This is a genomic window from Mucilaginibacter sp. CAU 1740 (genome assembly GCF_039839285.1).
GTDB lineage: Bacteria > Bacteroidota > Bacteroidia > Sphingobacteriales > Sphingobacteriaceae > Mucilaginibacter.
Genome location: NZ_JBDOQS010000002.1, coordinates 288,358 through 346,028, shown reverse-complemented (window position 1 = coordinate 346,028; position 57,671 = coordinate 288,358). Strand labels below are relative to the sequence as shown.

General features: G+C 43.6%; 40 protein-coding genes (2 of these 40 only partly in view). 12 read left to right on the top strand and 28 right to left on the bottom strand.

What is annotated here, in order from left to right; genetic code table 11:
• From AAFN85_RS05805 to AAFN85_RS05795, 3 genes are all read right to left on the bottom strand, one after another.
• Positions 1–2,493, bottom strand: partial view of a TonB-dependent receptor gene (locus AAFN85_RS05805; RefSeq protein ID WP_347526069.1) — the 5' portion only. 864 nt of this gene lie to the left of the window's left edge; only the first 2,493 of its 3,357 coding nucleotides appear in the window; it begins with the start codon at positions 2,491–2,493; the stop codon falls past the left edge of the window.
• A 112-nt stretch (positions 2,494–2,605) separates the two neighbouring features.
• A complete protein-coding gene (locus AAFN85_RS05800) occupies positions 2,606–3,544 on the bottom strand; it encodes a FecR domain-containing protein (RefSeq protein WP_347526068.1) in 939 nt (312 codons plus the stop codon).
• Positions 3,545–3,591: 47 nt separating this feature from the next.
• Positions 3,592–4,200, bottom strand: coding sequence for a sigma-70 family RNA polymerase sigma factor (locus tag AAFN85_RS05795; RefSeq protein WP_347526067.1), 609 nt, complete (start codon positions 4,198–4,200; stop codon positions 3,592–3,594).
• A gap of 187 nt (positions 4,201–4,387) precedes the next feature.
• Between AAFN85_RS05795 and AAFN85_RS05790 the strand changes: the two genes are divergently transcribed.
• Positions 4,388–5,041: a FadR/GntR family transcriptional regulator gene (locus AAFN85_RS05790; protein WP_347526066.1), complete on the top strand. Its 654-nt coding sequence runs from the start codon at positions 4,388–4,390 to the stop codon at positions 5,039–5,041.
• A 57-nt stretch (positions 5,042–5,098) separates the two neighbouring features.
• Positions 5,099–6,328, top strand: coding sequence for an MFS transporter (locus AAFN85_RS05785; protein ID WP_347526065.1), 1,230 nt, complete (start codon positions 5,099–5,101; stop codon positions 6,326–6,328).
• Between the two features lie 208 nt (positions 6,329–6,536).
• Here AAFN85_RS05785 and AAFN85_RS05780 read toward each other — a convergent pair whose 3' ends face one another.
• From AAFN85_RS05780 to AAFN85_RS05745, 8 genes are all read right to left on the bottom strand, one after another.
• Positions 6,537–7,313, bottom strand: a complete 777-nt coding sequence (locus AAFN85_RS05780; RefSeq protein WP_347526064.1) for a DUF1080 domain-containing protein — start codon at positions 7,311–7,313, stop codon at positions 6,537–6,539.
• Positions 7,314–7,340: 27 nt separating this feature from the next.
• Entirely contained in the window at positions 7,341–9,302 is a 1,962-nt protein-coding gene (locus tag AAFN85_RS05775) for a c-type cytochrome (protein ID WP_347526063.1), read from the bottom strand.
• A 12-nt stretch (positions 9,303–9,314) separates the two neighbouring features.
• Entirely contained in the window at positions 9,315–11,150 is a 1,836-nt protein-coding gene (locus AAFN85_RS05770) for a family 16 glycoside hydrolase (RefSeq protein WP_347526062.1), read from the bottom strand.
• Between the two features lie 283 nt (positions 11,151–11,433).
• Complete coding sequence (locus AAFN85_RS05765; protein ID WP_347526061.1) at positions 11,434–15,000, bottom strand: VCBS repeat-containing protein; 3,567 nt, start codon at positions 14,998–15,000, stop codon at positions 11,434–11,436.
• Between the two features lie 74 nt (positions 15,001–15,074).
• A complete protein-coding gene (locus AAFN85_RS05760) occupies positions 15,075–16,694 on the bottom strand; it encodes a RagB/SusD family nutrient uptake outer membrane protein (RefSeq protein WP_347526060.1) in 1,620 nt (539 codons plus the stop codon).
• Positions 16,695–16,721: 27 nt separating this feature from the next.
• Positions 16,722–19,901: a TonB-dependent receptor gene (locus tag AAFN85_RS05755; protein WP_347526059.1), complete on the bottom strand. Its 3,180-nt coding sequence runs from the start codon at positions 19,899–19,901 to the stop codon at positions 16,722–16,724.
• Positions 19,902–20,302: 401 nt separating this feature from the next.
• On the bottom strand, positions 20,303–21,595 hold the full coding sequence (locus AAFN85_RS05750) for an esterase-like activity of phytase family protein (protein ID WP_347526058.1): 1,293 nt from the start codon (positions 21,593–21,595) through the stop codon (positions 20,303–20,305).
• Positions 21,596–21,725: 130 nt separating this feature from the next.
• Positions 21,726–22,211: a hypothetical protein gene (locus AAFN85_RS05745; protein ID WP_347526057.1), complete on the bottom strand. Its 486-nt coding sequence runs from the start codon at positions 22,209–22,211 to the stop codon at positions 21,726–21,728.
• A 128-nt stretch (positions 22,212–22,339) separates the two neighbouring features.
• Between AAFN85_RS05745 and AAFN85_RS05740 the strand changes: the two genes are divergently transcribed.
• Positions 22,340–23,899, top strand: a complete 1,560-nt coding sequence (locus tag AAFN85_RS05740; protein WP_347526056.1) for a M20/M25/M40 family metallo-hydrolase — start codon at positions 22,340–22,342, stop codon at positions 23,897–23,899.
• A 200-nt stretch (positions 23,900–24,099) separates the two neighbouring features.
• Complete coding sequence (locus AAFN85_RS05735) at positions 24,100–25,218, top strand: alginate lyase family protein (protein ID WP_347526055.1); 1,119 nt, start codon at positions 24,100–24,102, stop codon at positions 25,216–25,218.
• Between the two features lie 245 nt (positions 25,219–25,463).
• On the opposite strand, the gene AAFN85_RS05730 is transcribed toward AAFN85_RS05735, so the two are convergent.
• The 3 genes from AAFN85_RS05730 to msrA form a co-directional block, all read right to left on the bottom strand.
• Positions 25,464–26,492 (bottom strand): class I fructose-bisphosphate aldolase, encoded by a 1,029-nt coding sequence (locus tag AAFN85_RS05730; RefSeq protein ID WP_347526054.1) that lies wholly within the window; start codon positions 26,490–26,492, stop codon positions 25,464–25,466.
• A 121-nt stretch (positions 26,493–26,613) separates the two neighbouring features.
• The gene (msrB, locus tag AAFN85_RS05725; protein ID WP_347526052.1) at positions 26,614–27,132 is read right to left on the bottom strand and encodes a peptide-methionine (R)-S-oxide reductase MsrB; all 519 of its coding nucleotides are present in this window, start codon (positions 27,130–27,132) and stop codon (positions 26,614–26,616) included.
• Positions 27,132–27,743, bottom strand: a complete 612-nt coding sequence (gene msrA, locus AAFN85_RS05720; protein WP_347526051.1) for a peptide-methionine (S)-S-oxide reductase MsrA — start codon at positions 27,741–27,743, stop codon at positions 27,132–27,134. Before msrA ends, msrB begins: the two co-directional genes overlap by 1 nt.
• 150 nt (positions 27,744–27,893) lie before the next feature.
• On the opposite strand from msrA, the gene AAFN85_RS05715 reads away from it, so the two are divergent.
• The 4 genes from AAFN85_RS05715 to AAFN85_RS05700 all read left to right on the top strand — a co-directional run bounded on the left by AAFN85_RS05715 (position 27,894) and on the right by AAFN85_RS05700 (position 30,636).
• Positions 27,894–28,448 carry a DUF1543 domain-containing protein gene (locus AAFN85_RS05715; protein ID WP_347526050.1) on the top strand — a complete coding sequence of 185 codons (555 nt, stop codon included), beginning with the start codon at positions 27,894–27,896 and terminating at the stop codon, positions 28,446–28,448.
• A 10-nt stretch (positions 28,449–28,458) separates the two neighbouring features.
• Positions 28,459–29,328 carry an AraC family transcriptional regulator gene (locus AAFN85_RS05710; RefSeq protein WP_347526048.1) on the top strand — a complete coding sequence of 290 codons (870 nt, stop codon included), beginning with the start codon at positions 28,459–28,461 and terminating at the stop codon, positions 29,326–29,328.
• 69 nt (positions 29,329–29,397) lie between these two features.
• Positions 29,398–30,048, top strand: coding sequence for an HD domain-containing protein (locus AAFN85_RS05705; RefSeq protein ID WP_347526047.1), 651 nt, complete (start codon positions 29,398–29,400; stop codon positions 30,046–30,048).
• 69 nt (positions 30,049–30,117) lie between these two features.
• Positions 30,118–30,636 (top strand): hypothetical protein, encoded by a 519-nt coding sequence (locus AAFN85_RS05700; protein ID WP_347526045.1) that lies wholly within the window; start codon positions 30,118–30,120, stop codon positions 30,634–30,636.
• A 149-nt stretch (positions 30,637–30,785) separates the two neighbouring features.
• On the opposite strand, the gene ligD is transcribed toward AAFN85_RS05700, so the two are convergent.
• The 4 genes from ligD to AAFN85_RS05680 all read right to left on the bottom strand — a co-directional run bounded on the left by ligD (position 30,786) and on the right by AAFN85_RS05680 (position 35,943).
• Entirely contained in the window at positions 30,786–33,521 is a 2,736-nt protein-coding gene (ligD, locus tag AAFN85_RS05695; RefSeq protein WP_347526044.1) for a DNA ligase D, read from the bottom strand.
• 11 nt (positions 33,522–33,532) lie between these two features.
• Positions 33,533–33,709, bottom strand: coding sequence for a DUF3606 domain-containing protein (locus tag AAFN85_RS05690; protein ID WP_347526043.1), 177 nt, complete (start codon positions 33,707–33,709; stop codon positions 33,533–33,535).
• A gap of 458 nt (positions 33,710–34,167) precedes the next feature.
• Complete coding sequence (locus tag AAFN85_RS05685; protein ID WP_347526041.1) at positions 34,168–35,100, bottom strand: alpha/beta hydrolase; 933 nt, start codon at positions 35,098–35,100, stop codon at positions 34,168–34,170.
• 36 nt (positions 35,101–35,136) lie between these two features.
• Complete coding sequence (locus AAFN85_RS05680; protein ID WP_347526039.1) at positions 35,137–35,943, bottom strand: alpha/beta hydrolase; 807 nt, start codon at positions 35,941–35,943, stop codon at positions 35,137–35,139.
• Positions 35,944–36,322: 379 nt separating this feature from the next.
• Between AAFN85_RS05680 and AAFN85_RS05675 the strand changes: the two genes are divergently transcribed.
• The 3 genes from AAFN85_RS05675 (at position 36,323) to AAFN85_RS05665 (ending at position 42,313) form a co-directional block, all read left to right on the top strand.
• Entirely contained in the window at positions 36,323–37,870 is a 1,548-nt protein-coding gene (locus tag AAFN85_RS05675; RefSeq protein ID WP_347526037.1) for a sensor histidine kinase, read from the top strand.
• Between the two features lie 165 nt (positions 37,871–38,035).
• Positions 38,036–40,324: a histidine kinase dimerization/phosphoacceptor domain -containing protein gene (locus tag AAFN85_RS05670; RefSeq protein WP_347526036.1), complete on the top strand. Its 2,289-nt coding sequence runs from the start codon at positions 38,036–38,038 to the stop codon at positions 40,322–40,324.
• A 12-nt stretch (positions 40,325–40,336) separates the two neighbouring features.
• Positions 40,337–42,313, top strand: coding sequence for a sigma 54-interacting response regulator (locus AAFN85_RS05665; protein ID WP_347526035.1), 1,977 nt, complete (start codon positions 40,337–40,339; stop codon positions 42,311–42,313).
• 145 nt (positions 42,314–42,458) lie between these two features.
• Here the strand turns inward: AAFN85_RS05665 and AAFN85_RS05660 are convergent, their stop codons facing one another.
• The 3 genes from AAFN85_RS05660 to AAFN85_RS05650 form a co-directional block, all read right to left on the bottom strand.
• Positions 42,459–42,749 (bottom strand): hypothetical protein, encoded by a 291-nt coding sequence (locus AAFN85_RS05660; RefSeq protein WP_347526033.1) that lies wholly within the window; start codon positions 42,747–42,749, stop codon positions 42,459–42,461.
• Positions 42,750–43,070: 321 nt separating this feature from the next.
• Entirely contained in the window at positions 43,071–44,369 is a 1,299-nt protein-coding gene (locus AAFN85_RS05655; protein WP_347526031.1) for a sugar MFS transporter, read from the bottom strand.
• A 22-nt stretch (positions 44,370–44,391) separates the two neighbouring features.
• A complete protein-coding gene (locus AAFN85_RS05650) occupies positions 44,392–45,036 on the bottom strand; it encodes a carbohydrate-binding family 9-like protein (protein ID WP_347526029.1) in 645 nt (214 codons plus the stop codon).
• A gap of 251 nt (positions 45,037–45,287) precedes the next feature.
• Here AAFN85_RS05650 and AAFN85_RS05645 point away from each other — a divergent pair, with 251 nt between their 5' ends.
• Entirely contained in the window at positions 45,288–46,628 is a 1,341-nt protein-coding gene (locus AAFN85_RS05645) for an FAD-binding protein (RefSeq protein ID WP_347526028.1), read from the top strand.
• 66 nt (positions 46,629–46,694) lie between these two features.
• Here the strand turns inward: AAFN85_RS05645 and AAFN85_RS05640 are convergent, their stop codons facing one another.
• From AAFN85_RS05640 to AAFN85_RS05610, 7 genes are all read right to left on the bottom strand, one after another.
• Complete coding sequence (locus AAFN85_RS05640) at positions 46,695–47,126, bottom strand: RNA-binding protein (RefSeq protein ID WP_347526027.1); 432 nt, start codon at positions 47,124–47,126, stop codon at positions 46,695–46,697.
• A 206-nt stretch (positions 47,127–47,332) separates the two neighbouring features.
• Positions 47,333–49,789, bottom strand: a complete 2,457-nt coding sequence (locus AAFN85_RS05635; RefSeq protein ID WP_347526025.1) for a glycoside hydrolase family 31 protein — start codon at positions 49,787–49,789, stop codon at positions 47,333–47,335.
• Between the two features lie 246 nt (positions 49,790–50,035).
• The gene (locus tag AAFN85_RS05630; protein ID WP_347526024.1) at positions 50,036–51,427 is read right to left on the bottom strand and encodes an alpha-amylase family glycosyl hydrolase; all 1,392 of its coding nucleotides are present in this window, start codon (positions 51,425–51,427) and stop codon (positions 50,036–50,038) included.
• A gap of 51 nt (positions 51,428–51,478) precedes the next feature.
• Positions 51,479–52,558 (bottom strand): SusE domain-containing protein, encoded by a 1,080-nt coding sequence (locus AAFN85_RS05625; protein ID WP_347526023.1) that lies wholly within the window; start codon positions 52,556–52,558, stop codon positions 51,479–51,481.
• A 13-nt stretch (positions 52,559–52,571) separates the two neighbouring features.
• The gene (locus AAFN85_RS05620; protein ID WP_347526022.1) at positions 52,572–54,059 is read right to left on the bottom strand and encodes a RagB/SusD family nutrient uptake outer membrane protein; all 1,488 of its coding nucleotides are present in this window, start codon (positions 54,057–54,059) and stop codon (positions 52,572–52,574) included.
• A gap of 19 nt (positions 54,060–54,078) precedes the next feature.
• Positions 54,079–57,033 carry a TonB-dependent receptor gene (locus AAFN85_RS05615; RefSeq protein WP_347526021.1) on the bottom strand — a complete coding sequence of 985 codons (2,955 nt, stop codon included), beginning with the start codon at positions 57,031–57,033 and terminating at the stop codon, positions 54,079–54,081.
• Positions 57,034–57,546: 513 nt separating this feature from the next.
• On the bottom strand, positions 57,547–57,671 hold the 3' portion of the coding sequence (locus AAFN85_RS05610; protein ID WP_347526020.1) for a DUF6377 domain-containing protein. 1,570 nt of this gene lie beyond the right edge of the window; 125 of the gene's 1,695 nt are visible here — the last part of the coding sequence; the start codon falls outside the window, past its right edge; the stop codon is at positions 57,547–57,549.

Below are 57,671 nucleotides of genomic sequence, written 5' to 3'. Positions count from 1 at the left end.
CTGGATTTTACCACCGTTAACAAACGGAGGGTTTGATACACCATAAACAGCGGCTACAGGCGGCTGGAACAAGAAACGGGTATTTGTTTTTTGAAATACATCGGCAGTAATATTGATCTGGCCGTTCATCAAACCTACATCAACACCAACATCGGTTTGGGTTGCTTTCTCCCATTTAAGGTTAAGGTTAGCCAAACCATCAACAGCCGAACCGGTGATACCGGCAGCCGGGCTACCTAAGTAACCTGCGGTTTTGGTTAATGATACCGAAGTTGGGAAACTTGGCAAACCTGCAAGGTTACCAGACTGGCCATAACTTGCCCTCAACTTAGCAAACGAAACCAAAGCATCCGTAGGGAAAAATGATTCTTTACTGATCAACCAACCGGCTGATACGCCAGGATAAACCTCAGCGCGGTTTTTGCTTGATAACAATGAAGTAGCATCGCGACGGATGATACCGTTGATAAAATATTTTCCGGCATAATCGTAACCTATCCTGCCGAGGTATGAGATCAGCGCCGATTCGTTTTTGTTGCCTTGCAAAGGTACACCTGTTGGGTTAAGGGTACCGTTAATAATGTAACGATAAGCAGGATCTTCGCTCAGGTAGTTATCAGTATTTACGCTGAAAAACTCCTGTGTATCGTTTTGGTAAGTGTAACCGGCCAAAGCACTGATGTGGTGGTTACCAAAAGTACGATCGTAGTTTAAAGTTTGCTCGGCAAGTATAGTACGGGCATTATACTGCTCCTGGAACAGGAAGTTATCAAAAAACTTTTTACCAGGCTCCAATACCCTGGTGCTGAAGTTTTTGATGGTTTCCAGGTTTTTGGTTATGCCGAGGTTTGAGCGGAATTTTAAACCTTTAATCAGGTTTATCTCCACATAAGGATTGATGTTGAAGCTGTTTACCGCATCGCTGTTATCCAAACGTTTTAGGTAAGCTACCGGGTTAATTACGTCGCCGTATGAACCAGCGTATTGCGCCGGAACACCACCGAAGCTACCATCCGGGTTATAGATAGAAGCGTTTGGCGGATAAAATATAGCTGATAAAATAGCACCGGTATAAGCGCTGGTAGTATTAGCACCCTGACCGTTGTTATAAGAATACGACATGCTTTCGCCGATCTTTAACCAGTTATTGATCTGGTGATCTGAATTTACACGAAAGTTATATCGAATAGCATTGGTATTTAACAGGATAGCATCGTTTTTACGATAGCCGCCCGAAACATAAAAGTGCGACTTCTCGGTACCTCCGCTAATGTTCAGGTTATAATCCTGCACATAGCCGGTTTTAAAAAGAGCATCGGTCCAGTTGGTGCGGGTAATGCGCGAGTCTGGGTTTACGTTTGCATCAAAAGCCGGGAGACGGGTTTTACCCGCATTGTCATAAGCGGTATTGATGGCATCGGCGTAATCAGCAGCATTTAAGGCCTGCAATATTTTAAGCGCGTTTTGCGTACCACCTTTCGCGGTGATCTCTAAATTGGTTTTACCTTCTTTACCGCGTTTGGTGGTGATCAAAATTACACCGCCTGCCGCTTTGGCACCGTAGATAGCCGCATACGAATCTTTCAAAACGTCGATAGATTCGATATCAGAAGGATCAATTGGGCCGCCATTGTAGATAGTTCCATCCACAACCATTAACGGACCTTCATTATTAAATGAACTTTGACCGCGCAACCTAATGCTGGGGCCCGAGGTTGGGTCGCCACCTTCGTTCAATACAGTTACACCGGCAATCTGACCTTGCAACATCTCGTTAACCGAACCTACCGAACGATCTTTAACATTGCTCACTTTTAATGAACCTACCGAACCGGTTACATCCGATTTTTTCTGTGTACCGTAACCTACAACTACTACAGCGTTAAGGCCAGTAACATCGGCATCTAAAGTAACATTAAGGGGCGATTGATTAGCGGTAACTTCCTGGCTTTTATAACCAATGAAGCTAAAAATCAACACCTCGCCTTTTTCAACAGAAATTTTAAAGTTACCGTTTACATCGGTTGATGTTGCTGCTGACGATGTTTTGCTGCGTACAGCAACACCTGCCAGCGGACCTTCTTTATCGCTCACCGTACCGTTCACCGTTATTTTATCAACCACGCGAACAGGCTTTTTGTGCGAAATGATGATAGTGCCGTACTTTTCGCGGTACTCCAATTGAGTATTAGCAGTTAACGCGTTTAGTACATCTTTTAAAGGTTTGTTAATGAACGAGCCCGCTTTTACTTTTACGGCTACAACATCATCCATTTTGTAATTAAAGGCCACGCTGTTGGCGGCTTTTTTCAATTTTTCGAGCGAGGCATCCATCGTTTCATCGCCAAACTTTACTGTAACCGGCTGGTCGACAATGGATGTGTTGTTACGCTCGGCTTTGGCAAGCGCGGGCCATGATATGGCCAAACTGGTTAGCAGCAACAAAATTGCCGTTGTTAAACTTCTTGAAATCCGGGTTAAAGATTTTTCCATACATTTGTTTTTAAAGTGATCAGTAACTGCCTGTTGGCTTTTAGTTTTTGGCAGCTACATTTACATTAGCCAGTGCCTGTTCGTACCAGGCATTGGTTTCTCTTTGATATTGTTATTTAATATTTACGGTATCTCCTTTTAGCTTATACCTGCGCCCATCAATAAACTGCAGTATATCAAGCACCTCATTAATATTAAGTTTGTTCGAAAACCTTACCGAGTAGCGTTGGTGGTTCAGTTTTTTGCCTGTGTAGTTAAAGTTTACGCTATAGCGGTTTTGCAGGTAAACGGCTATCTCATTAAATGAAACATTATCCAAAATCAACTCATCGTGCATCCAGCTCAGTGAATGATCGCCGCTGATTTGCTGACGGGTAAAGCTTTTATCGTGCTTATTATAGGTGAGTTGTTGTTGCGGGGTGTAAAAACCGAAAGTGTGTTTCTGATCATGCACTTCAACTTTACCACTATTTACAAAAACCTGGATATTAGGTAGTTCTTTATAAAATTTGATATTGAATGAGGTACCCAACACCTGCGTAGTAACCTGCGCGGCATGCACCAAAAATGGTTTGGTAGCATCGTGCTTCACATCAAAAAAGGCTTCACCATTTAATAGTGTAACTTCTCTTTTAGCGGCGCTGAAGATAACCGGGAATTTAATGGATGTACCGGCGTTGAGCTGAACTGTTGAACTATCGGGCAACATAATTTGCTTCATGCTGCCTTTAGGTGCGGTAATTACCTGGTAGGCTATATTCTCTGTTTTATGGGTACCAAGCTTTGCGTAAAATAATCCGGCGCAAACTGCTATCAATACAGCGGCTGCTACACTTAACCAGGTTGTATTTAACCTGCGTACTTTCCCTTTAGTAATGGTTTGTTTTTCAATGCGCTCCCAAAGCGGTTCCTTTAGCGCTTTAACTTCGTTTGCTGGTTCTGCATACGTATCAAGTTCATGCATTAGCTGTTGCAGCTGCTGCAATTCCTCGTCGGTACATTTACCGGCTTTAAACTTATTGAGTAGTTTTTTTATTTCCTGTTGATTCACCTAATATGGCCTTATACCAACTAAGTGACTGGAGAAGGGCGAGTGTACTATAACTTTTTCAAAAAAATTATCAGCAGTAAAAAACGACCGTAATTATCAAAGGGGATCACATCATAATAACGCTGAACTGATTTTTTTAACCGGCTCAAGGCATTACTGATCTGGTTGCGGACCGTTTGGTGCGATAAACCTAAAAACTCGGCAATTTGCGGACCAGTCATATCCTGCTCGCGGCTGCACAAATAAACTTCGCGCATTTTTTCGGGCATATCGGCTATTTCCCTATTGATGAGTAAATGTAATTCGGCAAGGGAGAGTTTCTGATCTGTAGTATGCTCATAAGTTTCGGGCAACATGGCTATATCTTCTACCGCGCGTGGTTTCAAACTTTGTTTTTTGTACCACTTAAAACTCATGTAATTGATAGAAACCATCAGGTAGGCCTCGAGCGAACCGTTTACCTGCATGGTGAAGCGATTTTTCCAGATGGATAGAAACAGCTCCTGCACCATATCCATTGCTTCGTCCTCACTCTGCGTTTTTTTTATGGCGAACGATAGCAGTTTATCTGAGTAACGCTCATAAATTTCCCTGAACGCGCTATCGTCACCGCCTTGCAGTTCAAGTAAAAGTTGCGCGTCTGTATAGTGCTTCACAGGGGTATTTTTATAGCGACAAAGTAAGGGTACAGATGTTAAGCTAAATTTAAGCATATATTAATGCTTTAGGAAGTATGGAGTAATAATTGCTGATTTTTTAATGATCGATAAGCGGATTATAAAAATATGTTTGAATTTTGGAATAAACCTTTTACCTTTGTAATTCATCAGATGAATTTAACAAATGAGCAAGATCATCAAAAAATCATTAGCCGAAGAAATTACCGATAAGCTGCGCGAGCAGATAATTAGCGGTAAATACAAGGTGAATGATAAACTACCGACAGAACCAGAACTGATGGCCGAGTTTGGTGTTGGCCGCTCCAGCGTCCGCGAGGCTACTAAAAGCCTGGTACAATCCGGAATACTCAGGAGCCAGCAAGGTGCGGGGACTTTTGTTGAACGTACCGAAACCAACCCAGAGCCGATAGAAGCCCGACTAAAGCGTGCCCGCGCACAGGATATTGATGAGGTACGGCAGCTTTTAGAAATGAAAATTGCTGAAAAATCGGCTATTAACCGATCTCAAAAAGACATTATCCTGATGAAAGGGCATCTCGAAAACCGAAAAAAACATGCCGATGCAGGACGCTTGAAAGAATGTATTGAAGCAGATATCCAGTTTCACGTCGCTATAGCCGAAGCATCAAAAAACGAGATCCTTAGCGACCTATATAAAGCAACCGCTGTACATTTAAAACAATGGTTCACCGATATTTACCAGGACACCAGCAGCTTCATCGAAACCCAGCACCTGCACGAGCGGCTTTTAAGAAACATCCAGGATTGCGACTCGAAACAGGCCTGGAATACGGCTACCGAAATTCGTTTATATTAAAATTTTTGCTTTAATTCATCTGATGATATAATGTTTATATAATTTATCTAAATCTAAATGGAATCTACATCACCCACAACAACCATCGCCGAACCGAAAAAATTGGTTCAGCAAACCGTGTACTCAATTTTGTTTACCATCAGTCTTGCGCATTTTATTAATGATATGCTGCAATCGGTTATACCATCTATATACCCGCTTATTAAGCAGCGCTTCAGCTTAAACTTTACGCAGATAGGTTTAATTACATTTACCTATCAAATTACAGCTTCCATCCTCCAACCTTTTGTTGGGCTTTATACAGATAAAAAGCCTAAGCCGTATTCGCTGGCTGTTGGTATGGGTTTTACTTTATCGGGATTGGCGCTCGCTTCCTTTGCAAGCAATTTTTATGTAATGCTGATGGCAGTAAGCCTCATCGGGATAGGCTCATCTATCTTTCACCCGGAATCATCAAGGGTGGCGCACCTCGCGTCAGGAGGTAAAAAAGGACTTGCCCAATCAATCTTTCAGCTGGGAGGCAACGCGGGTAGCGCTATCGGGCCTTTGCTGGCGGCGTTGATCGTTATCCCTTATGGTCAATCAAACGTGATATGGTTTTGTCTTGTGGCTTTGGCAGGGATCATGGTGTTGCTACGCATAGCCAAATGGTATGCCGAGCGTTTAAGTATCAACGCCAGGAACAAAACGGTTAAAGAAACTACTCATTTAAATCTTTCAAAAGGCAGGGTTATATTTTCGCTGTTTATTTTGTTGGTGCTGATCTTTTCAAAATACTTTTACCTGGCCAGTATCACCAGCTATTATACGTTCTTTTTGATCAATAAATTCCACCTTAGCATCCAGCAATCGCAGGTTTACCTGTTTATGTTTTTGGGATCTGTAGCTGCCGGAACCTTGTTTGGCGGACCATTGGGCGATAGGTTTGGTCGTAAATATATTATCTGGATCTCGATATTAGGTGTAGCTCCTTTTACCATGCTCCTGCCCTACGTATCCCTATTTTGGACAGGCGTTTTATCCGTATTCATCGGCTTGATCCTTTCATCGGCATTCTCAGCCATATTGGTTTATGCCACTGAGCTGGTACCGGGAAAGGTTGGATTGATTGCAGGCTTATTCTTCGGGCTGGCTTTTGGAATGGGCGGTTTAGGATCGGCAGTATTGGGTAAAGTTGCGGATATGACAAGTATTGAATATGTATTTAAAGTGTGTGCTTATTTGCCGTTGATAGGTGTGTTTACCGGCTTGCTGCCTAATATTGAGGGGAAGAAAGCGGTTAGTTGATTCGCTGGAGACTTATACATCTCGCGCTCGTTTATAACGAGTGCGTAACATGGGTTTGCGTTTATAACGCAACTGGCGATACTATCGCCAAGCCATATTAAGCGCTCGTTGCAAACGAGCGCAAGGACAAAGACGAAGGCTGTTAGGTAATCGCCCGCTTGAGACTTACGAAGTTTTAAAAACTTCGTAAGTCTGACTTTTAAACAATCTATTTTCCCAACTCCCTCACCCAAATATTCCTATAACTGATAGGCTCGCTTTTATCACCATGAGCCTGCAATTTAATAGGCGAAGCGCCATGCTTACGATATTCCGGCTTGCCGATATACGGGGTATCCCCTATCAACGAAGTGTTATTCTGAACCAACACGCCGTTATGTAATACCGTTGCCTTGCCTACCGATTTTAACGAACCATCTTCATTAAATCGCGGCGCAGTCCAGATTACATCATAAGTTTGCCATTCGCCGGGTTTGCGGCAGGCGTTGGCCAGCGGAATGGCTTGTTTATATAAGCTGCCTACCTGTCCATTTACATAGGTTTTGTTATTGTAATTATCCAGTACCTGCAATTCATAGCCTCCGGCACCCCATGGCAGGGCAGCCAGGAAAATACCGCTGTTGCCACGTGCTTGTCCGCTGCCGGTTATGTTTGAGGGGATACGGTATTCGATATGCAGCTGAAAATCCATAAACCGGCGTTTGGTTTGGATATCGCCCGCGGTTTTATCAACAGTGATGATCTTGCCCTCAAGTTTCCATTTGTGGCTTGACGTGCTATCGTTTGTAGCCACCCACTCGTCCAGGTTTTTACCGTCAAATAAAATAATGGCATCAGATGGCGCATCTCCTAAAGCTTTGCCCGGAGTAAGCACCGCCGGCACCGGCGACCATACCTCAGTATCTTCCGGCTTTGCTCTTTGCTGCGCAAAGGTTGTTAAAGCGCTACCCGCCAACAAAGCTGTTATTATAATTGTACGTTTCATTGTGAGTTAATTACGGTTGATCTCAATTTATTTAGCCAGCGATTTGATCCACAAAGCGATCTTCCGTGCTTCCTCCTTAGGTACCTGTGGCATCGGCGGCATCGGTGTCGAATAATCCGGCCAATGTTCAGGTTTAGGATTGTGGATCAGTTGTACCAGTTCATTCACACTATATTTCCTTTTGGCCACGTCAACATACGCCGGACCAACCTGCCGTTTAGTCGCGTTATGACATGAGAGACAGGTATTTTTGAGCAATAAGGGCTGTACTTCGGCATAAGTTGGGATAGCGTTAGGAGCTACAGGTTTAGCAGGAATAGCGTTTTTACCCGGCGCCCCCTTCTTTGCCGCCATAACAGCGGTAACTTTAGCCGAATTAACAGTACTTACCTCATTCATTGAAAGTTTTTGTCCTTCGGGAATATTATTTAAAGTGTAATAAACCGTTGGATGCACCAGGTTAAAATAGTTCTCCTTATCGCGGATGGCACCCAAGGTAATGGTATGGATATAATACCTGCGGAGATTATTAACTATCAGCCTTGCTTTCAATCCATCGGCAGATACTTTAACACCAACAATAGGGCATTTTTCGGTATTTACCGGTGGACTTCCGTACACGCCATGATATTTATAGATATAACTTTCTATCGAGTACGAAGCAATATCTTCGGCAACCTTTTTATCAACCGGCTTGGTAAATTCAATCTCGAAACCATCAGGCATAGCACGGATAGCGCGCATCTCAAACGGAACCTTATTATTCCATACTAAACGCTGTAAACCCATGGTGGCCTCCCCTGCCGATCCCCAGCCACGGTTGGTTTCGCCAGCCGCCAACGAGCCATCTGGTAACCATGCTAACCTTACAATCCCCGATTGAAAACCACTTCGGAAAGCCCATGCAGCACCCTGGTATTCGCCGTTCACCTTTTCCAGGAAAATCCGATCTACCATACTCTGCCCCTGATCGCATACCAGCAACTGACCTTCAAAGGGGCCGAACGCACCTTGCGGGATTTTAACAATTTCAGAATTGGAAATACCTAAAATACCGTGCGGCAGCCAAACAGCAGGCAATTGTAATTCCGGAATTTCCTTTTTAGCTTCAAATTCGGTTTTAAATTTCTCGTTTACTATATCCTGTGGTTTTACAGGTTGTCCGTTTTTATCAAACTCAATACGAGGATTATTTTTGGCGAAGAATTGTTCGGAAGTTAGTTTTAATGGAGAGTTAGGTAGGCCTGTCCAAACTAAGCTGGATGGATGGCCCATAAAAGCACCTTTTTTAATCGGCATTATACTACCCGAGCCAACCCAATCGCCCTGGTTATCGGAATACCATAATTCACCATCAATCATACTGATGCCGCACGGCGAACGGAAGCCGGCAGCCCATGGAGTAACGGTACCATCCTCCTTAATATTTAAAGCCCAGCCGCGATAAGGCACAAAACTTTTAGGGTGCCACCAATCTGGCGGAAAGCCAAGGTTCAGGGTGACGAAAAACGAACCATCGGGTGCTATTTTGGGGCCGAAGCTGTATTCATGGTAATTACCCGATAGCGGCCAGGCATAAATAGTTTCAAATACATCGGCCTTGCCATCCATATTGGTATCAACCAGTTTGGTAAGCTCGCCACGCTGCACCACGTATAAAGCGCCATCTTTCCAGGCCGCACCTAAAACCTCATGCAATCCGGAAGCAAATTTGCGGAAGAACGGATGCTGACCAGTAGGGTTTTCTACCATAAAGATATCGCCGCGACGGGTTGTAACTGCCAAAGTTCCGTTTGGCAGCGTGCAAAGTCCACCAACTTCCAGTATTGTCCCTTCGGGGGCAGGCACTTTCATGATCTTGAAAAAATCATCCTCTTTTGGTGATTCTGCCTGGGCAAAGGTTGTTTTGGTATCGCTTAACAAGGCACTTATTACCAACGTAAATAAAAACGCGCCTTTTTTTATCATCTGCTTATATATTGTATTCATGATCAAGGCAGCTTAAAAAATGATGGAATAGGTTAATTTATTTTTGATAGGGATGATGAGTTCCTGTTTATCACCCATCTGCCTGATCAGCGCTTTAGCTCCGCCCCCATCATCAACCCGGATATAATACGATTTATCATCAATGGCATATAAGCCATCGCCAAGCGTTTCGATATTACCTGATGCCAAATTATAATACAACCCCTCTACAGTGTTTTGCAGCGTCACTTCGCGATGAATACCCTGCCCGCCAGGCATTATGCTGTTGGCATCATTTACCGGAGAGCCATAAATAATATACTTAAATGCAGGCACGTCATCAGCATTTAAAATATAGCCTTTAGGTTTAAAACCTGTACCTGCGGTATCCAAGGCCCAAACTGCTTTATCATCGCTTAGTTTTTCGATTGCAGGAACAGGCTTGCCTAAATATTGAACCGAACCAGCGGGACGTGACGAACCATCTCCCCTATCATGCCACATTGGGGTAGCATCCAGGAAGCCACCACGCCAAATTTGTACGATCATGCCTTTATCCAGATCATAAGTATAATGCAGTAATTCGGGACTACCCACGTTAATGCCATGCGTAACACGGATGCCGCCCGGCAGATCAGAAAAACTGCGCAGTACAGTGTTCGATTTGGCATCAATCAGGATAGGATCAACAGGGTCATTATTACTTACATTGGCATCGCTCAATAAATACTCGCGGATACCGGGACCGGAAACCGTTAGCCCTAAAGCTGTTTTAGCCCAATCAGCTGTTTTAGCATACGATACTTCAAAAGGATGGTTACCGGGTTGCAGCTGTATTTTGCCTCCACCTCTGTTATCAGCCATCGCTATGGCATTACTACCATTGATACTGAACGAACCCTTACCGCCCGGAACGCTTAATTTAAAAACATACTCACCGGCTTCTTTAACTTCAATATTACCGGTGTAGATCAGCGTAAAATCATTAGTCAGCTTGCCCTGGTTTGATGAAAGTATAGTAGAAGTTCCCTCGGCATCAGGCTTTTGCTTTTTCAGGTCGTCTTTACTTAGTTCGGCACCTTTGTAAACTTTATATTTTAAGTTAGAGAGTACAGGATGCGCTTTATCAAACGCCGTAATTTTAATATTGCGGAAAGCCACCGGACCATGATCGCCCTGAATCCGCAATGGGCCGAGTGCCGCATCTTTAGCGTCGATAGCGCCGCGGGTTGGCCCGGCCAATTCCACATTATCCTGAATGAGCACACCGTTTAACCAAACGTACAGCATTTTAGCATTCGAGATCTTCTGTCCGTTGGCATCAAACTTTGCCGCCTGGAACGAGATCTTGATGTGCTGCCATAAGCCCGGTGCCCTACTGGCATTTTGCCTTGGCGCATGGCCATCGTAGCCTTGCTGACCTTCGGGTTTACTATCGTCCCAACGCTCATAAATACCACCATTATCTCCCGATTTGGGGTTTACGGTGCCCCAACTATCCAGCAATTGAATTTCGTACCGCCCTTGTAAATAGATGCCAGAATTGGAACCTTTGGCCATCATATAATCCAGCTCTATATCAGCATCGCCATAGGTTGTTTTGGTAAACAAATCTTTGGCACCTTTTTTACCGGGGAGATTTACGAGTATCCCCGTACCATCCTTAGTTGTTAAAACTTCGTTCTGTGCAAGATCTGCCTGTATACCGGAAGCTAATTTCCAGTTTGGCGAAGGGTTATCAAAAAAAGAAAGATCATTAAGCGGTACCTGTGTTTGCGCCATTAGGTTTTGAAAACCCAGCGCGCAGGCAAGCACCATCCAAAACTTTTTACCGCGAAACAGCTTAGGCAATTGATTATAGCAATGCATTGATGTGAATTATATTATGGTTTATTGGCCGGGGCGATCAAAAAAACATCGCCCTTATTGCATGCAATATAACAAATTCACGCAATCGATTGTCAATAATATTAAATCAATAATTGATAGGATTTTATCTTGTTTTTAACCAGATGGAGTTAGGCTAAACAAGCCATTGTTACGGATGATAAAACTTGCACCTTTGAAAATTCATACAACTGAGCAGATTAGACTTACGAAGTTTTAAAAACTTCGTAAGTCTGGACTCAACAACAGCGCGGGTTTTGATTTCTCATTTAACTTCCCTTTGCCTCCCCCTATCATCAACCACAGTTACACTCTGCACAGCATTATTAACCTCAACAAACCGAGCGGATTGTGATAAAAACGACGAGCCAAAATAAAACTCCTGCCTTGAGGTTTTACCATTTTTATATTTGATCAAAGCATAAACATCATCCGGTTTAACAGAGATGGTTTTACTATTGATGGACTGTTTAAAAACCTTAAGCGCGTCATTATGCTGACTTGCAGCCAATAATGTATGCCCCACTTTATCGCGCATTTTAACCAGCGCCTTGCCATCGCCCGGGATATAGATCCCGCTTTGCAAAATGCTCAAAGGTTTAAAGCCGCCTTTCCCATCTCCTTTCAACATTAAACCATTCAGCGCATCATACCTGCCAATGGTGGCATCACTGCCAAAATCATTACCGTTAATAACTACATCGAGATTTCCATCACCATCAAAATCACCGGTTTCCATGCCGTTTAATACCGATACCTGCGCCTCGACTGGTAGCGGGATCATGGTAAACTTGCCATTACCGTCATTTCGCAAAAAGCAGGATTGCAGCGTATTGGCTTTTAAGTGTAAAGCTCCCTCCTTTTGCTCGGGCGAAAGTAGTTCGTCCATTGTAGCCCCGGCATAGGTTCGGTAATTGACAAATTTCTTTTTCATGCTGATCATTTGCTTCAGCATATCATCGCGGCCATATAGCGGGAAATCTTTCTTATCGCCATTGGCATCTGGCAGGTAAACAGATGGTATTGCGGTGTAAAAGCCGTTCTTATCAAAATCCTTAGCAATAATTGATACAGGTTGCTGCTCGCTGGCTTTGATCAGGCTGTTCTCGCCCAAATTACCTACAATATAGTCCATGCGCCCTGTATGCCGGAAATCTCCGGCTACGATACTGCTCCACCACCCTGATTTATTACTTACGTTTGATTGTGCAGTTGCATTTACAAACCGGCCGTGATCATTCTTCAGGAAAGTTACCGGCATCCATTCGCCAGCCATGATCAAGTCGGGCCAGCCGTCGTTATCATAATCGGTAAATAGGGCATCGCAAACCATGCCTATTTTGTTTAGTGCCGGGGCTACCTGCGTGGTTACATCTGTAAATTTAACGTGACCATTCTGACTATCGTTCCTGAAAATAAAACTCGAAACCGGGCTTGGGTACTTCCATGGTTCTACCCTTCCAGACACAAACAGGTCTGGTTTGCCATCCTTATTATAATCGCAGGCGCGTACACAAAGCTTGCTGGTATTATTGAGCGGTAAGGCATCAATGCTTAGCGTAAAGTTACCTTTGCCATCATTAATATATAACCTATCCTGGTAATCGGCGCTGTTTGCTGCCGCTTCATATCCCGAGCCTGTAGCGTACAGATCGAGCTTTCCATCGCCATTTGCATCAAAAAGCAGCAAACCACCATCCCTAAAACTGTGAACAGGATTATTACTCCCAGTAAGCAGATCGCGCCTTTTAAACTTGCCATCAGGCATCTGGAAAAAGATCTGCGCCTGATCATAAGCCGAGCCGCCAATAACCAGATCATCAAAACCATTGCCATCAATATCGCCAACGGCCAATGCCGGGTTATATTCGGATAGTTTATGCGGCAATAGTTTCTGGATATTAAAATCGATAAAACTGCTGCCTTTATGGGTATAGTGTAAACCGATAGAATCGGTAACTTCTTTAAATAAAGCTTTGGGTGCTGTAGCTGGGTGACTAATAATATAACGCCCCTTAGCATCAGCTATTTTAATATTTAAGCGTTGATCGGCCTTTACACCAGTCAGTTTCTGCATGCGCCCATCTGGCCATTTCACCACTACCGAATCAACCTTAGTTACCTTTCCTAAACCAAAATGCGCGATATCCTGCACGGTTGAAATATAGCCTCGGTATGGATTATGCTCGTAGATCTGCCGTTTGCCCTTGTCGTAAAAAATTTCGGCAACAGCACCCAAGCCGTTGATGTTTTGCTTCTCGCCGGTGAAGCTTAACTGTAAATAATGCGAGGCCTTCTCCTTATCATCGCGCGAAGTATTGCGGTACACAAGTGCTTCATCGTTAATATTATTAACAACCATATCCATAGCACCATCATTATCCAGATCAACATAAACCGCCCCGTTCGAGAATGTAGGCAAACACAATCCCCAGTCTTTACTTACATCGCTAAAGGTGAGATTGCCATTGTTCACAAAGGCGTAATTATGCAGTTTGATCTGCGGGATCTGCTCCAAAACCTTCTGTTTGGAGGTAACGGCGTAAGCCTGCTCGCGGTAGGTCATGAAATCGCGGTCGGAAACATCCTTCGGAAAACCGTTGGTCACTATCATATCGCGATAGCCATCATTATTAAAATCGGTAATGAGGGGCGTCCAACTCCAATCGGTTTGGGCTATGCCGCTTAAAAAACCAATCTCGCTAAAGGCCGGGATGCCTATGCTATCGTTTTGGCCTAAGCGCGGTCCCTGGTTTAATTGCAACGTGTTACGTACGTATTGATACTGAGCACCGTAATGATCAAAGCTTTGGTAAGTTTGGTAACTGTTGGGGCCGAGGATCATTTTTTTGCGATAATTATCCTCGGGGTTCATATCCAGTTCAACCACATCGGGCAAGCCATCGTTATTGATGTCAACCACATCCTGCCCCATGGCATTGTAGGCAGTATGTTTAAAATACTCTTTGGTACGATTGGTGAACGTACCATCATGATTGTTGATGTACAGGATATTATTCGAGATAAAATCGTCCGATACATAAATGTCTTTCCACCCGTCGTTATTAAAATCAACCGTTGTGGCGGCGTGGCCATAGCCATCTAAATTGATGCCTGCCTGTGCCGATACATCATGAAATACACCATGCTTTAGCGAGGCATCCCAGTCATTACGATACAACCTTCCCCTGCTATGATTAGCCGTATAATTTGCCTGGCCAAATAAATTAGGGTTGTAACTTGCCGTGGCGCTATTTACGGTGAGGTACATATCCAAATCGCCATCGTTATCATAATCAAAAAACGAAGCCATGGTTGATTGCGCCCCGGCTTCAAGACCGTATTCCTTTGCTTCATCTTTAAAATGAGGAATGCCGTTTTTATCCTTCCCCTGGTTAATGTATAAAATATTACGCCGCTTAAGTGAATCCCGGTTAATGGTGTTACATATATAAATATCCGGCAATCCATCATTGTTGATATCAACTACAGCAACTCCCCTGCTCCATCTACCCAATCCACTTACTCCAGCTACATCGGTAATATCTTCAAACTTAAAATCACCTTTATTGAGGTAGAGTTTGCTCGACACCATATTACCTGTAAAATACAGATCGGGCAGGCCATCGCCATTAAAATCACCAACCCCTACACCGCCACCGTTGTAAATATTTACCAGGTCGAGCGGATTGATGGAATCATTTTCGATGATCTCATTTTTAAAATGGATACCTGAATGCGATGAGGAAACATGCTCAAAAAGCGTCGCTTTTTTACAGGAGAAAATGGCGGATAAGCAAACAATAAAAAGGATATGTAAAGTTCTCTTCATATCGGTAAGCGAATGTAATTAACCAAAAAAGGCTTCTCCTTGCGGAGAAACCTTTTGGATAGATTTAGACAATATTAATAACCTGGGTTTTGAGTAAGGTTAGGATTTAACCCGATCTCAAACTGTGGAATAGGATACAACTCACGACCAGTTGGGATAGTTATACCATAAACACTTTTCACAAAATCGGTAGCTACACCAGCCCTTCTCAAATCATAAAAAGTTGAGTACTCGCCAGATAGTTCGTGCCTGTATTCGGTGTAAACCATTTGCAGCGGATCGGTGATAGTTTTACCATCGCTTATAAAAGTAGCCGGAGCTGTACCACCAAATGCACGGTCGCGTACTATTTTTAAAGTAGCCAAAGCGCCTGCTGCATCTCCGGTACGGGCCTGGCATTCAGCTTTGCTTAGCAAAACTTCACCATAACGTAGCAGGATCTGGTTTTGAGCGCCAAAAATGGTTTGATCGCCGGAGTTACCTACCAGCGTAGGGTCGCGCCAGAATTTCTCATTGTAATAACCAGTTCTTAACTGCGAGTTATCAGAACCAACCCAAGGGCGGGTTTTGGTACCGCAGGTATTGATGATCTTGCCATCGTCGCCGGTGTATTTAGCTTTTACTGCCGGGTCGCTGCTGGCAAAGCCCGAAACTACCAGCGGGTATGATTTAATACCGCCACGCGCTTTAATGCCCGGGCTTGGGTTTTCATCGCCTGGGCCAATTACCGTGGCTATACGGCGTAAATCGCCGGTTTGAAATGAACCTGCCAACGCATCGTTCGCATAATCATAACCAAAATTGGTAACCTCTTCTGGCATACCGAATGTACTGATCCAGGCCACCTCGTTACTGGCACCCCAGCTTTGGGTACCTGCCACATCAAACTGCACCTCAAATAATGATTCGGCACTATTTTGCTTGTCGTATTCGTTTACATCAATAAAGTTTGGAAGCAAAACGTACTTGCCTGTTAGCTGATTATAGGCAGCTAAAGCTTCGGGATATTTTTTCAGCCACATTTGCGCTGCACCAAGGTAACCTAAAGCGGCCCCTTTAGTAGCGCGACCAGTTTCTTCGGCAGGCAGATCCTCTTTCCAGGGCAACAAACCGCTTGCACTTGTAAGGTCGGCAACAACCTGTGCAAACACCTCATCTTGCGAGCTTCGTGGCGTTAAACCAAGGTTGGTACCGTCTTTCAACTCTAACGGAACACCACCAAAACTTGCAGCAAGGTAATAGTAGGTCATCCCACGTAAAAAATAAACCTCGCCGGTAAGTCTGTCTGCAAGCGCCGCTGTTAAAACGCCGTTTGCTTTCATTTTGGCGATGATAGGCAATGCCGAGTTAGCACGGGCTATACCTACATAAGCGCGGGTCCAGAAAACCTCGATAGCGCCAAAGGTTGATGGAATGGCGTAGGTATTATAAAACCTGTCGTTTCCCCAGTTAAAAAAATCATGCGACTGGAAGTTGGCGTAATACCAGATCGATTTTTTCAACAGATCGGCATTTTGATAGGTATCATAAATTGCGTTTACAAGCGCTATTCCGTCAGATGGTTTATCAAATAAGGTGTTGGCTGTAGGGTGCTGCGAATCATTCTGATCCAAAAAGTTTCGCTTACAGCTTAGTGGGAGTAATACTGCCAGTCCAACTGAAAGTACGTATATATATTTCTTGTTGAATTTCATTTCTTTACTTTTATGTTAAATGGCTGTTTAAAAAGTTACATTTAAACCTAAGGTGTAAAACTTTGATGAAGGGTAAGTACCCAGATCGATACCCGAGCCGGTAGGGTTAGTAATAGTAGCGCCTGTAATAGGATCGGTACCTGTAGCCTGGCCAATTTCCGGATCAAGCCCTGTGTATTTGGTAATAGTGAACAGGTTTTGAGCGGCTATATAAAACCTCACTTTGCTCACGTTGATCTTTTTGGTAAGCGCCGATGGCAAAGTATAACCAAGGGTAACGTTACGTAAACGCAGGTAGCTGCCATTCTCAACATACACGCTTGATGCCACGTTGTTAGCGCTCACATCATCATTGTAAGTAGCTCTTGCAAAGCGGTTTGACGGATTGGTTGGTGTCCAACGGTTTAAGTAGTATTGCTCGCTTACGTTTTCTACCCCCACAAAGCCAGGCGCCTGGAAGCTTTCGAGGTTACGTTGCTGGTAGTTGAAAATTTTGTTACCATAGCTACCGTAAAAGAATGCGTTGAAATCAAATGCTTTGTACGATAGATCGATGTTTAAGCCGCCATAAAATTTAGGTAGCGGGCTGCCTAAGCTGGTACGGTCATCGGCAGTGATCTGTCCGTCGCCGTTGATATCTTTAAACTTACGATCGCCGGGCTGAGTTGTAGCTACCTGATAGTGGCCTGTAGGCGATTTAGCATTTAAAGCATCGATCTCGGCCTGAGTTTGGAAAATACCCAAAGATTGATAACCGTAAAACTCACCTACAGGCTGCCCGATATTGGTTTCGCTAAATGTAGACCAGCCATTTGCCGGAAGCGGCAGGTTAACCAGGTTGGTTATAAACTTGGTATTTTTGTTAATGCTTACCAGTTTGTTATTTACCGTGGTAATATTTACACCTACACCGTAGGTAAAATCTTTAACAGAGCGCCTGTAGTTTAAAGCAAACTCAAAACCTTTGTTGCTGATACTACCGGCGTTTTGTGTTGCTGATGTAAAACCGGTTTGAGCCGGGGTGAGCAGGTTTAATAAAAAGTCTTTCGAATCTTTTTTGTAGTAATCAACCGTTAAGGTTAGGCTGTTGTTCAGGAAGGCCACATCCATACCAACGTCGGTTTGTTTGGATGTTTCCCATTTCAGGTTAACATTATCAAGGTTGGTAAGGGCCAAACCACTTTGGTAAATTTTACCGAAAGGATAACCAACGTTTGATCCTGAACTTGCCGGACCACCCGAAGTATAACGTGCCAGATATTGGAACAAGCCAATGCTCGACTGGTTACCCACGGTACCATAGCTACCACGGAATTTCAGATCAGAAAGCCAGTTCACATTTTTCAAAAATGATTCTTCTTTAGCTTTCCATGCTACTGAACCTGATGGGAAAGTACCGTATTTATGTCCCTGGTAAAATTTTGATGAACCATCACGACGGATAGTTGCTGTAACCAAATATTTATCGGCAAACTTATAGTTCAGCCTGGCAAACTGCGATGCCAATGAATAAGTTTGCTGACCGCCATAAGCTACCAGGTTTTGTACCTGGCTTAAATCGCGGATGGAGTTGCTTGGCAGGTTATTACCGCTACCACCAATTTGCCTGCCGGTGTTTTCCTGTTCAGATACACCACCTACAAAATCAATAGCATGCTGGCCAAAAGTTTTGCTGTACGAAATGGTGTTTTCCCAAAGCCACTCAAAGGTATTGCTTGCATTTTGCGAATAAACACTTAGCTGGTTAGCACCACCCAGGTTATATTGCTCGCTCGAGCGATTATCTTGTGGTTGAAAATAGTAACCAGAAAAATCGCTGGTATTGATACCTAAGTTAGTCTTGATCTTTAAACCATCAAATATGGTAGCCTCTAACGAGGTGGCACCTAAAAAGTAGTTTTGCAGATTTTTGATATCCTGTGTTTCGATAGCATAAACAGGGTTATTCCAGCTTTTGGTATAAATGTTTACCGGGTTAAAGAAACCGTAGTTGCCGTTCGCATCTTTAACCTCGTTGGTTAATTTGTTACCACCATCCAAAGTTGGGATCAGTTCGCTGAGTTGGGCCAGTGAACCTGTACCGAATGGATTTTTGGTGTTTTGACGGGAGAATTTAGCGCTGGTTGATGATTTTAACCAGTTGGCGATGTTATAATCGATATTCATGCCCAGGTTAATCCTTTTAAAGAACGAACCTAATACGATACCTTTTTGATCATAATAACCTGCCGAGAATGCAGACTGTACTTTATCATTACCACCGCGGATAGCGATGTTATAATTCTGTTTCAATCCCTGGCGATAAACAGCATCCTGCCAATCAACATTATGCAATGATGATGGCGTTGTCCATTCAGGCAGTTCGGTAAAACCTTCGGCCGCGTGAACCTCGTTGGCCAAAGTGCCCCATTGTTGAGCGTTCAGCACTTTATATTTTTTTGGCTCTGATTGTAAAGAGGCATAAGCATCTAACGATACCTGGGTACCATCTTTTTTACCTTTTTTAGTGGTGATAATAACCACACCATTTGATGCCCTTACACCATAGATAGCAGTAGCCGATGCATCTTTCAACACATCCATCGAAGCAATATCATTTGGGTTGATATTGTTAAGGCCACCAGTAATAGGATAACCATCAACAACATACAGAGGATCATTATTACCCAAACTACCGATACCGCGGATCTGTACGCTAACACCGCCACCCGGAGCACCATCATTATTGGTAACCTGCACACCTGACGAGCGACCTTGCAAAGCCTGATCTAACGCGGTTACCGGTACTTTGGCAATTTGCTCGGCAGTAACGGAGCTAACCGATCCTGTTAAGTCTTTACGTTTGGTAGTACCGTAACCTACAACCACAACCTCGGTTAGTGCTTTATTATCAGGAAGTAATGATACATTGATGCTTGACCGGCCATTTACCGGTACTTCCATATTAGTGTAGCCCACAAAACTAAAAACAAGCGTTTCGTTTCCGCCAACACTTATTGAGTAAGTGCCATCGGCTTTTGAGCCGGCAGCCTGGGTACTCCCCTTTACTTTAATGGTAACACCAGGCAGTGGCAGGCCTGTGTCTGAACCGGTTACCTTACCAGTTACCACCTTACTTTGGGCATGACCTGCCAAACTCATCAGCATAAATGATAAGCCTGTACAGATAAACGCCACAACTTTTTTGATGCGTAGTTTTCCTCTCATACGTTTTACTTTATTTGTTAAATTGGTTGATAGCAAAAGTTACTTTTTAACACTTTATCGAGATGTAACTTTAGTTAAGGTAAATGTAATCAGGCTTAGCAATCGATTGTAATACGATATGAGTTGTTTTTTGTACTAATTTAACAAAGTGTAAAAAATTGAGTTTTATTTACTAAATATTTAAAAATCAAATAATTAAGAAACAAAATAGATTTAAACAAGCAATAAATTAACATATTAGCGATAAAATAGTACAATCCATTGTTAAATTTGCATCACATAATAAATGTTATTTTAACAATAAAATATAAATCAACACTTTTTAAAACCAAGGGCTATAAACAAACAAAGCCCCCGTTTTATCGGAAGCTTTGTTTGTAATAGAAGATTGGTACTATCAGTTATTTAAGTTTTACAAAAAAAATTCGGTTCCGATCAACCGAGTTGGTAAGCGGTAATATTTTGGCAGCGAAACCATTTTTGCCGTCGTCGATCACGCCAAAATCATCATCGTTTGATATAGCTAAGATATTGCCTGGCAATAGGGTTAAACCTTCCGCTTTATCGTGCGGATAAATACCGGTAGGCAGGTCTTTCAACAGATCCAGCACCTCGGTTTTGGTTACCGGGATTATCCCAACGCCTTGTAAACCTGCTGCATCGTTCAACTCTTCAACAGTTTTCCCTCCATATAATTTACCGTTTACAGCACTCATATCTGATGCCGAAATGTCGGTAGCATTGCTGATATCTATCTTAAACACTTTTTTAAATGTAGCCGGATTGGTTGCCGCGCCACCGAAGTTACCATCACGCTCAACAGTTAAAAATGTATTAGCGTTAAGGGCAGTGATATCGCTTACGCCGGTTAACGACTTATCATTCATCACATAAGCATACTGTTTGGTATTACCCGTAGCAATATCAAAAGTAAGGATCCGCAAAATAGTTGAGTTACTTACAGCCGCTTTTGAAGGGTTATACATTGGCGATTGCATCATGCCTACCAAAGTTTTGCCATCGGGAGTAATAGCCAGGCCTTCCATACCACGGTTGGCACGGCGGGTAGCAAATACCGCCGGAATTTTACGGCCGCCGGTTCCGGTGCCATAAGGGTTAATACGCTCGATAGTTTTGCCCGATCCATCAAAGTGAACAATATGCGGGCCGTACTCATCACTTATCCAAAAACCGCCTTGCCCGTCCAGCGCCAATCCTTCCGAATCAATACCATCAGCACTTGGTGTTAATTTATTACCGGCCAAATCAAAAGGCACTTCGCCCGATGCTCCCATTCCTTCCGGGTTTGGCAAACCGTTTAATTTTTGCCCTGCGGCATTTTTTAGTTCGATGGTTTGTTCCAGGATCAGTTTACCATCTTTCAGTCTGAATTTACCTATCTGTGGATCAAAGTCTGGTTTGCCAATGATGATGGAATTAGCTGTTTGCCCGGCAACGTTAGATCCACGATCAGTTAACAGGTAAAACACATCTTTTTGAGTTGGATCAGCAGCAATAGCCGAGCCAAAGCCACCATTATACACGTTTACCCCTGCCGCGGTAGTAAAAAGGATGGCTGGGTTTGCAGCCTCGGCCATATCGGGATAGCTGAATGGTACTATTTTATTATCATCATGGCAGGAAGAAAGCATCACGGCCGAAACCGCGATAGCGCTGATTAGTTGTTTTTTCATTGTATTTGTACAGGTTAGTTTTTGCAAAAGAACCTGTACGGTATAAACACAATGTTAAATCTAGGATAAAAATTTAACTTTAATGAACATTTTTAAAACTCAGTAAACAAACCACCACCATTAGATTAAGTTACTGTTTCCACTCTTTTAAACTTTCATCGGGCTGGGTTTCATAAAGCTTGCGGGTTACGGTATCGATATAAACCCAACTATCCGAAGAGAAAACAGCAACTTCCTCATCTCTGTGATCGTGCCCAACGTTGTAAACAAAGTATTTTGATTTACCACGCTGCCGTATGCTATCAAACATCCATTCTTCATTTACTGAGGTATCGGCTACAGACATACTCACTAATTGATTGTGTGAGTTTTTAAGATAGGCTGTCAATACCGAATCCGTCCAGCCATTATTCGGCGGATTATCCGGGTAATCAGCAATTTCAGTGTCGGCTTCTTTTAGGCTTTTGGAGGTATGCGCCTTTGGCTTATTACCGGAGATATCTATGGCTTGTATATTACCTGAGGTATCCGATTTTTTTGCATCAACAGTTTTGGATGCCTGGTTACAACTTATCAGCAGTAATAATAAACCGGCGGATAGCAAATAGATTTTCATGACAAGGTTATTGATTAATCTCGGGTAAGGTAAATACTTATTGAGCATACTGCAATAATTATGTTACTTATAAATATCAAAAGGGATAAAACGTATTACCAAATGCGCTTTTTATTAACTTAGGCTTTATGAAACAATTTTACGCTCCTACCTGCAGTCTTCTTAGTAAGGCAAGGCCATTTGTTTTAGGCATGTTGCTTTGCGGCGGCGTGGCCTCGGCCCAATCAAACAACCCAATTGTAAATAATATTATGAGCGAGGAAACCAGTAACTCGCAACTGGAAAAATTGGCTCACGAACTTTTCGACGGCATTGGTCCGCGTTTAGTAGGTACTCCGCAAATGAAACAGGCCAACGACTGGGCCGTAGCCAAATACAAAAGCTGGGATATTGACGCCAAAAACGAAAAATGGGGCGAATGGCGCGGTTGGGAACGTGGCGTATCACATATTGATATGATATCTCCACGGGTGAAATCGCTTGAAGGCACACAACTGGCCTGGAGCCCGGGTATGGGTAAAAAAACCGCTACGGCCGAAATTGTGATCCTGCCAGATCTGGCCGATTCGGTGGCTTTTCAGCAGTGGCTGCCTACCGTGAAAGGCAAGTTTGTAATGATATCCATGTGCCAGCCAACCGGCAGACCGGATTATAACTGGCAGGAATTTGCGCTGAAAGAATCGTTTGATAAAATGAAAGCCGAGCGCAGCGCCCAAACTGATGCCTGGAAAAAGCGCATCAGCAAGACCGGTTTAACTAACAGAACTTTGCCTGTTGCATTGGAAAATGCAGGCGCGGTTGGTATTTTGACCAATAACTGGTCGGCAGGGTTTGGAGTTGATAAGATCTTTTCTGCATACACTAAAAAAGTGCCTACTGTTGATATCGCTTTAGAGGATTATGGCATGCTATACCGTTTGGTAGAAGGCGGAGATAAACCAGTGATCAGTATCCATTGTGAATCGAAAGAGCTGGGCGTTGTACCAACATTCAATACCATTGCTGAGATCAAAGGATCAGAAAAACCGAATGAATACGTAATGCTGAGCGCCCACTTCGATTCGTGGGATGGTGGCACAGGCGCTACAGATAACGGCACAGGTACGCTTACTATGATGGAGGCTATGCGTTTATTGAAAAAATTCTATCCTCACCCAAAACGTACCATTTTAGTTGGTCACTGGGGTAGCGAAGAGGAAGGCCTGAACGGCTCACGCGCTTTTGTTGAAGATCATCCTGAAATTGTTGCTAACCTGCAAGCTTTGTTTAACCAGGATAACGGCACCGGCAGGGTAGTTAACTTAACCGGTCAGGGCTTTGTGGAGGCTAAAGATTATTTAACCAAATGGTTATCGGCCGTTCCGGATACGATCAAAAACAGGATCAAAACCGTATTCCCAGGTCAGCCAGGCGGCGGAGGCTCGGATTTCGCTTCGTTTGTGGCTGTGGGTGCACCGGGCTTTTCTTTAAGTTCGCTAAACTGGAGTTACGGATCATATACATGGCATACTAACCGCGACACCTATGATAAGGTAGTGTTTGACGATTTGAAGAATAACGCCATTTTAGCGGCTATTTTAGCTTATATGGCCAGTGAAGATCCGGCTAAAACTGTGAACACCAAAACTGATGGTATTAAATGGCCGGCGCAAGTGAAGGCGACGAGGCGGGGTGGGTTGGATAAGTAAACCAACAAGATTATCCTCCCAATAAAAGCAAGGGCTTGTGCGATTCCCTCCCTCGGGAGGGCGGAGGGAGGGGTTTCTACGATAGGCATAATTGTTATGCCAAGAGTAGAACCCCCTCCCTGCCACCGCGCTTGCCAGCCGCCCCCCTCCCGAGGGAGGGAATAAAAAAAACCGCTCCGAATAACTACCCAACCAACCTAATGAGCAAGTTCTTAACCACACTCCTACTATCCTTATGCGTATTCAGCTTTAATACAAAAGCCTCTATAACCGATAGCACAGCAACAACCCCATCCAACAAAACCAAATTCATACACCCCGGTATCCTAAACACCAGATCAAGCTTAAACCAGATAGCAGCGGAGCTAAAAGCAGGCGACAGCACACGCACCGCCGCCTACCAGAAAGTGCTCGATTTTATTAAAGATCATGAATATCCCAACTCCTTCCCTGCCACAATAGTTGTAGGATCTAACGGGGCAACATCCCCATCCAAAACACAGATCAGGAAAGATTGCGAGCTGGTTTATGCCTATGCCTTAGCCTGGGCCAATACAGGTGAAACCGATTATGCTAAGAAAGCCATTGGCCTATTGAACGGCTGGGCTTACGCATTTAAAAATTATGACCTGCTTCCCGGAAAAACCAATGCAAAGCAACCCTCCCTCGAAGCTTCCTGGACCACGCCAAGCTTTGTAGCCGCGGCCGAGATCATCAGGCATTATAAAGTAAAAGGTAAATCGGCAGGCTGGGCTGAAGCAGATATCGAACAATTCGGTAAATACCTCATCAACGTAAAAGATAACTACATCAACGTCATTCCCGATTATAAAAACAACTGGGATTCATCAGCAGGTTATGCAAAAATGGCTATCGGGATCTTTTTAGATGTAGATAGCGTTTACCGCGCGGGTTATGATTTGATGGTGCGCGAATTGCCAAACATCATTCAGCCTGACGGTACCCTGCCCGAACTTTGCGTGCGTAAAGATTGTGTCCATTACCAATACTCGTTAACCGCCTACGCTTATGCAGCTGCTTTGGCCCGCATACAGGGAGACAACAGTTTATGGGAGTTGAGTTCAAAAAACATCAGTCTCGGCTATGATTTTATGCGCAAAGCTTTTGAACGTAAAACAGGTTGCGATTACTGCGATTTGAACAGCAGGATCTTCCCGGGAGTTGAAGTAGCTTATGGTTATTATAAAACCGAAAACCTCAAATATCTTCGGGCATTGCAGGCGCCGCTGGGTGTGCCTATTGATAATACCTTTTTAGGATTTACCACTTACACGCATTTTGGTGTAAAAGGGTTATAATCCCAAAAACCAGTCGCTTTTAAAAATCACTAAAATAACGAGGCACCTACGGAGCCAAAAAAACTTTTACTATTTCTATAAACACGATACTCCTACGGAGTGGCGAAGCAATTTTTCAACTCCGTAGGAGTATCGTGTTTATAGAAAATAAATACAGGCTTTCTGGCTCCGTAGGTGCCTCGTTTCTACAAGCGATTACCCTCAAACAAAGAAGCCGCTTTCGTTTTGAAAGCGGTTTCTTTGTTTTATGCCATCTGATGTTCCAGTTCCGGCGTATATTTTCCATCCCGCGCGATGGTATTGATGTGCGCACGTTCATATAAAAGGCGCTGGGCTTCGGCCACATTTTCATCCTTGCCGTTCCATTTTTCTAAACAAGGTTGCTGTACCGCTCTTGAATAAGAAAAAGTTAAAGCCCATGGCATTTTATCTTTAAAACGCACGTGCATGGCGTTCAATCTTTCGGAAGCTAACTCTGGCGATTGGCCGCCCGATAAAAATGCGATGCCCGGTACCGAGGCAGGTACACAACGCAAAAAGCAATTGATAGTGGCATCGGCCACTGCATCGGCATTATCTTGCTGCGGCGATTCCAGTCCTGGAACTATCATATTGGGTTTTAATATCATACCCTCAAAATTTACTCGTTGCTGGTAAAGCTGATTAAATAAAGTATGCAAAACCTCGTTAGTAACATCGGCGCAAGCTTTTAGCGAGTGGTTGCCATCCATTAAAACTTCCGGTTCAACAATGGGCACTATGCCAACTTCCTGGCAAATAATAGCGTAACGGGCAAGCAAAAACGCATTTGCTTTAATGCTGCCGCTTGTAGGTGCGTTATTGCCAATAGTGATCACCGCGCGCCATTTGGCAAAACGGGCACCTAATTTATAATATTCGGTTAGGCGGTTATGTAGGTTATCCAACCCTTCGGTTATTTTTTCGCCAGGGAAGCCGTCCATATTAATTGCGCCTTCATCAACTTTTATACCGGGGATAATACCTTTCTCTTTCAGGATATCGATGAATAATTTACCATTGGCTGTACTTTGTCTGATGGTTTCATCGAATAAAATGGCACCGCTTATCGCTTCTTCCAATTTGGGTGTGGTTACTATCAGTTCGCGGTATTTGCGGCGGTATTCTTCGGTTTGGGGGATATTGAGCGCTTCGAAACGTTTGTTACAGGTTGATGTACTCTCGTCCATCGCTAAAAGGCCTTTGTTGCCGGCCATCATTTGTTTTGCGATATCTTTCAGGCTTTGAAGTTCCATAGGTGGTGGGTGTTAATAAGTGAACAACGCCAAGTTAGCCACACTTGTTTTAAGCTCCATAAAACAAAAAGTCACGTTTACTTTAACGTGACTTTTTGAGATGATTATTGTACCAGAATCATTATTTGCTGAACCCATCGGGCACAAAATCCAACGATACCGAGTTCATGCAAAAACGCTTGTAGGTTGGCGGCGGACCGTCATCAAAAATATGCCCCAAATGCGAATCGCAACGGGCGCAAAGTACCTCGGTACGGCTCATTCCGTACGAATTATCTGTTTTATAGATAACGCTGTTTTTCCGCACTGCTTCAAAAAAGCTTGGCCAACCGCAATCGCTGGCAAACTTAGCATCTGAGCGGAACAGTTTGTTACCGCATACCGCGCAATAGTAAGTGCCCTTGGTTGTTTTATCCCAATATTGCCCGGTGAAGGCGCGCTCGGTAGCTGCTTCCCTTGCCGTTGCATATAAAGCAGGTGGCAGGATCTTTTTCCACTCGGCATTTGATACGTTGAGGTGTTTAAGATCCGTATTAGAATAGTACGGATTTTTCTCGTGGCCTTTTTCTGTTTTCAATTGCTGCGCAAATGCCCCGCTAAAGCAAAGCAATAAGGCCGCTAATACATATATCCTTTTCATTATTGCTTCAATTTATCTTTAAATACTTTTTTAAATTTCTCTAACTCGGGCTGGATCACATACTTGCAATAAGGTTGCTCACCGTTTTGGTTAAAGTAGTTTTGGTGATAGTTTTCGGCTTTGTAAAAAGCTTTGTATTGTACAACTTGCGTTACTATCGGGCTTTTATAAGCCTTTTCGGTATTCAGCTTGCTGATGTAATACTGCGCTTTTTGCTTTTGCGTAGCGTTGTGGTAAAAAATCGCCGATCGGTACTGCGTACCCACATCATTACCCTGCCTGTTTAATTGTGTAGGATCGTGCGCTACAAAAAATGCCGCCAGCAACTCATCGTACGATATCTTGGCCGGATCATAAATAATATTACAAGCCTCGGCATGGCCGGTGGTACCGGTACAAACCAACTCATAAGAAGGATTAGCCACATGCCCGCCTGAAAAGCCGGAAATCACCTTCTCCACGCCTTTCAGTTGCTGAAACTTGGCCTCGGTACACCAAAAGCACCCGGTGGCGAAAGTAGCCGTATCCAAAACTTTTTTGGGTGGCGCGGATGCGAACGAATTAAATACGACCGCCGATAGCACGGTCATCAAAAAAATTATCTTTTTCATTTATAGTTTATTTATCAATACGAGATGTATTCAAACTAACTAACGTAAAAAATGCAGGAGGCGTTGAACAAAGTTATCAATTTATAGCATTGTGATAGTTGTTTGACAAATGCCTTTGTTTTAGGTTTAACCTTGTAATACCTTTAGCTTATGGAAAACCTGAAACTTTTTATGCTGATGCTGGGCTGCAAACCACCGGGCCGCCATGTAGAACAGCACGATGTTTTCTTCGGCATAGCCCCTACCCTCCGCGACCTGATACCGCAAATAGAAGCCTTTTGGCCAGAACCAGCTAAGATCCACATAGATGCCTGGCGCGAGGTGAATACAGTAGATGGTTATGCTGTTAAAATAGCATCGCGAAGCGAAACCATAGAACAAAGCAAGAAACTGTTTTTCATCAATTTGGGCGGCTATCAACCTAACAAGTTTGAAGAGCAACATTACATAGTGCTTAGCGTTCAAAACGATTTTGCTTCGGCATCGAAAAACGCAAAGGAAACCCTCTTTTTTAAGCACAATCACTTTGCCGGGGCTAATTCGCACATCGACGATAAATACGGCGTTGATGTTGATGATATTTATAATGTAGAGGATATTTTAAACGCCGAACAAAAAGCGGCTTACCAGATACAACTTATTCCTGAAGCCGGTTTGCCGGAGGATAAGATCAACCTGGGTTATTTTAAACTAAGTAATTTATAAACAGCAGTAAATGAAACAGCCCTCAAATGAACATCTGAATATTATTGCTGATCGCGATATAAAAGATTCATTTTCTGTTGCCCGTTGGGATAAACAGCAATTTGAGAACAGGCATATCCATAGGGCTACTTATAACAGGATATTTTTAATTACTGAAGGTAATGGTGATCTTATCATTGATGCTACATCGTGGTCTGTTGCCAATAACCAGCTGATCCTAATATCAAAAGGCCAGCTTTTTAAATTCTCTTCCCAAACCAACCTTACCGGATACGAGGTTTGTTTTGGCGATTGTTTTTGGGAAAAAGCCCCGGCAAGTGCCAGCAATTGCAAGGCCGTATTATTTAATAACGCTGCCGATAATCAGCAGATACCGTTACAGGTTGATGATATAAAGGAGCTCAGCCCTCTTTTTGAAACGCTTTACACCGAATATCTGAAACCAGCCTACATTAATAAACCCGATGCCATGGCGGCCTGGCTGAAGATCATCATGATTAAAATAGCCAATGTAAACGCGGCATTGATTGAAGGGTTTGATAGTTATGAAAACCAGATTTACCGGCAATTTATTGAACTGGTAAGCCGCCAGTATCAAACCACACGTGAAGTAGCTGAATTTGCCAAACAACTGGGTATCTCCACCCGCAAGCTAACCGACATCTGCAACCGCTGCGCGGGTAAAAGAGCAAAAGATATTATCAACGGGCAGCTTATATCTGAAGCCAAGCGCTCCCTACAATTTTCAGCACAGCCGGTGAAGGAAATAGCCTATCTGCTTAACTTTTCTACACCCGAACAGTTTAGTCATTTTTTTAAAAAGAATACGCAGGTATCGCCCCACCAATACCGGGCGCACTTTGTACATATTGGCATGTGATTGCCCGGTTTTAGCATTTTTACGCGGCTGCATCCAGGTAATTTTGATGAAAATTAATTCATTAAAATTATGCCAGTCAGTAAATTAAAAACCATAGCCGGGATCACTATTCCCGATAGCAGCATCGCCAATCACGCCACCGAACTTTTGTTAGAGCATGGTACCGAGTTTTTGTACAATCACTCGTTAAGGGTATTTATTTTTTCATCGCTTAACGGACAGCGTAACAAGCTTGAATACGATCCTGAATTGCTGTATGTAAGTTCCGTTTTTCATGATCTTGGTCTTACAGCTCACTACAGCAGTCCGGATAAACGGTTTGAGGTTGACGGAGCCAATGCCGCCCGCGATTTTTTAAAAAGTTATGGTTTGCCTAAAGATCAGCTTCAGTTAGTTTGGGATACCATCGCGCTGCACACCACCATCGGCATTGCCGAGCATAAAGAGCCTGAAGTGGCCCTGATGTACTCGGGCGTTGGGCTGGATGTGATGGGAGAAGGCTATGAAAACCTGAGCGAAACGAACCGGGAAGAGATCATTACCGCCTTCCCCCGGAATGATTTTAAAAAGAAAATCATCCCTACCTTCTTCGGCGGATTTGAGCATAAAACCGAAACTACTTTTGGCAATATCAAGGCCGATGTATGCGCGTTTATGATTCCTAACTTCCACCGGAAAAACTTTTGCGATTGCATTTTACATTCGCCATGGAGTGAATAATAATAAACAAAACATTTTACGGTTTTAATAATTGTATCTACATCAATTAACCATTAAACCGTAACAGCCATGAAACATGCATTCGTTTTTGGGACTACCATATTTTTGAGCGAACAAAATACGCTTACCTATAGCGATGGCCTCAGCAATATTGAGTTTTTAAAGGTTTTATCATTTTATGATAATAGCAAGGGCCATGTACTTGCTATTGATGCCCATATTACCAGTCCGGCCGGTAACGAGATCAGGATAGCAGCCAACAACAATGATAATAGTGCAAATGTGAAGCTTGAGGTAACCGCCAGCCGTATCAAAGTTTTTGAACCCGGCCACGAAGAGCCCGTGCTGGACGTTTACCAGTTTGATCCGCATGAATATGCCGGTTTATCGAGCCACGTATTGAACGAGATCCATGCACAGCACCCTGATCATGTATTAACTATTAAAGGCAACTTTAAAGTTGAAGGCGCACATTTTTTAATTGAGAACGAAAAGATGTTTATTGACCAGAATGGTTATGCCAATGGTGTGGTGAACGCGCATCATGGAGTGATTTTATCTGCGGCTGATATTGATTTGGCATCGTAAGAGAAGAGGAAATACATCTGAAACGTCGTGCCGAATTTATTTCGGCATCCCACAAAACAAGTAGCCTATTTGCTTAGCATGGTTGCTTAGCGAGTGGGGTGCTGAAACAAGTTCAGCATGACGTTTTTTGTTGCTGATAACGGAGATATTTACTCAAAAACACTCTTAGCCTTCTTAATTGTCTTCTCCAGATCGATCCCCTTACCTAAAACCCCTTTAAACAGATCACCGGTTTCTTTAAGTCGATCAATCGAATTAAAGATCGTAAAATCCTTCATGGTAAGACCTGGCTTTACTTCATCCCAATGTAGCGGCATCGAAACTGTAGCTCCCGGTTTAGGCCTTAATGAATACGGACCTGCAATAGTAGCACCCGGCCGATTTTGCAAGAAATCGAGATACATTTTGCCTTTGCGGTTGGCTACCATGCGCTCCAAACTGGTATAATCAGGAATTTGTTTGTGCACGATATTAACTATCAACCGCGCAAACATTTGCGATTGATCATAATCATATTTGGCATCCAGCGGGATATAAATATGCATCCCCGTTGAGCCGGATGTTTTACAACATGATGGTACATCGATAGCATCCAGCACCTTTTTTACTTCGCGCGCGGCTTCAATTACCTGATCAAAAGTATTTTTATCCGGATCAAGATCAATCACGCAATAATCCGGGTTATCCGGCGATTGCACGCGGCTGAACCAAGGGTTCATTTCAATACAACCTAAGGAGGCCATCCATAGTAAATATGATTCGTCCGACCCTACCAGATACTCTTTGTGTTCGCCTTCTCCATTGGTATAAGGGAAGGTCTTGGTGATCCAATCGGGTGCTTTGCCTTTTACATCTTTTTGGTAAAAACTCTGTCCGTGGATACCATTAGGGAAACGGTTGAGCGACATGGGCCTATCCTTCAGATATGGTAATATATATTCAGCTACCTGGTAATAGTAGTTGAACATATCGCGCTTGGTCACGTTATCTTCGGGCCAGTAAACTTTGCTTAAGTGGGTAAACTTTAAGTCGTGCCCGCAGATCTTGCGTACCTGCGTTTCATCCTTGGGGTTGAGCAGGGTTTTGCGGTCGGTGTCTTTCACTGGTTTAATGGCTTTGGTGTGCTGCTTATCAGTCGTTTTGCCTTCGGTATCCTCAACAGTTTCAATAGTATCCTTTGGGGTTTCAAGCACTACATCCTTGGCTTTTTTGTCTGTACGCATGCCTTTAAAGGAAGCCTGCCTGAATACGCCATCGCTGGTCACCTCGGCAAAGGCAACTTCGGCAATCAGTTTGGGTTTGAGCCAGGTGGGTTTAGCGCCTAAACGTTGCGGTCTGAAACGCGACGGTTTATCTACATCAGGCTCTACCTCAAACGGGCTTTTATCGGTAATGAGCGGCTTAAACTCCGCCATCATTTCCTTTTGCAACTTATCAGAAAAACCTGTGCCTACCTTGCCAACGTATTGAAGTTTGCCTTGATCGTTATATACAGCCAATATTAATGCACTAAAGGCTTTTGAAGTGCCTGAGTTTTTAGTAAAACCAGCTACGATCACCTCCTGCCTGCGCTGAACTTTTATCTTCAACCACTCTTTCGAGCGGAGATCAGAAGTATATACGCTGCTTGCTTTTTTGGCGATGATGCCCTCTAAACCTATTTTTTCGGCAGCGTTAAAAAATTCGATGCCGCTGGCTTTGAAAGATTCGCTTTGTCGGATGCGATCATCGGTAGTGGGCAACACTTCTTTTAATATCGCCTGGCGTTGTTGCAATGGCAAATCCATCAGGTTCTTACCTTCGTACCAAAGAATATCGAACACATAATAAACCAGGTTACCATCGGCTTCACTTCGCCAGTTTTGGAGGGCACCAAAATCGGAGATGCCTTTATCGTTCAGCACCAGGATCTCACCATCAATAACAGCGTTCAGCTTCCAATCCTGCAGTAGCTTATTAATGGGATAGTATTTATCAAAAGGGAGATTATTCCGGGAGATGAGTTCGGCGTTATCCTTATCATCAATAATAGCGATGGCACGGTAGCCATCCCATTTTACTTCGTAAAGCCAATCCTGATCATCAAAAGGTTCATCAACCAAAGTAGCCTTCATCGGTTTGATATTGCGGGGGGCTTTTGATTTAGGAGCTTTTTTAAGCAAGGCTTCTACATCAAAACTTTCCTGCTCATCAGTATCAACTTTGGCGGCTAATTTTTCAACCGGTTCGGCGGGTGCTTTTTTTTTAGCGGATGTCTTCTTTGGTTTTTCTACATCCTCCTCATGGCCATGCTGCCAAACCTTTTCGCTGGTTTTCTCCATCTTTTCGATGGTTTTACCGGAGAGGATGGATCTGTCTTTTTTGGTGATATCTTTTTCAGAAGCAAACTCATCTTTATGTTTGATGAGCAGCCAGCCGTTCTCGCCCATGCCATGGGTTTTCACCAGGGCATATTCGCCTTCCAGTTTTTCGCCGTGGAGTTTTATTTTGAGCGAACCTGATTCGAGTTGTTGAAGCAGGTGCTTTTCCTGGGCTTTTTTCCCTTTAATTTCTTCGATAGGTTCGTAGGTACCTTCGTCCCAAACTATCACCGTTCCGCCGCCGTATTCGCCTTCGGGGATGATGCCCTCGAAGTTGCGATAATCAAAGGGGTGATCTTCAACCATCATGGCCAGTCGCTTCGTTTTTGGATCGGTAGAAGGTCCTTTCGGGATAGCCCAGCTTTTCAGTACGCCATCCATCTCAAGCCTGAAATCATAATGTAGCCGCGTGGCATCATGCTTTTGGATAACAAACATTAAATGATTTTTATCTTTGCTCCTGCCCGCTTTGGGTTCTTTCGTTTTACTGAAATCGCGTTTTTCTACATACTTTTCCAGGCTCATAGCGGAGGGTTTTATTTGTTACTTAAAAACTTGGCTACAGCCGCAGTAGAGTTACCTACCGCCCTTACAGCGGTTTTCAACCTTTCGGGGCGAACGCCAAATTTGTTTGCCCAATATTCAACCTCATAGTTTTCGCTGGTGTTGATGAGGTTGCCGTTAGTCCAGGTAATTTTGTTCATGTTTTCCATATGTTGATGTTTTTATAATTGGTAAAATATCAACAACGGAACCACTTACATGGTTTTAGTATTAGTTAATAAAAATCACTAATAAAAGAAGCAGAATTATTCCCAGCCATCATTGTTTTGCTCAGCGTAGTTTGGCAACATCATGTAAATCAATACTGCAAGGCAGGCTAACAGTATAACGCGGGTAAATAAAAATATGCACATTTCCATAGTTGTAGTTTTTAGTTGTTTTAGCTTTTCTGTTATATCAACATATACAGGCTTCGTGCCGCCAAATCAAAATATTGATTATCAATACATTACAAACAAACCTCCAGATACACCCTTACTATATATCGACGATTTACTAAATCCACCACGATATTTAATGATTTGATAAACTGAAACTTAGCCAATAAAAAAGCCGGAGGTTTATGAAAACCTCCGGCTTTTAGATAGCGTATTATTGATGTAGTTACTTAATTAGCCAAAAAGAAATCAAGCAGGCCTTTTTGTACCTGAGCGGTTTGTTCCTGCACTACCCAGTGGCCCGAATCTTTAATGATACATTCCTGCACGTTATCAGCAACCAATTTGGAATGTGCTGCCAGAAATGAACCTGCCAGGTGATCAGATCCCATTGCCAGTAAAGGCATAGGCAGCTTGGTTTTCGCAAACTCAACATTATCCTTTGCGTCCTGCTCAAAAGCGGCAAACCATTTAAAAGCACCGGTAGTTGCACCAGGTACAGAGTAAGCGCGGATAAACTCGGCAGTTTCGGCTTTGGTGAAAGGCTTTTTGATATAGCCAACCACAGGCCAAAAATCGGTAAGGAATAAACCTGCTTTGCCTGCAACTATCTCGCCTGCATGTGGCTGGGCGAAAAAGCCAAACCACCAGGCCTGTGCTTTTACCTGGCTCCAAACCGGTTCGATGCCTGGTAACAAGGCATCCATCAAAGCCACCTTTTTAACTTCGGTTGGGAATTGTACGGCATAGGCGTAAGCTACCATCAAACCGATATCATGTCCAGCGAGGTTAATATTTTTATAACCTAGCTTTTTGATCAGCTCGTGCAGATCGACAGCCATTGTTTTTTTATCGTAACCACCGGCTGTTTTTTGCGATTCGCCTACGCCACGCAAATCAGGGGCTATAATGGTGAAGTGTTTAGATAGCTCGGGCAGCAATCGGTTCCACATGTACCAGTTTTGACCGAAGCCGTGTACCAGTAACAGCGGTTCGCCTTTACCGCCGGTTACATAGTGAATTTTAACTCCGTTTACGGTTGCATAGGCATGTTTAAAACCTGCAGGCGGATTGGCCGGTGTAACTGTTGCTATAGCGTTGAATGTTAATATGGTAAATAATATTACCAGCATGGCGCTTATGCGCGTTTTTGTTGTTTTCATTGTATTTGATTGTTTATTTGTTGCTATGTATGTTGATTAATTTAGTGGCAGGTTATTGAGCCAATCGTTTATGTAGGCCGCATTTTCGGGCCAGGATGCTTGACCAAGCACGTGATGGTTTCGTCCCTCAAACTCTTTATAGTCGGTTATGGAGTTTTTATCGGTGTACTTTTTAAAATTGCTGTAGTTAAGCGATGCCGGGATAAAATTATCGCAGGTGCCGGCCATAAAAAGCAAAGGCACATGCGGGCGTTTGAAATCAATCTTAGCGGCATCGGTTATCGCATCGCGGACAAGCAGCTTCGATTCGGGAGTAAGCAGATCGTAATAGGCCTGTTTTTGTTGCTCATAAGGCATGCCATTGGTAAAGGCAAACTGCCACTCGCTGAACGACATGAGGTATGATTTTTTTGTAGATGTAAAAAAGCCCAACGGCCCCCACCCCGCTTTATAAAATGAATATTTGAAAGTAAATATGCCCTTGGGCTGCAAAGAATGAATAGCTACCCCCGCTATGGCCAAACCTTGCTGCACCAAGAGCTGTACTATTAACCCGCCCATAGAGTGCCCAATAAGAATGGGCTTTTCGGGCAGAGCTTTTACGATATCTGCGAAATAATTAGTTAAGTCAGTTAAGCGTTGCGATGCTATATTTGCATCTGGTTGCCTTTGCCTCAGGGTGCAACCCGACGCGTCTTTATGCGGCCAGGCCGGGGCAAGCGTTTGATAGTCGCGGCTTTCAAAATACAGCTTCCAGTTATCCCAACTGGTATGGCTTACAAAGGCACCGGTTATAAAAACGATGGTGTTTGAGATGCGTTTGTATGTGATTGCCTGTTCCATGTTTATTTGTTTTGACATAATACAGGCAAGCAACAGGCCAACAACACAACAAACTAACAATCAGCAACTTAATAATGTTCCAGTATTTATACAATTACTTTATCTCGTAACGTGGCGAATTACAGCAAACGAAATAAGGTAACAGATACCGAACATATTCGCCTCTCCGTATTTCGTTAGTTTTAACGAAACACACGATATTCCGCAGAGAAATCCGTTTCATTTAACTGTCGGTATCAGCAAAAACTAAACCTCATGTTAAAAACCGACTTAGCTTTTCCTTAAAAATGAGCCTTTTACCTATACAATTGCATTATCTACTAAATTGATAGCGTAACCATAGGTTATTGGCCTGCTTTGTGTATTTTAGTTATAAGTAATGAAGCTGTTATTTACCTTCGCGCTTGCCTGGCTTACACAATTATCCGTTTTGGGGCAATCAACCGCACCTAAAAATTTGGATGAGCAACTCCTCGCCCTAAAAAACAGCAAGCCGGATTCGTCAAGGGCCGCTTTACTATCATCCATTGCCGATACTTATACTGCACTCCATAAAAATGAAAAGGCTTTAAGCTATTTAAAGGAACTTGAAAATCAATTTCCGCCAAAAAACACATCTCAAACTACTAATTTATATACCCGGATGCTTAATGCCTCGGTATCAATAAATCAATACGCACAGGCAAAAAAATACGCCGGTAAACTTGAGCAAATTATTGACCGTACCGGTGAGCTTAACCTGCAGCAACTCCCGGTTTACAATTCGCTCATCCCCTACTATATAGCTACCAAACAATTTACCGAAGCCGATAAATATCTGCCAACCCATAACGAGTTGAGCAAAGCCAGTCACAACACGGCCAGCCTCGCCGAAAACAACCTCTGGCATTTTAAACTTGATTCGGCACAGGGAAACCACCTTGCAGCTCTGGCACATTTCCGCAGCTACGCTGCTTTAAAAGATTCGGTATTGGAACAAATCAAACGCAAACAAATAGCCAGCCTCGACGCGCAATACCACACGCAAAAGAAAGATAAACAACTCAAAGACCAGGAGTTAAATATCACCCTGTTAAAAAAACAAGACCTGCTGCAACGCAATCACCTTAAACAAGTCCGACTGATCCAGAACATAACCATAGCAGGGGCCGCGATATTGTTTATGCTCTCGGGAGTAATTTATAGCCGGTACAGGCTTAAACAAATAGCCAATCAAAAATTGCAGGCCCAGCAGGATGAGATCAATCATAAAAATGAAGTACTGCAAACACTTGCCCAGCAAAAAGATATACTATTGGATGAAAAAGAATGGTTGATTAAAGAGATCCATCACCGGGTAAAAAACAACCTGCAAATTGTGATCAGTTTGCTCAATACTCAATCGGCCTACCTTAATGATGATAAAGCGCATGCGGCTATTCGCGAAAGTCAGCACCGCATGCAATCCATCGCCTTTATCCACCAAAAACTCTATCAATCAGAAAGCCGGGCATTGATAGAAGCGCATGTTTATATCAATGAACTGATAGACTACTTGAGCCAAAGTTTTGACATAGGCAGACGGATCTGTTTTGAAAAGAATCTCACCGATCTTGAACTGGATGTTTCGCGCGCGGTGCCCATCGGTCTAATCCTGAACGAAGCCATAACCAATAGCATCAAATACGCTTTTCCTAATGAAATTGACGGCTGTATCAGCGTATCGTTATGTTGTGTGGAAGAAAACAGTTTCAGACTCAGCATCAGCGATAATGGAGTAGGCCTGCCCGATGGTTTTGAGATGGCCAAATGCCGAAGCCTTGGTATGAATTTGATGCGGGGCCTATGCAAGCAGATAGGAAGCAGCCTGATATTGAAAAATGATAATGGCGTAAGTATCAGCATTGATTTTAAAGATGAGAAGCTGTTTAAGCCTTATTTGAATTAACACGCCACCAAATGGCGAAATAAAGTAACCGCTACGAAATAAAGTAATCATAACCGCACTAATAAGCCATAATAAGCTCAAAAACAACAACATTACTCAAAGGCATATTATTTGTGCACATTAGATTTAACAATTAAAAAACGCTTCATTATTTGAAGCAGCATAATGGCTCATATTATAAAACGTTTCGGGTGGATATTTAAAACTTGCTTTGTAACCGGCATTTTGACCGGGGTTGTTTTTATTGGTATGGCGCAGCAGACATCATTACCTACATTAAAAGCGCAGCTACAAAAAAGCAAACCCGATAGCAACCGCGTTAAGCTATTCCTTCAAACCAGCGAATATTACCTCGCAAAAAATAAAACCGACAGCGTAAGGACTTACAGCCTTAAAGCCGAAAATTTAAGCAAGAGCATCAAGTACATCCAGGGACAGGGCGATAGCTATATTCTAACAGCCAAAGCTTTGAGTTTAAATAAAGACAAAGCTGGCTACCCGTTAATTCAAAAAGCTGTAGACCTGTTTATCGCCAATAAACTTTTTAAAAACGCGGCCAATGCCACTGTTGAACTGGCCCTACTACACGATCGCATAGAAGGCGAAGATTTTAACCGCAAAATAGTCTACTGGCAAAAAGTGGCTGACCTGTTTCACCAGGCAGGCGCTAAAGAACGCGAAGCCACCATCTTAAAAGAGGAAGGCGATTTTTTACAGGTGTTAGGTCGAAATGAAGAATCGCTGGCTGTGTTGAAAAAATCACTGGCCATTTACCAATCTATCAACTATAGCCGGATGCAGGGGATATATGATCTGCTTGGTGAGGTATACGGTGCGCTCGGTAATTATAAGGAAGCTATCCAAAACAGCTTAATGGCAGTAAAAACTGCCGAAGCAGTAAATGACACTACCTTGCAATTATGCGCTATTTATAACCATATTGGCCTTCTCTACTATTTCACCAAGCAATTTCCTGCGGCTCAGCGTTATTTTGAAAAATCGTTAGCTGTGGCCGAAAAGTATAATGATTACAATTCGATCATGCTATTAACCAACAACCTGGCAGTGATCTACCTAAAATATAATCAGTTTCAAAAAGCACTGGCGGTTTTAAAGAAGCTTGAAAAAAACAATCCACCTAAAACCATTAACGAGCGTGCTACACTTGATGCCTTACTGCTGAACACCTACGTATCTCTAAACCAGTATCCCGGAGCCAAAATATATTGCGACAGGCAGCTGGCTATTGAAAAACAGATTGAACAGCATAGTGGCCCGCAGGAGTTGGTTCAGCATGCTTTAGCTGTATTTTATATCAAATTTACGCAGGATAAGCCCGCACGAGAGCATATAGCACATTTCAGGGCGATAAGTGAGGAACACCATAAAACCGTAAACATAGCTAAATCATACCTGCTGACTTTCCAACTCGATTCTACAGAGGCCAAATATGCGGATGCCATTGTGGCCTACAAAAAATATACAGCCCTTAGCGACTCGCTGCTGAACGAGAAAAAAAGCCAGGAAATAGCGCAACTTGAAGTTCAATATCAAACAGAGAAGAAAGATCACGAACTGAAAATAAAAGAGCAAAACATACAATTGCTTACCAAGCAAGAACAACTGCAAAAAGCGAATATTGAGCAGGAACGCCTTACCCGCAACCTCATCATTGCAGGGGCTGCTTTACTGGCTTTACTACTCGCCTTAAACTATAACCGCTACCGTTTAAAGCAACGCATTAATAAGCAATTACAGGTGCAACAAAACGAGATCAGCCAGAAAAACCGCACGCTTACCAATTTGGTGGAAGAGAAAGACGGCTTACTGGAAGAAAAGGAATGGCTGATGAAGGAGATCCACCACCGGGTAAAAAACAACCTGCAAATTGTAATCAGCCTACTTAATACGCAGTCGAATTTTATTACTAATGATGTTGCTTTTAACGCCATAAGGGAGAGCCAGCATAGGATGCAGTCGATCTCGTTGATCCACCAGAAACTTTATCAGTCGGAAAATTTGGCTTTGGTGGATATGCAGGCTTATATTAATGACCTGGTCAATTACCTACGCGAAAGCTTTGATACCGGCACCCGCATTATTTTTGAAACAGATATCGTAGCTGCCGAATTTGATGTTACCCGCGCCGTACCTTTAGGTTTAATATTGAACGAGGCGATAACCAATTCGATCAAATACGCCTACAAAGATGGCCGCGAAGGTAAAATAACAGTGAGCATGCAATTAACAGATCATGACACCTACATGTTAACCGTACAGGACGACGGCCCGGGAATAAAAACAGATACCGATATCACCAAAAGCAAAACGTTGGGCATGAGCCTGATCAGGGGATTGAGCAAGCAGGTAGGCGGCACGTTTAAAATTGAAACCGATAACGGGGTTAAAGTGGCAGTTGAGTTTACTGCCGATAAATTTATTAAAGCGATTTAAATACATTATACCATGAGCCAAAGGATACTTATTGTTGAGGATGAATTTATAGTAGCCAACGATTTACAGTTTACGCTTGAAAAAGCGGGCTACGATGTTTGCGGCAGTGCCGATTCGGTTGAGGAAGCCAGAGACATCATCAAAAAGTATCGTCCGCAACTGGTTTTGCTTGATATCCATTTGCAGGGAACCTTAACAGGTATTGATTTGGCTAAAGAACTTGCCGAGCAGGATATTGCCTTTGTGTACCTTTCGGCCAATTCCAATCAAAAAATACTGGAAGAAGCCAAAGCCACCAATCCATACGGCTTTATGGTGAAACCTTTCCGCGAAAAGGATGTACTGGTAAGCTTGCAGATTGCGCAGTACCTGCACGAGCAAAACATGACCACCAAACGCAACAACGAACTGATGTTGCAAAACTCACTGAACGATATCTTAGCCGATTCGACAGATTGGGGCCAGAAGCTGCTGCGCATTGCCAAAGCCATGCAGCCGCACATCCCATTCGATTATTTGGCCATAGGCATGAAAAACCTTGATGCCGTGCCTTATGAGGGGTTGAGCTTTTTACGATTGAGCTTTAACGAATATCAAACCATCGGCATTGAAGAACTGCTGAATATAACCGGCCTTAAACGCAACGAACTATTAAGGCTACAGGAAGCGGAAGATGACGATAAGAAATCTGTTTTTTTTAATGGTGATGATTTTGTGAGGTTAACCCAGCAAAGCGGCGCAAAAAAACTGATAGCCAAAACTTTCCAAATGGCATCAAACATGGTTATGCATATTCCGGTTGCCGGTCGAGCGGGTTTCACCTTGTCATTTTACAGCCGTAAAGCTGATGCTTACGGTAATAGGCATTTAACGTTGGTTAATCGGTTGCAGCGCTCGCTTTCCGCAGCTATTGAGGGGATTTTGACTGATGCTAAAGTTACCGCGCCTAAGTCAGTAAATGCTCCGGAGGTAAAAGCGCCGGTTAAAGAAAGTGCACCGAAAGGCTTTGAAGGCATCATCGGCAGCAGCCACCTGATGCTTACCGCACTTGATCATTTAAGCCTGGTTGCACCAATGGAAACTTCGGTTTTGATTTTGGGCGAGAGTGGTACCGGTAAAGAACGTTTTGCAAAATGTATCCACAAACTATCACCGCGAAGCAAAAAGCAACTGGTGGTAGTTAACTGCGCTGCGCTACCAACACATTTGATAGAATCCGAACTGTTTGGTCATGAAAAGGGGGCTTTTACCGGGGCGGTTGAAAAACGCGCAGGTAAATTTGAGCAGGCATCGGGCGGCACTATTTTTTTGGATGAGATAGGCGAACTACCGCTCGAATCGCAAGCCAAGCTATTGAGGGTTTTGCAGGAAAAAGAAGTAGAGAAATTAGGCGGTAAGGAAACCATTAAGGTTGATGTGCGTGTGATTGCCGCAACCAACTGCAACCTCGAAAAAGAGGTGGCGGCAGGTAAATTCAGGCTTGATCTGTACTACCGCCTCAACATTTTCCCTATCCTGCTACCATCATTGCGCGAACGTAAAGATGATATCCCTGTTTTGGCCGAGCATTTTATCGAAAAATATTCTACCATGGCCGGGCGGCCAAAACTTACCCTATCCAAGCAAGCCCTTTCCGACCTAATGGCCTATAACTGGCCAGGTAACGTGCGTGAACTTGAACACCTAATTGAGCGCAATGTGCTGTTAACACGAGGTAATGTAATTGAAAGAATAATATTGCCGGGAGCTGCGGTTCCTGCTACCCCAATGGCTACCGCTGCAGCAGCGCCGGTTATTCTTGATGGCCAGCGTGTAAAATCAATTGATGAAAATGAGCGGGATTATATTTTGGCGGTACTGAAAAAATGCGGTGGACGTATTGCCGGACCGGGCGGCGCGGCGGAGTTACTGGATGTGCCTTCAACTACTTTAAATAGTAAAATGAAGCGGTTGGGGATTACCAGGAAGCATGTTTCGGGGGAGAATTGAGGTGTTCCTCTTTGTCATCCTGAGCGATAGCGAAGGATCTTCTTCGCCCTGTATAGCCGCTATGCATGTTGTAGAAGATCCTTCGCTATCGCTCAGGATGACAAAGACGTTTTGACAGGTAGGAAACAATGACGAGTGGTATTTATCAATTCGCCAAATACGATGGACAAACATCCTCAACCACCAACAGCCCTTTACCCCCATCCATCGTTTCAATGGTGTGAATGTATTTATACGTTTTGGTAAGCTGATCAAAACCCTGATCTATCACCTTGATATTGAGATCTGTTATCGGGAAATCTTCACTGTTTTGGAGGCAGCGGAGGCGTTGGTTATTCAACTGCAAAAAATCGTCCGTATAACCCTTGCCATGAAGGTCTATTACCCATTTAGTTAATGTACGGTTCAATTTTTTGCAAGTTTTCAAGCTTTTCATGGCACTGATTTTTAAGTTGTTAACATAAGTTTCCGGGGATTAGGTTAGCAAAAGTTATAAACTAATTTCCCGGTAGATGTTGTTCATTTCATCCTTTTAGTTCCAAGTATCGAACCAAAACCACAAACAACTAATTATCAACAGTTTAAATAAAAACCACTATTAAATTTATAACTATATTTCGTGATATCAACATTAAAAAACGAAATACAGTTAACCGTAACAACCTACTAAACAACTACATACCATAAGCACCAAATAAAACAGCCGGACAAATTGATTTTGCCCGGCTGTTTCACGTCGTATTTTCATTTGTTTAGATTAGCTTTTAACAACGGTAGTTTTACCTGCTTTATAGCCTGAAGTTGAGAAATAAAAGATAAACAGGTATATCGGTATCAGCATGATATAAGCTGATTGCGCAGAGAATTTTTCAGAAAAATAACCGTACAACGGTGGCAATACAGCGCCACCTGCAATACCCATTACCAGTAATGAAGAGGCTATTTTGGTAAACCTTCCCAAGCCAGACAACGCCAAAGGCCAGATAGCAGGCCACATCAGCGAGTTGGCCAATCCCAATAAAGCTATACAAAATACCGAAGCATAGCCATGGGTTAATAAGGTAGCTATAGTTAAAAGCACGCCTAAAATAGAAGATACAACCAATGCTTTTTGTTGTGTAATCACTTTAGGAATGCAGAACACGCCAAACAGGTAACCTACAATCATGGATACTAACGTACATGACGTAAAAAACTTAGCCGTTGATAGCGGGATATGCTGGGAAGTACCATAAAGCGAGATCGAGTCGCCGGCAATAACTTCGGCACCGACGTAAACAAACAAGGTGGCTACACCTAGCATCAAGTGTGGAAACTGCACAATGCTTGTTTTGTTGGTATTGGCAGCAGCTACGGTTTCATCCTCATGCTCCGTATTGATCTCGGGCAGGGATGAGAAATAGATCAATATAGCCAACAGGATAAGCACTACCACCATAATACCGTAAGGTAATATCACCCTCGCGGCAAGTTCGTTTAACTCAAGCGCTTTTTCGTCGGCGGTTAAAGTTTTCAGTTTTTCGGTTATGGCATCAATATTGGCAAGTACTACCGTACCTAAAATTACCGGGGCTAATGCACCTGCTATTTTATTACAGATACCCATAATACTGATACGCCTGGCGGCTGTTTCGGCCGGGCCTAAAATGGTGATGTACGGATTTGAAGCGGTTTGCAGTACCGTTAAGCCAGTTCCTTGCACAAATAGGCCAATTAAAAATATGCTGTATGTACGTGTCATGGCAGCAGGTATAAATATTACTGCACCAATAGCCATTACAAACAAGCCGATGGCCATACCATTTTTAAAACCAAATTTTTTGATGGTTTTACCTGCCGGGATCCCCATTACTACATAGGCAATGTAAAAGGCGGTGGTAACGAAATATGCCTCTTTGGTGCTTAACTCGCAGGCTATCTTTAAGTAAGGGATAAGCGTACCGTTCATCCAGGTTACAAAACCGAAAATAAAAAATAGTGCGCCAATGATCACGATCGGATTTATAGCCGATTTTTTTGTTGGCGAATCAATAACTGAACTTGCTGTTTGGGCCATACTGTATAGTTTTAGTTAGGGGTTAATCAAATATTAATTTGCCAAAAAATTGCGACAAATGAAAATCGGGATCTGGATTAGGGATATTGTTCCAGCTTAAAAAGTGAGGCTCGGGCAGGTCATCACCGCATTTAAAAAAATTCACCGCACATTGCTGTTGTTTTAGCTGGGTGATGTTATGGTGAATAAAAATTTCAAAAGGGATCAATAAAGTAAGTTCCCAGGTATTGAGCGCCTCGCTGCTATCAGCTAATTTAATATTGCTTAACGCTTTGATCTTTGCTACCTTATCGGCAGGTAGCTCTTCCCTGCCGTGCCTGTTAATGCCGTAACCAACCAGGGCTGTACCAAGAGCATTAAATTCAAGATTGTAGTAATTTCCATCGGCACCAAAACCGATAAATAATTCCACGCAGCTATCTCTATAAACGGGATCGTTAACAGCTGTATATACAACCGTAGTATGTTCCTCTTTTACAAAATATTTGAGTGCGATACCTTTATCCGTGTGACTAATAGCAAAGTTAACTTCGGGAAAATAGCCGGTTTCTGTCCACAATAAATTGTTGATAGGGTGTTTTTCAAGCAGATCAAGGGCCGCTGATATTTCGGATAAACTATTTCCGGTATCAGAAGCCGGAATGAATGAAGCGCGTAGTTCTTTCACCAATTATTATAAAATTACTTCAAATCAATTTATAAAAAATGTAGCTATAACCAATCATTCATTAAAAATCAGCAACAAGCACCATATTTTTTTACCAAAATAAGTAAAAAGTTTATAAAAAATTTCAAAATCTAAATTTACTTCTTAAAAAATTATAAAAACTATTACCTGCGCTATCTTTTTATCCTCTCCACAGAAAAACCTTTGCATTTGCGGTTAATTATTAACTAACTTGTATCAACCAATTAGTTATGAAAAGAAAAACTTTCATCAAATTAAGTTCTACCTTAATGGCAACTCCCCTATTATCTTCTTTCGAATCATGGGCACAACAACCGAGGTTGCAAAACTGGTCGGGTAATTTAACTTTTAGCACCGGTAATGTATTTTATCCCAAATCGGTTGAGGAGGTGCAGCAGCTAATCAAAAAGCATAGTAAAATAAAGGTACTGGGTACAAGGCATTGTTTTAACTCGATTGCCGATAGTAAGGATAACCTGCTTTCCACCAGGGATCTGAATAAAGTAGTATCATTAGATAAGCAAAACCATACCGTAACCGTTGAGGGCGGCATTAAATATGGTGAATTGGCACCTTATCTACATAAAGAGGGTTTCGCTTTACATAACCTCGCTTCATTGCCGCATATTTCGGTAGGAGGATCGATTACTACAGCTACGCATGGTTCCGGTGTTAAAAACGGCAATCTATCAAGCGCGGTTGTGGGTTTGGAAATTGTTAAAGCTGATGGAAATATCGTTCATCTATCTAAATCAAAAAACGCGGAGCAGCTTAATGCTGCCGTTGTTGGCTTAGGGGCTTTAGGAGTGCTCACGAAAGTAACGCTGCAAATACAGCCAACTTTTATGATGAAGCAGCATGTTTTCACCAGCTTGCCCATGAGCCAGTTAAAGCAACATTTTGAAGCGATAGTATCTGCAGGATATAGCGTTAGTTTATTTACCGACTGGCAAAGCGAGAGCATAAACGAGGTTTGGATCAAGAGCCGGATCGGCGTAGATAAAGATGAAAACCTTAAAGAGTTTTACGGTGCTAAAGCCGCCACTAAAAACGTGCACCCTATTATAGCACTCTCTGCCGAAAACTGTACCGAGCAAATGGGCGTTCCGGGGCCATGGTACGAGCGGTTACCGCATTTTAAAATGGGCTTTACACCCAGTAGCGGAAAAGAATTACAATCGGAGTTTTTTGTGCCCTTTAACCATGCGGTTAAGGCTATTCAGGCTGTTGCCAAATTAGGCAAACAGATAGGACCGCATTTGTTTATTACCGAGATCCGTACCATAGCCGCCGATGACCTGTGGATGAGCCCTGCACATAATCAAAAATCGGTAGCGATACACTTTACCTGGAAACAGGAAACCGAAGCAGTAATGAAACTGCTGCCGCAAATTGAAAAGGAACTGTCGCCGTTTAACGCCCGACCGCATTGGGGTAAGATCTTTACTATTCCGGCTAAAACATTGGCTGCACGTTACGAAAAAATGGCTGCCTTTAAAACGATGGTAGCCGAATATGATCCGCAGGGAAAATTCAGGAACCACTTTTTGACTAACGTACTGTATAGTTAAGAACAGGGCGGCTTCTCCTACGAGAGACGCATGTGATGCGTCTCTACATTAAAAATAAAATTCCGTTTACGGTTGTTGCCTGCGCGGACGTTTAGCCCTTACTGGTGCTGCTGCTTCCTGCTGCTCGTAACGGCTACTATTATTGTTGTTATCGCGCGGAAAGCGTGGTTTGTTGTATCCTTGTGGTTTTACTTTGTTAAATGCAGGTTTGGGTTTGGCAAATTGTTGTTGCTGCTGTCTGGCCAGGGGCTGATGTTTTTGTTCAGCTATTCGTACGCTTATCTCGCGTTCATCTATAGTTGCACCGTTCATCGCGTCGATAGCACGGTTGGCACCGGCCTCGTCGGTCATTTCCAAAAAGCCGTAACCTTTACTTATCCCGCTGTCTTTATCTGTAATTATACGCACAGAACTTACCGTACCGTAAGCGCTAAACAGTTCAACAAGCTCAACCTCTTCCATATCCCGCGGAAAACCCACGATAAAAAGCTTAATCATATACTATGTAATTGCAATAGGTGCTCAGAGAGCAAATATAGTGCACAAAAGTGGTTTGGCATACCGCTCAACTGTCAGATAAGGGGATATTTATAAAAAAAGCGCCCCGTATCTCACCCCGGGACGCCAATTTTACATTATTTGTATAATCAACCTGGCCGTTTAATCTCATATTGGCCATTATTTTCATTCAAATGTCATTTCAATTAGTAATCAAGCACTTGCTTTTGATTGGACAAGCCAAAACTTAGCTCCTGAACCTGAGCAGCGTCTCTTCTGCCGCCATTTGCACCCTGCGGATCGATGTTATTTACCGGTTCTATCATCGTATAATATCCTTGAGAAATCTTTATAGCTTTACTGTTTACCTTCATCTGTCCAAGCCCCGCGAAACCATGTAATACCAGTTTCACCGCCTTAAACTTGCTGACAAAATTGCCCGCCGCTTCCCCAATAGTTATTTTATGATGAGTTGGATCAAAGCTGATGGTACGCTTGTTGAAATCACTTTTCTCATAATTGTATGATTTGCCATCATCCTCATACAAAACAAATTCATTAGCTGTTTTGCCATTAAAGATGTGGAGCGAAAGCGTATCCGTCGGTGCCTCGGCAGTGGTTTGCACCAGCGATTGCATCGGGATAATGCTGCTTTCTTTTACAAATACCGGCAGATGGCCCATATCCAGAGGCTTGATAACCTCTTGCATGCCATGCAACTGCTCATCGTTGTACAGGTTATACCATTCTCCTTGTGGCAGATAGATTTTACCATACTCCTTAGTGCTCTCAAACGGCGCTATCAAAAACGCATTACCAAACATAAACTGGTTTTGAAAAGCCGGATCATAAATCTTACCATCAAAAGTATTCCCAATGGCCAGCGAACGCATAACAGGCATCCCCGTTTGTGTAGACTCATAAAAATTGGAATACATGTAAGGCAGCAGCTTGTACCTGAAATTGATAAAATTTCGACTGATCTCTAAAGCATCCTCGCCATAAGTCCACGGTTCGGATGATTTGGTATTGAGCTGTGTATGGTTACGATAGTAAGGAATAAAAGCACCAATCTGCATCCAGCGGGTAAATAAAGCGGTACTTGCGCCGCCGGTGAAACCGCCGACATCCATGCCAGTAAAGGATACGCCGCTTAAACCAAGGCTGTTCATCAGGCGTACGCCTAATAGCATATGGTTATCTTCGGCGCGGTTATCACCCGTCCAGATAGCCGAATAACGCTGCAAACCCGCATAACCCGAGCGGGTTAGTATGAACGGACGTTCTTTAAAATGTTCCCTCGCACCTTCATAGCTTGAGCGGATCATTTCCAGTCCGTAAACGTTATGTGCCTGCAAATGCGAGGTTTGCTGTCCATCAAAATCAAACAACACATTCGATGGCATTTTCTGGCCCCAGGTCGAGATCTCGTTCATATCGTTCCAGATGCCGCTTACACCGTTATCTGCAAAAAACTTAACCTGTTTACGCCACCAGGCACGACCTTTCTCGCTGGTAAAATCGGTAAAATTACACCAGCCAGGCCAAACCTGACCGGTATAAAATGTTTTATCGGGGTATTGAATAAACACACTGTCTTTAGCGCCGCTTTCATAAGCTGGTGCTCCTTTTTGTACCTTGATACCGGGGTCAACAATCACCGTTAGTTTAAAGCCAAGCTTGTTCAGCTTTGAGGTTAATTCCGGTGGATTTGGGAATCGTTGCTTATCCCAGGTAAAAAGCTGGTAATGATCCATGTAATGAATATCCAGCGTGATCCCATCGCAAGGGATCTGTTTTTCTCTCAGGGTTTGGGCGATCCGTAGCACCTCCGTATCCGGATAGTAGCTATACCTGTTTTGCTGATAACCCAGGCTCCACAATGGTGGCATTTTCATCCGGCCGGTTAAGCCGGTATATGATTGGATAATACCTGCTACATTTTTATTGTAGATAAAATAGTAATTCATCTCCCCGCCCTTAGCCGTAAACGATGAAAAGCGGTTGTTGCTGGCACCAAAGTTAAAATCGCTTTGATAGGTATTATCCATAAAAACCCCATAATTGAGGTTATGGTGGATGCCGATGTAAAACGGAATGGTTGAATAAATAGGATCCATATCAACCGCGTAACCAAAAGTATCCGAGTTCCAGTTGGTGTAGGCATTGCCTTTACGGTCAAGATTGCCCGTTTTTTCGCCAAGGCCGATAAAGCGTTCATCGGGCATCATGGTTTTATAAGTGGTTACCTCCTCGCCTACCCAGCCAGTGGTAAGGCCGGGTTCGTCCTGGTTAATGAGTTGCCCGCCCGCAGTATAATAAGCTATGCGGAAAGGTTTTTTGTAGATGACGGCCTTTAACGAATCGGTAAGTATCGTAATGTTTTCATCATTCTGGGTGATGCTTGTTTTGGTTTGCTGAGGCTGCGCGATAACCGCATAGGAAAAATCGCGACCTAAAGCTTTTTTATCAAGCCTTATTCTAATAACGGATGGCGAGTACACCGCGACCTTGCCGTATATGTTGCCCGCTTTAAAAGTTACATCCTGCCCGGCGATGGTAATGCCATCAACATTACCCGGCATCAGCACAGGCGATTGCGCCATGAGCTGTGATATGCTCATGGCCAGGCCCAGTATTAAAGTGATCTTTTTAAATTTCATGTATCTGTTTAAGAATTTGTGTCAAAACACATTTTTAGTCTTTAGTATCAATCGAAAAAATGTCATTTCGAAACGAGGAACGAGTGAGAAATCTTGTACGCCCTGTATCGCCGCTATGCTTTATCGAACTTGCGTGGCGGCTCGGCAGGGAGTACAAGATTTCTCTTTCGCCCCACCGCACTGCCCCTCCCACTGCTCTATCGAAATGACATTTTTATTTAAAACATTTAAATGCGCTATCGACGATTATTGTGTTAAAACCATATGTTGATACGGTTGTAAAGTCAGCGTACCGCTTAATGACACCGCGGCACCTGTAAAAGCGTTCTTCCACGAAGTAGCGTTTAGCCCGGCAGGTACCGTGTAAGTAACCGTGCTGTTTTTCAAATTAGCTACAACCAATACTTTCTCTTTACTTGTTGATTTGGTGAACACAGCAACATCATCACTGCTGTAAGTAGCCAGATCACCATTGCGTACTGCATCGCTGTTTTTACGGAAGTTGATGATCTTTTTGTATTCGGCTGTCATGTCGGGATTGGTGCTCCAGTCTATCGGGGTTTGGTAGAAAAAGTCGATACCGCGGGTGCAGCCAACTTCCTGACCGTTGTAAATCATCGGCACACCTTTCATGTAGGCACTAACTAAAAACGCGGCCATCGATCCGGTTTTGCCGCCGTATAGGGCTATCGGATTGCCATCGCTGTTGTACACATCATGATTGGTAATATACCTCACCACCTGCGAACCGGCGAAAGCGCCCGAATACTCGCTGGTGTTTAAAGCCGAAAGCTGTGTAACCGAGCCATTGTTACCATAAATCTTGTTTTCCAAACCACCGTACCAGGCCATGCCGTATTCCAGCTGAAAACCTGCTTTAAAGTGGTCATTACGGGTACCTTCTGCAAACATCAACAGTTTGTGGGTGGTGATGGCTTTCATGGCATCATTGGCCTGTTTCCAAAAATCAAAGGGGACAAAATCGGCAGCATCGCAACGGAAACCATCGATATTGGCATTGTAAACCCAGTATTGCATGGCATCTATCATAGCTTTGCGCATGTCCTGGTTGGTATAATCAAGGGCGGCAACATCTGTCCAATTGGTGCCGGGAGGCGGGATAATATTGCCGCTTGCATCCTGCTTATACCATTTTTTATTGCTGATCCAGGCGTTATCCCATGAGGTATGGTCGGCAACCCAATCCAGTATTACTGCCATATTTTTGCTGTGGGCGGCATCTACCAGGGCTTTCAGGTCGTCCATGGTACCAAACTCGGGATTAACGGCTTTGTAATCTTTAACGGCATAGGGAGATCCTAAGCCCCCGGCCGATTTCAGTACGCCAACCGGGGTAACCGGCATCAGGTAAACTACGTTCACGCCCAGCGCCTTGATCGAATCCAATCGGGCGGTAACGCCTTTCAGCGAGGCATCGTTACTAAATGCGCGGATATTAACCTGGTAAATAATAGCATCCTGCGTGTTGGGCACACCGGCAAACGGCGTACCGTATTGCGTGTATGGCGTGCTATTAACCGGCGTATTGTTGTTATCTTTTTTACAGAAACTGAATAACGAAACAAGGCAAATAAGCAGGGCATTGATCATGATAGTACGGGTGGTTTTAAATTTCATCTCAACAGAAATTAAAGCAAGGCAGCACCCCGCGGCGCTGCCTTAACATGTTTAGTTTTTATGTAAGGTGTACTTGTAATTATTGGCGTCGTGCAGATCGAGCGTGATGGTATAATTACCACTCGATGGCACGGTGAGGTTATCAAGGCTACCGTTATAGCCATACACCGGGCTATCGGCATAAGTAAGTTTTCCATCCTTGGTGATACCGAAATCGATATTCCAGGCATTGTTGGCCCTGAATTTGAATGATCCGGATGCCGACATATCGCAGGTTACAGTCCAAACCTGTTTGGCAATGTCGTAAGTCAGTTGGGTATCGGTGCTCCATCCTCCTGGCGAGGCATCACCTAAAATACTCCAAGTTGTTTTGGTATAAGTCCAGGTGAGGTTATTGGTATTGGCCGATAGCTCGTAGTAACCGGCCTCGGGCAGTACCAGATCTCCGGCTAAACCATCGGTTGATAGTTTGCCACCGCCTGCGTAACCGTAGTTAATGTGGTTCCAGTCCTTATCGCTGGTAAACTTAAAGTGATAAGTTCCGCCAGCCGGGAAATAAACATAACCCTCGTAAATTTTATTGGATTGTAAAGCCACAATGGATGGTGCCGTACCCGGCGACCAGCCCTGGTAATCGCCAGGAACATACAATGCAGGGAAACCGGTAAACACCTGGTAAGGACTGATAGTTATAGCCAATCCCTTGGTGTAGGTATTTCTATCCATGGTAGCCTGTGTTCTGAAAACCAGCGTGCCGGTAGTGTTTGGTTCGATGCCCATGGTTATCGCAAGCGTATTCAGATCTGAACCTTTGTATGATTTGGATAGCACATCATCGCCAACAACAAAATTCTTGGCGTTAGCCCAGGCGGTAGTGCCCACGGTATCTGCCGGAACATCAACCTGCAAAGTATAAGTTACAGCCGCTTTGATAGGAAATTTTACCGCAGGCCACGAAAAGGTGATTACCGAGGCATCATCAGTAGCGGCCGAAAGTGCTACCGTACCTGTTGATGCCTTGATATATGAATCAAAACCTACAGGTTGCAATACGGTTAGTTTGGCATCCTTTTTACAGCCAAAGGCGATGCAGGATACCAGTATTATGCTGAAATTGATTAATTTTTTCATAATGTGATAGGATTTAGTAGCCTGGATTTTGTTTTAAGCCGGGGTTAGCGTTAAGCGCGCTGGTAGGGATCGGGAATAGTTTCCTGAAATCGCCCACGGCAGGTACAAAGCCATGCGCCAGGGTAAACTTGTTAAACCTGATCATATCCTGTCTGCGATGACCTTCCCAGTTTAGTTCAAAACCGCGCTCATCATAAATATTGTCCAGCGTTGGATTGCCTGCCAAAGCACTTAAGCCTGCACGTACCCTCACTTGGTCAATAAATGGTTTAGCCGCAGCCCCATTACCCAAACGAACATTACATTCGGCCTCCATCAACAGGATATCCGCGTAGCGATAAATAGGAAAATCGTTCGATTCGCCGCTGCCATCCGCCGGTTTTGCCGGGAAAAATTTGATGTTGCGGATCCCCTCATTCGGCCCGGCACCTGGGTTATCCAGCGAAGAAACATCGGCAGTATAAGTAACACCGCCAGCCTGCGATCCTACTAAAAATTGTTTCCTGCGGATATCATTGGCATCGTACTTATCATAGTACTCTTTAGGTACAATAGTACCGTTCCAACCGCTGAAACCGATCAATGCTAAGCCGTTAGCGCCGTTCAAACTGCGGATGGTGTAGATATTGCGCGATACAATGTTTTCGGTAACATAAATAGCTAGGATAGTTTCATCATCGGGCAGTTTGTCGCCAAAAAGTTCATAGTACTTGCTTCCTACCGGGTTGGTGGCATCAATATCGCCAGGGTGAAGTGAATAACCGCCGGATGTAACTTTGGCACAAGCGGCCAAACACTCCGTCCATTTAGCTGTGCCTGTGTACACTTCGGCATTTAAATATACTTTGGCAAGAAAGGTATAGCCCGCCCATTTGTTAAAACGGCCATAATAAACGCCCCCTTTGGTTTCGGATAGTTTATCAACGTTTTCGGTCAGTTCCTTTACTATAAAATCGTAAACATCCTTCCGTTTTGTTTGGGGGATCTTATCAACCGTTACATTATTACTGGTATAAAAAGGTACGTCGCCAAAATCATCAATCAATAAATAATAAAACCAGGCGCGCATTACTTTCGCTTCGGCTATTTTTGATTCGTCGGCTTTGGCCTGGGTTAACTGATCAATAGCTAAATTGGCGGTATAAACCGATTTATAAAGCCAGGCCCAGGTGTTGCCAATAATTAAATCGCTTGGCAACCATTGGCGCTGGTAAAGGCGCGCAAAATCAAGCTGCCAATCGCCGGTTGTACGGTGCGGGATCACCTGCTCATCTGATGAAAAGCAGTTCAGATCGTACCAGCCGTTATCAGCACCGGCGTAGCCTACCCCGTTCCAGTTGCCACCCACCTGCGAGTAAACGCCGGCAAGCGCCACATCGGCCCCTTTGGCCGAGCCGTAAAACTGATCGGCAGGGTATTTATCGTATACATTTTCACTAACCTTGGTGCAGCTTGCAGCACCAAGACCAATAATTAAAATGCTTGTTAATATCTTTCTCATGTTCTCTGTCCTCAATTAATTATTTCAACACTACATTTAAACCAAGGGAAAAGGTGCGTGTGCGAGGGTAAATACCATAATCACCGCCCGATCCGCTTCCGCCGCTTACGTTAAGCTCCGGGTCGATACCGGTGTATTTGGTGACAACCAACAGGTTTGTACCCGTAACCGATACCCGCAACGAGCTGATGTATTTGATATGGGCCGTGTTGATACGGTAACCAAACGAGAGGTTTTCCCAACGGAGGAACGAGCCGCTTTCCAACCACAGGTCTGAGCCATATTGCGAGGTATATAAACCCGTTGGCACAGCGCTTTGCAGTACGTTTGCTTTACCCAAATTTTCGAAATAGCTTAATTGTGAGCGGATCTGGTTATAGATTTTGTTACCGCCCGAACCACGCCAAACCATCGAGGCGTCGAAGTTTTTATAGCTGAAGCTCGGTGTAAAACCGTAGGTATATTTAGGCGTAGCCTGGCCTTCGATAACCCTATCCGCACTCATATTGCCCTGGTCAATAACACCATCTTTGTTCTGATCGACAACTGTTTCGGCATTGGCGGCATCTTTACCGGCATGTTTCAGGATATAGAAAGTGCCAATAGGCTTGCCCTTAATGAGGTATGAATTTGAGCCCCAGCCCACATAATCGGTATTCAACGGCACACCACCTATCGATCCGCTTAAGTTAAGCACCTTGTTTTTAAGCAATGAGCCATTGCCCGCCAATGTAAGCGTGGTATTTTTGGTTTTGATAACCTGGTAGCTCAGCGTTAATTCCAAACCGCGGTTAAGCAGGCTGCCCACATTGGCGGCTATGCTTGGGTACGGATAAGGAGGCTGAGGCACGGTATAGTTAAACAACAGGTTATCAGTTGTAGCGGTGTACGCATCGATAGAGCCGTTCAGACGGTCGTTAAGGGTAGTAAAGTCGATACCGATGTTGGTTTGCTTACGGGTTTCCCATTTCAAATCGGGGTTGGCATTCTGACTGATCACAAAGTTGGTGATCTGCTGACCGCCAAAATAGGTGACACCTGCATAGCCCACCAACTGCAATGAGTTTTGCGGAGCAAGCCCCTGCTGGTTACCTGTAATACCCCAACCGCCACGCAGTTTCAGGTTGCTGAATACATGCTGATTTTTCAGGAAAGATTCTTCAGTTAATCTCCAGGCTACCGATGCCGATGGGAAATTACCCCATTTATTGTTAACCCCAAAAACAGATGAACCATCGCGCCTGTAACTGGCAGTGAACAGGTATTTATTTTGGAACGAGTAATTTACACGACCTAAGTACGATACCAGCTTCCTGTCGTTTTTGTAGGATGACATATCGCCGGGGGTAACTTTACTCAAATCCCCAAGTTGCAAGGCGTTGTAGGTAGCAATATCATTGATAAAACCTTTGGCCTGCGCGAAGTTGCCGTTGTAAGTTTGCCCCTGCCACTCGTACACGGCTATCGCATCCAGGTGGTGTACGCCGAAATCTTTTTTGTAGTTCAGGCTGATATCCATCAGGCGTTCATCCTGGTGGTAGTTGCTGATGTTAGCAATACCCTGGTTATCGATGGCCGATGCCACGGTAGATTCGGCAGGGAGATAATAACCCGTATTGCCATCCACCTTGCGCCAGCTGCCAAACCAACCGGCAGTTAAGCCTTTAGTTAATTCAATATCGGCCTTTAAACTACCAAACAGGTTGTTGTTTTTTACATTGTTAACGACAGTTTGGGCAACCGCATATGGGTTAATGTATTGAAACACGTTAGGATCAGTATAATAAGTACCATCGGTATTATAAACCGGATCTGTTGGTCGCGTTACATAAATATTGCTGAACAGATTTGAGGTAAATGCCGCGCGCCCAATACTTGGCGGACTGTAATTGGCATTATCAATCCCGTTGTTCAAATTCATGGTAAGCGTTAACTTATCATCAAGCGCTTTTTGAGTAGCCTGGATCCTGCCGATATAATTTTTGTAATTAGAGTTGATCACGATACCATTTTGCAAAATGGCACTGATTGAAGCCCGGTAGTTAAACCCATTGGCCCCACCACCAAAAGAAAGTGTATGGTTTTGAGTAACACCATTACGCGTAAGCAGGTTATACCAATCGGTGTTAGAACCGTGATTGGCCGATGCAGGTACGCCGTAAAGCTGGGCCTGTTGCCACCACTGGTCGGCATTTAGCATGTTTAGCCTTTTAGAAATTACATCGAGTGATGAGTTTTCGTTGTACTCTACCGTGCTGGTGCCATTCTTGTTCTTTTTAGTGGTAATGATGATCACACCCGGTGCACCACGCGAGCCGTAGATAGCCGTTGCCGATGCATCTTTCAAAACATCCACAGATTCAATTTCGGAAGGAGGAACCTGTTTTAGCAGGTCCATATTGCCCTGTACCCCATCAACCACAACAAGCGGATCATTACCACCAATAAGCGATGTAATACCACGGATCCGCACGCTTGGTGCTGTACCAGGCTCGCTGCCGGTTTGGGTTACGCTCACGCCTGCCGCCTTACCTGCTAATTGTTGTAAAGGGTTGGTGATTGGGCCAGGATTCAGATCTTTCGCCCCCAGATTGGTAACGGCACCCGTTAAATCAGTTTTACGTACCGAACCATAACCGATAACTACAACATCGGCCAATGATTTTGAGTTGGGTACCAACTTTACAGTTACCGGTTGATTGGCGTTGATCACCTTTTCGGCAGTTTCATAACCAACAAAAGTGATGGTAACCGTTACCGATTGCGCACCGCTTTGCTGAATGGAGAATACACCATTGTTATCCGTAACGGTAGATGTATTGGTTCCCTTAATGCGAATAGTGGCACCGGGTAGCGGACCATTAAGCTCATCAACAACCTTACCTGTAAAAGGACTTTTTTGTGCGAAGGCTGTAATTACGAGCGTTAAAAACAGCATGGTTAAGCCATACTTAAATAAGTAAACTTTGTTCATATAATTGGGTTTAAAATTGGTTTGTTCGCCTCCCGGCAGGTTTGCCGTTTGGGTTTATCAAAGTAAGAGTGCTTTGAAATCAAAAACAATGAATATGAAGGGCGATATTAAAAATACGGGAAGGATAACCATCGTAAATAATTGACAATAAATTATTTATATCAGATTACAAACAGAGGATATATAGATTTTTGTGGGGAGGAATATGGACAAGAATTGAACAAGCACCTACAATTAAGATAAAAGATGGTGATTTTTAGCTCGCAAAGGCGCTAAGCCGCAAAGAGGTTTTTTAGTTTTTTTGATGTAGAGACGCATCACATGCGTCTTCCGTAGGACAGGCGACCTACCAAATAATTTTGCTGCATACTTGTGCTGGGAGAAGATTTATTTTTATGTTATGCATGAAGACTCTTTGCGACTTCTCTTCCCTTGCGCACTTAAAGTCTCGAACCATGTATAAAAAAACTTTGCGTCTTCGCGACTTTGCGAGAGAAGATTCTGCAACAGCCCCTACGCCAGGTCCGGCACTTCCTTAACCGCCTTGATCAGCATAATGCGGTCTTCAAATTCATCGTTAGGGACAAATGATTTATTCTTAACCTTGGTTTTGTAGGTATAAATGGTATTAACAGAAT

Bases quoted from the DNA above. Each gene is read 5' to 3' on its own strand.
- AAFN85_RS05790 (WP_347526066.1), top strand. From the start codon at position 4,388: ATGAGCAAGATCATCAAAAAATCATTAGCCGAAGAAATTACCGATAAG.
- AAFN85_RS05785 (WP_347526065.1), top strand. From the start codon at position 5,099: ATGGAATCTACATCACCCACAACAACCATCGCCGAACCGAAAAAATTG.
- AAFN85_RS05780 (WP_347526064.1), bottom strand. From the start codon at position 7,313: ATGAAACGTACAATTATAATAACAGCTTTGTTGGCGGGTAGCGCTTTA.
- AAFN85_RS05775 (WP_347526063.1), bottom strand. From the start codon at position 9,302: ATGAATACAATATATAAGCAGATGATAAAAAAAGGCGCGTTTTTATTT.
- AAFN85_RS05770 (WP_347526062.1), bottom strand. From the start codon at position 11,150: ATGCATTGCTATAATCAATTGCCTAAGCTGTTTCGCGGTAAAAAGTTT.
- AAFN85_RS05765 (WP_347526061.1), bottom strand. From the start codon at position 15,000: ATGAAGAGAACTTTACATATCCTTTTTATTGTTTGCTTATCCGCCATT.
- AAFN85_RS05760 (WP_347526060.1), bottom strand. From the start codon at position 16,694: ATGAAATTCAACAAGAAATATATATACGTACTTTCAGTTGGACTGGCA.
- AAFN85_RS05755 (WP_347526059.1), bottom strand. From the start codon at position 19,901: ATGAGAGGAAAACTACGCATCAAAAAAGTTGTGGCGTTTATCTGTACA.
- AAFN85_RS05750 (WP_347526058.1), bottom strand. From the start codon at position 21,595: ATGAAAAAACAACTAATCAGCGCTATCGCGGTTTCGGCCGTGATGCTT.
- AAFN85_RS05745 (WP_347526057.1), bottom strand. From the start codon at position 22,211: ATGAAAATCTATTTGCTATCCGCCGGTTTATTATTACTGCTGATAAGT.
- AAFN85_RS05740 (WP_347526056.1), top strand. From the start codon at position 22,340: ATGAAACAATTTTACGCTCCTACCTGCAGTCTTCTTAGTAAGGCAAGG.
- AAFN85_RS05735 (WP_347526055.1), top strand. From the start codon at position 24,100: ATGAGCAAGTTCTTAACCACACTCCTACTATCCTTATGCGTATTCAGC.
- AAFN85_RS05730 (WP_347526054.1), bottom strand. From the start codon at position 26,492: ATGGAACTTCAAAGCCTGAAAGATATCGCAAAACAAATGATGGCCGGC.
- msrB (WP_347526052.1), bottom strand. From the start codon at position 27,132: ATGAAAAGGATATATGTATTAGCGGCCTTATTGCTTTGCTTTAGCGGG.
- msrA (WP_347526051.1), bottom strand. From the start codon at position 27,743: ATGAAAAAGATAATTTTTTTGATGACCGTGCTATCGGCGGTCGTATTT.
- AAFN85_RS05715 (WP_347526050.1), top strand. From the start codon at position 27,894: ATGGAAAACCTGAAACTTTTTATGCTGATGCTGGGCTGCAAACCACCG.
- AAFN85_RS05710 (WP_347526048.1), top strand. From the start codon at position 28,459: ATGAAACAGCCCTCAAATGAACATCTGAATATTATTGCTGATCGCGAT.
- AAFN85_RS05705 (WP_347526047.1), top strand. From the start codon at position 29,398: ATGCCAGTCAGTAAATTAAAAACCATAGCCGGGATCACTATTCCCGAT.
- AAFN85_RS05700 (WP_347526045.1), top strand. From the start codon at position 30,118: ATGAAACATGCATTCGTTTTTGGGACTACCATATTTTTGAGCGAACAA.
- ligD (WP_347526044.1), bottom strand. From the start codon at position 33,521: ATGAGCCTGGAAAAGTATGTAGAAAAACGCGATTTCAGTAAAACGAAA.
- AAFN85_RS05690 (WP_347526043.1), bottom strand. From the start codon at position 33,709: ATGGAAAACATGAACAAAATTACCTGGACTAACGGCAACCTCATCAAC.
- AAFN85_RS05685 (WP_347526041.1), bottom strand. From the start codon at position 35,100: ATGAAAACAACAAAAACGCGCATAAGCGCCATGCTGGTAATATTATTT.
- AAFN85_RS05680 (WP_347526039.1), bottom strand. From the start codon at position 35,943: ATGGAACAGGCAATCACATACAAACGCATCTCAAACACCATCGTTTTT.
- AAFN85_RS05675 (WP_347526037.1), top strand. From the start codon at position 36,323: ATGAAGCTGTTATTTACCTTCGCGCTTGCCTGGCTTACACAATTATCC.
- AAFN85_RS05670 (WP_347526036.1), top strand. From the start codon at position 38,036: ATGGCTCATATTATAAAACGTTTCGGGTGGATATTTAAAACTTGCTTT.
- AAFN85_RS05665 (WP_347526035.1), top strand. From the start codon at position 40,337: ATGAGCCAAAGGATACTTATTGTTGAGGATGAATTTATAGTAGCCAAC.
- AAFN85_RS05660 (WP_347526033.1), bottom strand. From the start codon at position 42,749: ATGAAAAGCTTGAAAACTTGCAAAAAATTGAACCGTACATTAACTAAA.
- AAFN85_RS05655 (WP_347526031.1), bottom strand. From the start codon at position 44,369: ATGGCCCAAACAGCAAGTTCAGTTATTGATTCGCCAACAAAAAAATCG.
- AAFN85_RS05645 (WP_347526028.1), top strand. From the start codon at position 45,288: ATGAAAAGAAAAACTTTCATCAAATTAAGTTCTACCTTAATGGCAACT.
- AAFN85_RS05640 (WP_347526027.1), bottom strand. From the start codon at position 47,126: ATGATTAAGCTTTTTATCGTGGGTTTTCCGCGGGATATGGAAGAGGTT.
- AAFN85_RS05635 (WP_347526025.1), bottom strand. From the start codon at position 49,789: ATGAAATTTAAAAAGATCACTTTAATACTGGGCCTGGCCATGAGCATA.
- AAFN85_RS05630 (WP_347526024.1), bottom strand. From the start codon at position 51,427: ATGAAATTTAAAACCACCCGTACTATCATGATCAATGCCCTGCTTATT.
- AAFN85_RS05625 (WP_347526023.1), bottom strand. From the start codon at position 52,558: ATGAAAAAATTAATCAATTTCAGCATAATACTGGTATCCTGCATCGCC.
- AAFN85_RS05620 (WP_347526022.1), bottom strand. From the start codon at position 54,059: ATGAGAAAGATATTAACAAGCATTTTAATTATTGGTCTTGGTGCTGCA.
- AAFN85_RS05615 (WP_347526021.1), bottom strand. From the start codon at position 57,033: ATGAACAAAGTTTACTTATTTAAGTATGGCTTAACCATGCTGTTTTTA.